The 57,253-nt window shown below is 71.8% G+C and carries 48 protein-coding genes (2 of these 48 running past the window's edge); 16 read left to right on the top strand and 32 right to left on the bottom strand.

Going from position 1 to position 57,253, the window contains the following annotated elements; translation table 11 throughout:
- The 8 genes in view from AB0K12_RS42865 to AB0K12_RS42830 are tightly spaced (at most 51 nt apart) and all read right to left on the bottom strand, a layout consistent with a single transcriptional unit that may run on beyond the window.
- Positions 1–82, bottom strand: the 5' portion of a protein-coding gene (locus AB0K12_RS42865) for a biotin carboxylase N-terminal domain-containing protein (RefSeq protein WP_364574079.1). The gene continues 1,337 nt to the left of window position 1, outside the view; only the first 82 of its 1,419 coding nucleotides appear in the window; its start codon is at positions 80–82; the stop codon falls past the left edge of the window.
- Entirely contained in the window at positions 79–576 is a 498-nt protein-coding gene (locus tag AB0K12_RS42860; protein WP_364574077.1) for a biotin/lipoyl-containing protein, read from the bottom strand. Before AB0K12_RS42860 ends, AB0K12_RS42865 begins: the two co-directional genes overlap by 4 nt.
- Positions 573–2,228 carry an acetyl-CoA carboxylase carboxyltransferase subunit alpha/beta gene (locus AB0K12_RS42855; RefSeq protein ID WP_364574075.1) on the bottom strand — a complete coding sequence of 552 codons (1,656 nt, stop codon included), beginning with the start codon at positions 2,226–2,228 and terminating at the stop codon, positions 573–575. The genes AB0K12_RS42860 and AB0K12_RS42855 overlap by 4 nt, the downstream gene beginning before the upstream one ends.
- A gap of 51 nt (positions 2,229–2,279) precedes the next feature.
- On the bottom strand, positions 2,280–2,600 hold the full coding sequence (locus AB0K12_RS42850) for an antibiotic biosynthesis monooxygenase (protein ID WP_364574073.1): 321 nt from the start codon (positions 2,598–2,600) through the stop codon (positions 2,280–2,282).
- Positions 2,597–2,956, bottom strand: a complete 360-nt coding sequence (locus AB0K12_RS42845) for an antibiotic biosynthesis monooxygenase (RefSeq protein ID WP_364574071.1) — start codon at positions 2,954–2,956, stop codon at positions 2,597–2,599. Before AB0K12_RS42845 ends, AB0K12_RS42850 begins: the two co-directional genes overlap by 4 nt.
- Entirely contained in the window at positions 2,953–3,708 is a 756-nt protein-coding gene (locus AB0K12_RS42840) for an SDR family oxidoreductase (RefSeq protein WP_364574069.1), read from the bottom strand. The genes AB0K12_RS42845 and AB0K12_RS42840 overlap by 4 nt, the downstream gene beginning before the upstream one ends.
- Before the next feature lie 16 nt (positions 3,709–3,724).
- On the bottom strand, positions 3,725–4,945 hold the full coding sequence (locus tag AB0K12_RS42835) for a ketosynthase chain-length factor (RefSeq protein ID WP_364574067.1): 1,221 nt from the start codon (positions 4,943–4,945) through the stop codon (positions 3,725–3,727).
- Positions 4,942–6,414, bottom strand: coding sequence for an oligopeptide:H+ symporter (locus tag AB0K12_RS42830; protein WP_364574065.1), 1,473 nt, complete (start codon positions 6,412–6,414; stop codon positions 4,942–4,944). Before AB0K12_RS42830 ends, AB0K12_RS42835 begins: the two co-directional genes overlap by 4 nt.
- A gap of 250 nt (positions 6,415–6,664) precedes the next feature.
- On the opposite strand from AB0K12_RS42830, the gene AB0K12_RS42825 reads away from it, so the two are divergent.
- The 3 genes from AB0K12_RS42825 (at position 6,665) to AB0K12_RS42815 (ending at position 8,892) form a co-directional block, all read left to right on the top strand.
- On the top strand, positions 6,665–7,222 hold the full coding sequence (locus AB0K12_RS42825) for a hypothetical protein (protein WP_364574063.1): 558 nt from the start codon (positions 6,665–6,667) through the stop codon (positions 7,220–7,222).
- A 214-nt stretch (positions 7,223–7,436) separates the two neighbouring features.
- Positions 7,437–7,811 (top strand): hypothetical protein, encoded by a 375-nt coding sequence (locus AB0K12_RS42820; RefSeq protein ID WP_364574061.1) that lies wholly within the window; start codon positions 7,437–7,439, stop codon positions 7,809–7,811.
- Positions 7,812–7,836: 25 nt separating this feature from the next.
- Positions 7,837–8,892, top strand: a complete 1,056-nt coding sequence (locus AB0K12_RS42815; RefSeq protein ID WP_364574059.1) for an alpha/beta hydrolase — start codon at positions 7,837–7,839, stop codon at positions 8,890–8,892.
- Positions 8,893–8,901: 9 nt separating this feature from the next.
- Here the strand turns inward: AB0K12_RS42815 and AB0K12_RS42810 are convergent, their stop codons facing one another.
- Positions 8,902–9,108 carry a hypothetical protein gene (locus tag AB0K12_RS42810; protein WP_364574057.1) on the bottom strand — a complete coding sequence of 69 codons (207 nt, stop codon included), beginning with the start codon at positions 9,106–9,108 and terminating at the stop codon, positions 8,902–8,904.
- 169 nt (positions 9,109–9,277) lie between these two features.
- Here AB0K12_RS42810 and AB0K12_RS42805 point away from each other — a divergent pair, with 169 nt between their 5' ends.
- On the top strand, positions 9,278–10,912 hold the full coding sequence (locus tag AB0K12_RS42805; RefSeq protein ID WP_364574055.1) for an Ig-like domain-containing protein: 1,635 nt from the start codon (positions 9,278–9,280) through the stop codon (positions 10,910–10,912).
- A 40-nt stretch (positions 10,913–10,952) separates the two neighbouring features.
- On the opposite strand, the gene AB0K12_RS42800 is transcribed toward AB0K12_RS42805, so the two are convergent.
- The gene (locus tag AB0K12_RS42800; RefSeq protein ID WP_364574053.1) at positions 10,953–13,739 is read right to left on the bottom strand and encodes a BTAD domain-containing putative transcriptional regulator; all 2,787 of its coding nucleotides are present in this window, start codon (positions 13,737–13,739) and stop codon (positions 10,953–10,955) included.
- 50 nt (positions 13,740–13,789) lie between these two features.
- On the bottom strand, positions 13,790–16,567 hold the full coding sequence (locus tag AB0K12_RS42795; RefSeq protein WP_364574051.1) for a BTAD domain-containing putative transcriptional regulator: 2,778 nt from the start codon (positions 16,565–16,567) through the stop codon (positions 13,790–13,792).
- Positions 16,568–16,730: 163 nt separating this feature from the next.
- On the opposite strand from AB0K12_RS42795, the gene AB0K12_RS42790 reads away from it, so the two are divergent.
- Positions 16,731–18,134, top strand: a complete 1,404-nt coding sequence (locus AB0K12_RS42790; protein ID WP_364574049.1) for a hypothetical protein — start codon at positions 16,731–16,733, stop codon at positions 18,132–18,134.
- Between the two features lie 22 nt (positions 18,135–18,156).
- Here the strand turns inward: AB0K12_RS42790 and AB0K12_RS42785 are convergent, their stop codons facing one another.
- From AB0K12_RS42785 to AB0K12_RS42765, 5 genes are read right to left on the bottom strand one after another with little or no spacing between them, the layout of a single operon-like run.
- A complete protein-coding gene (locus AB0K12_RS42785) occupies positions 18,157–19,248 on the bottom strand; it encodes a mandelate racemase/muconate lactonizing enzyme family protein (protein WP_364574047.1) in 1,092 nt (363 codons plus the stop codon).
- On the bottom strand, positions 19,245–20,654 hold the full coding sequence (locus AB0K12_RS42780) for a cellulase family glycosylhydrolase (RefSeq protein WP_364574045.1): 1,410 nt from the start codon (positions 20,652–20,654) through the stop codon (positions 19,245–19,247). The genes AB0K12_RS42785 and AB0K12_RS42780 overlap by 4 nt, the downstream gene beginning before the upstream one ends.
- 29 nt (positions 20,655–20,683) lie before the next feature.
- Entirely contained in the window at positions 20,684–21,529 is an 846-nt protein-coding gene (locus AB0K12_RS42775) for a carbohydrate ABC transporter permease (protein WP_364574043.1), read from the bottom strand.
- A complete protein-coding gene (locus AB0K12_RS42770; RefSeq protein ID WP_364574041.1) occupies positions 21,529–22,416 on the bottom strand; it encodes a sugar ABC transporter permease in 888 nt (295 codons plus the stop codon). Before AB0K12_RS42770 ends, AB0K12_RS42775 begins: the two co-directional genes overlap by 1 nt.
- Before the next feature lie 4 nt (positions 22,417–22,420).
- Positions 22,421–23,749: an extracellular solute-binding protein gene (locus AB0K12_RS42765; RefSeq protein WP_364574039.1), complete on the bottom strand. Its 1,329-nt coding sequence runs from the start codon at positions 23,747–23,749 to the stop codon at positions 22,421–22,423.
- A gap of 154 nt (positions 23,750–23,903) precedes the next feature.
- Between AB0K12_RS42765 and AB0K12_RS42760 the strand changes: the two genes are divergently transcribed.
- The 5 genes from AB0K12_RS42760 to AB0K12_RS42740 all read left to right on the top strand — a co-directional run bounded on the left by AB0K12_RS42760 (position 23,904) and on the right by AB0K12_RS42740 (position 27,405).
- Positions 23,904–24,911, top strand: a complete 1,008-nt coding sequence (locus tag AB0K12_RS42760) for a LacI family DNA-binding transcriptional regulator (protein WP_364574037.1) — start codon at positions 23,904–23,906, stop codon at positions 24,909–24,911.
- Between the two features lie 5 nt (positions 24,912–24,916).
- Positions 24,917–25,426 (top strand): hypothetical protein, encoded by a 510-nt coding sequence (locus AB0K12_RS42755; protein ID WP_364574035.1) that lies wholly within the window; start codon positions 24,917–24,919, stop codon positions 25,424–25,426.
- A 98-nt stretch (positions 25,427–25,524) separates the two neighbouring features.
- Complete coding sequence (locus tag AB0K12_RS42750) at positions 25,525–25,716, top strand: hypothetical protein (RefSeq protein WP_364574033.1); 192 nt, start codon at positions 25,525–25,527, stop codon at positions 25,714–25,716.
- Between the two features lie 127 nt (positions 25,717–25,843).
- Entirely contained in the window at positions 25,844–26,680 is an 837-nt protein-coding gene (locus tag AB0K12_RS42745) for an alpha/beta fold hydrolase (RefSeq protein ID WP_364574031.1), read from the top strand.
- Positions 26,681–26,706: 26 nt separating this feature from the next.
- Positions 26,707–27,405 (top strand): TetR/AcrR family transcriptional regulator, encoded by a 699-nt coding sequence (locus tag AB0K12_RS42740; protein ID WP_364574029.1) that lies wholly within the window; start codon positions 26,707–26,709, stop codon positions 27,403–27,405.
- On the opposite strand, the gene AB0K12_RS42735 is transcribed toward AB0K12_RS42740, so the two are convergent.
- From AB0K12_RS42735 to AB0K12_RS42720, 4 genes are all read right to left on the bottom strand, one after another.
- Entirely contained in the window at positions 27,387–29,561 is a 2,175-nt protein-coding gene (locus AB0K12_RS42735; protein WP_364574027.1) for a xanthine dehydrogenase family protein molybdopterin-binding subunit, read from the bottom strand. The genes AB0K12_RS42740 and AB0K12_RS42735 overlap by 19 nt on opposite strands.
- The gene (locus AB0K12_RS42730) at positions 29,558–30,541 is read right to left on the bottom strand and encodes a xanthine dehydrogenase family protein subunit M (RefSeq protein ID WP_364574025.1); all 984 of its coding nucleotides are present in this window, start codon (positions 30,539–30,541) and stop codon (positions 29,558–29,560) included. Before AB0K12_RS42730 ends, AB0K12_RS42735 begins: the two co-directional genes overlap by 4 nt.
- Positions 30,538–31,002 (bottom strand): (2Fe-2S)-binding protein, encoded by a 465-nt coding sequence (locus tag AB0K12_RS42725; protein WP_364574113.1) that lies wholly within the window; start codon positions 31,000–31,002, stop codon positions 30,538–30,540. Before AB0K12_RS42725 ends, AB0K12_RS42730 begins: the two co-directional genes overlap by 4 nt.
- A gap of 295 nt (positions 31,003–31,297) precedes the next feature.
- The gene (locus tag AB0K12_RS42720) at positions 31,298–32,326 is read right to left on the bottom strand and encodes a hypothetical protein (protein WP_364574023.1); all 1,029 of its coding nucleotides are present in this window, start codon (positions 32,324–32,326) and stop codon (positions 31,298–31,300) included.
- A gap of 105 nt (positions 32,327–32,431) precedes the next feature.
- On the opposite strand from AB0K12_RS42720, the gene AB0K12_RS42715 reads away from it, so the two are divergent.
- On the top strand, positions 32,432–33,301 hold the full coding sequence (locus AB0K12_RS42715) for a LysR substrate-binding domain-containing protein (protein ID WP_364574021.1): 870 nt from the start codon (positions 32,432–32,434) through the stop codon (positions 33,299–33,301).
- Between the two features lie 50 nt (positions 33,302–33,351).
- On the opposite strand, the gene AB0K12_RS42710 is transcribed toward AB0K12_RS42715, so the two are convergent.
- A complete protein-coding gene (locus AB0K12_RS42710) occupies positions 33,352–33,915 on the bottom strand; it encodes a helix-turn-helix domain-containing protein (protein ID WP_364574019.1) in 564 nt (187 codons plus the stop codon).
- Positions 33,916–34,006: 91 nt separating this feature from the next.
- On the opposite strand from AB0K12_RS42710, the gene AB0K12_RS42705 reads away from it, so the two are divergent.
- Positions 34,007–36,211, top strand: coding sequence for a M20/M25/M40 family metallo-hydrolase (locus AB0K12_RS42705; protein ID WP_364574017.1), 2,205 nt, complete (start codon positions 34,007–34,009; stop codon positions 36,209–36,211).
- Between the two features lie 36 nt (positions 36,212–36,247).
- On the opposite strand, the gene AB0K12_RS42700 is transcribed toward AB0K12_RS42705, so the two are convergent.
- The 6 genes from AB0K12_RS42700 to AB0K12_RS42675 form a co-directional block, all read right to left on the bottom strand.
- Positions 36,248–38,512 (bottom strand): phosphodiester glycosidase family protein, encoded by a 2,265-nt coding sequence (locus tag AB0K12_RS42700; RefSeq protein WP_364574015.1) that lies wholly within the window; start codon positions 38,510–38,512, stop codon positions 36,248–36,250.
- Between the two features lie 11 nt (positions 38,513–38,523).
- Positions 38,524–39,330 (bottom strand): phosphatase, encoded by an 807-nt coding sequence (locus tag AB0K12_RS42695; protein ID WP_364574013.1) that lies wholly within the window; start codon positions 39,328–39,330, stop codon positions 38,524–38,526.
- Between the two features lie 4 nt (positions 39,331–39,334).
- On the bottom strand, positions 39,335–40,456 hold the full coding sequence (locus AB0K12_RS42690) for an ABC transporter ATP-binding protein (protein WP_364574011.1): 1,122 nt from the start codon (positions 40,454–40,456) through the stop codon (positions 39,335–39,337).
- Between the two features lie 20 nt (positions 40,457–40,476).
- Entirely contained in the window at positions 40,477–42,186 is a 1,710-nt protein-coding gene (locus tag AB0K12_RS42685; protein WP_364574009.1) for an iron ABC transporter permease, read from the bottom strand.
- Between the two features lie 5 nt (positions 42,187–42,191).
- Positions 42,192–43,226: an ABC transporter substrate-binding protein gene (locus tag AB0K12_RS42680; protein WP_364574007.1), complete on the bottom strand. Its 1,035-nt coding sequence runs from the start codon at positions 43,224–43,226 to the stop codon at positions 42,192–42,194.
- Between the two features lie 118 nt (positions 43,227–43,344).
- Entirely contained in the window at positions 43,345–44,130 is a 786-nt protein-coding gene (locus AB0K12_RS42675) for a GntR family transcriptional regulator (RefSeq protein ID WP_364574005.1), read from the bottom strand.
- A 318-nt stretch (positions 44,131–44,448) separates the two neighbouring features.
- Between AB0K12_RS42675 and AB0K12_RS42670 the strand changes: the two genes are divergently transcribed.
- Positions 44,449–45,630, top strand: coding sequence for an SGNH/GDSL hydrolase family protein (locus tag AB0K12_RS42670; RefSeq protein WP_364574003.1), 1,182 nt, complete (start codon positions 44,449–44,451; stop codon positions 45,628–45,630).
- Between the two features lie 244 nt (positions 45,631–45,874).
- Positions 45,875–47,302 carry a rifampin monooxygenase gene (gene rox / locus AB0K12_RS42665; RefSeq protein WP_364574001.1) on the top strand — a complete coding sequence of 476 codons (1,428 nt, stop codon included), beginning with the start codon at positions 45,875–45,877 and terminating at the stop codon, positions 47,300–47,302.
- A gap of 351 nt (positions 47,303–47,653) precedes the next feature.
- On the opposite strand, the gene AB0K12_RS42660 is transcribed toward rox, so the two are convergent.
- Positions 47,654–47,863 (bottom strand): hypothetical protein, encoded by a 210-nt coding sequence (locus AB0K12_RS42660; RefSeq protein WP_364573999.1) that lies wholly within the window; start codon positions 47,861–47,863, stop codon positions 47,654–47,656.
- A 51-nt stretch (positions 47,864–47,914) separates the two neighbouring features.
- On the opposite strand from AB0K12_RS42660, the gene AB0K12_RS42655 reads away from it, so the two are divergent.
- Entirely contained in the window at positions 47,915–49,114 is a 1,200-nt protein-coding gene (locus tag AB0K12_RS42655) for an MFS transporter (protein WP_364573997.1), read from the top strand.
- 12 nt (positions 49,115–49,126) lie between these two features.
- Here AB0K12_RS42655 and AB0K12_RS42650 read toward each other — a convergent pair whose 3' ends face one another.
- The 4 genes from AB0K12_RS42650 to AB0K12_RS42635 form a co-directional block, all read right to left on the bottom strand.
- Positions 49,127–49,303, bottom strand: coding sequence for a hypothetical protein (locus AB0K12_RS42650; RefSeq protein WP_364573995.1), 177 nt, complete (start codon positions 49,301–49,303; stop codon positions 49,127–49,129).
- A gap of 32 nt (positions 49,304–49,335) precedes the next feature.
- On the bottom strand, positions 49,336–50,946 hold the full coding sequence (locus AB0K12_RS42645; RefSeq protein ID WP_364573993.1) for a chitobiase/beta-hexosaminidase C-terminal domain-containing protein: 1,611 nt from the start codon (positions 50,944–50,946) through the stop codon (positions 49,336–49,338).
- A gap of 66 nt (positions 50,947–51,012) precedes the next feature.
- On the bottom strand, positions 51,013–54,951 hold the full coding sequence (locus tag AB0K12_RS42640) for a ThuA domain-containing protein (protein ID WP_364573991.1): 3,939 nt from the start codon (positions 54,949–54,951) through the stop codon (positions 51,013–51,015).
- Between the two features lie 104 nt (positions 54,952–55,055).
- Positions 55,056–56,030 carry a multicopper oxidase domain-containing protein gene (locus AB0K12_RS42635; protein WP_364573989.1) on the bottom strand — a complete coding sequence of 325 codons (975 nt, stop codon included), beginning with the start codon at positions 56,028–56,030 and terminating at the stop codon, positions 55,056–55,058.
- Between the two features lie 600 nt (positions 56,031–56,630).
- Between AB0K12_RS42635 and AB0K12_RS42630 the strand changes: the two genes are divergently transcribed.
- Positions 56,631–57,253 carry the 5' portion of a TIGR03854 family LLM class F420-dependent oxidoreductase gene (locus tag AB0K12_RS42630; protein WP_364573987.1) on the top strand. Its footprint extends 259 nt past the window's final position, so the window shows 623 of its 882 coding nt (coding positions 1–623); it begins with the start codon at positions 56,631–56,633; the stop codon falls past the right edge of the window.

Here is a 57,253-nt window from a genome sequence, read left to right as displayed (position 1 = left end):
ACGTCCTGACGATGCGCAACGCGATCTCGCCGCGGTTGGCCACCAGGACGGTGTCGAACGGGCGGCTCGTGTCCCCGGTCATACGTCGGCTTCCTGGTCGATCACGATGAGCGGCTGGTCGTACTCGACGCTCTGGGCGTCGTCCACGAGGACGTGCGACACCCGGCCGCCCACGTCCGCCGTCACGGGGTTCATCAGCTTCATCGCCTCCACGATGGCCACCTGCTGGCCCGGCTCGACGAGGTCCCCGACCTCGACGAACGGCTTCGCGCCCGGCTCGGGCCTGCGGTAGAAGGTGCCCACCAGCTCGGCCCGCACCGTGTGCCCCGCCGTCTCGGTGGCGGGGTCCGCCGTCTCCTGGACCGGCGGGGCGTACGTGCCGGGGGCGGGCTCGGCGAGCGCCGGCCACTCGACCTCGATGCTCGCGTTGCCCAGCCGGACGCACGCCCTGCTCGGCGGCCTGGGCGCCGCCTGGACGGCGTCGGCCAGCCCCCGGCACAGGATCGCCACCGCGTCTCGCGCGCCCAGGCCGGCCAGCGCGCCGTCCCAGGCGCTCGGCTGCTGCCCGTCCGTCATAGAGCCACCTTCTCCCTGTAGGTGCCGAACCAGCGCAGGCGCCGCCGCCTGGCCTCGCGCAGCGCGGCGCCGTCCTGCTCGCGCAGTTCGCGCAGCGCGCACACGACCGCGTCGCGCACCAGCTCGCTCGCCTGCTGGGGCGCCACGTGCGCGCCGCCCGCGGGCTCCGGCACGACGCCGTCCACAATGCCGTTGGCCAGCAGCGTCGGCGCGTCCACGCCGAGCGCGTCCGCCGCCGTGGCGGCGGCCTCGCCGCTGCGCCACAGGATCGCCGCGCAGCCCTCCGGGCTGATCACCGAGAACGTGGCGTTCTCGCACACCAGCAGCCGGTCGGCCACCGCGAGCGCCAGGGCGCCGCCGCTGCCGCCCTCCCCGGTGACCACGCTGACCACGGGCACGTCCAGCGAGCCCATCACCCGCAGGCAGTCGGCGATCGCGTGCGCCTGGCCGTGCCGCTCGGCCTCCAGGCCGGGGTGCGCCCCAGGCGTGTCGATGAGCGTGACCACCGGCACCCGCAGCTTCGCGGCCAGCCGCATGAGGCGCACCGCCTTGCGGTAGCCGGCCGGCGACGGCATGCCGAAGTCGCGGCGTACCAGCTCCTGGGTGGTGTGGCCCTTCTGGTGGCCGATCACCATCACCGGCAGGCCGTCCAGGTCGGTCAGGCCGCCCACCACGGCGGGGCAGTCGGCGCCCGCCCGGTCGCCGCGCAGCTCCACGAACTCGCCGCCCCAGGCGGCGACGTGGTCGAGCGTGGTCGGCCGGCCCAGGTCACGGGCCAGCTTGACCACCTGCGCGGCGGGCCGCCCGGGCAGCAGGTCCGGGTAGCGGATCACCGGGTCCTCGATGGCCGCGCCCCAGCCGGGCTCGGCCGGCGTGCCCAGGGCGAGCAGCGGCTGCAGCACCTGCGGCAGCTCGGCGCGCGGCACGACGCCGTCGAGCAGGCCGTGCTCCAGCAGGAACTCGGCGGTCTGGAAGCCCTCGGGCAGCCGTTGCCTGATGGTCTGCTCGATCACCCGGGGTCCGGCGAAGCCCATCCTGGCGCCGGGCTCGGCGATGATCACGTCGGAGAGCGTCGCGTACGACGCCGCCACCCCGCCGTAGGTGGGGTCGGTCACCAGCGTGATCGTCAGCAGGCCCGCCTCGTCGAGCGCCGCCATCGCGTTGCTCGTCCGCGCCATCTGCAGCAGGGAGAACGCGCCCTCCTGCATGCGCGCGCCGCCGGACGCGGTGACGATCAGCAGCGGCAGCCGGTGCTTCAGCGCCTCCTCGGCGGCGGCCACGACCGCCTCGCCCTCGGCGGTGCCCATGCTGCCGCCGAGGAAGCGGAAGTCCATGACCGCCACCACGACGCCGCGCCCGCGTACGGTGCCGCGCACCACCCGCACCGCGCAGTCCATCCCGGTGCGCGAGCGGGCGGTGTCCAGCCGGTCGGCGTACGGCAGCAGATCCTCGAACCGGAGCGGGTCGTGCACCGACGCCGCGGGCTCCACCGTCGTGCCGGAGCGGGGGTCGAGCAGCCGCCCGAGCCGCTGCTCCGCGGTCAGCGGCGCGTGCCTGCCGCAGTCGGGGCACACCCCGCCCATGCGGTCGAACCGCTTGCGGTAGACCAGCATCCCGCAGCCCGCGCAGGACAGCCAGTCGGTCAGATCCATCGTGGTATGCGAAGTCCCATTCGGAACGAGTTTCACGAGCCGGTCTCCTGGCTAGTAGGACGCTGTTACTCGGTAGACGGCGAACGGCCGGCGCATCCTGCCGTCACGGAAGGGGCGTAGCGGCGCCGTCTGCCGCTTGTGGTCCGGCCCCTGCTCCCATTTCTCGAAGTCCTCCATGCTGCGCCACGTGCTCACCACCACGAAGTCGCCCTCGTCGGTCACCGAGCGCAGCAGCTCGTTGCCGAGCAGGCCGGGCACCCCGGCCAGCCGGTTGCTCGCCTCGTGGTAGGCCGCCTCGATGCCGGCGGGGTCGTCCGTGGCGTGGTAGAGCAGCACCCGGACGCCGTGCCCGTCGGGCGCCTGAGCCGTCATCGCGCCGCCTCCTCCCACGCCTCGTGCGTGGCCGTCTCCTCCGAGGTGGAGCCGGGCAGGTGCGCGACGATGTGCGCCGTGCTCATGGACCCGCCCGAGCGGTACGGGTGCAGCTTCTTGCGGTGCTCCAGGTGCCGCTCGCTCAGCTCGAACTCGCGGAAGCGCGGCTCGTCCACCCAGTCGCTCATGATGTGGTAGACGCCCTTCTCCTCGCCGTCGCGGGCGAGCCACTGGCCGAGGTTGGCCGGGTGCGTGGTGACCGAGTCGCCGACCTCCATCCACACCCGCTCGAACTCGCGCTCCATCCCGGGCTTGATCTGCAGGCGCAGCATGACGCGGAACCGGGCCTGGCTCATGAGATCCCCCCGTCCACCGCCACGACGGAGCCCGTGACGTACCGGGACAGGTCTCCCGCCAGCCACATCACCGCGCCCGCGACCTCGTCGGGGGTGCCGAGCCGGCCCAGGCAGGTCTTGCCGGAGTAGCGCTCGATCATCTGGTTCCGCTGCTCCTCCGGCATCGCGTCGAACGCCTCGGTGTGGATCATGCCGAGCGCCACCACGTTGAACCGGATGCCCTGCGGGCCGAACTCCCTGGCCAGGGTGCGGAACAAGCCGTGCAGCGCGGCCTTGGTCGCGGTGTAGTGGGCGCGCAGCGGGATGCCGACCTCGATCGACTTCGAGCTGACGCCGATGACCGACGAGCCCGCGCCCAGCAGCGGCAGCGCGTTCTGGATCGTCAGGTGCACCGCGGTGAGGTTGGTGTCCACGATGCGCTGCCACTCGGCGAGGTCGAGCTTGGCGTAGGGGACGTGGCTGATCGCGGCGGCGTTGTTGACCACCAGGTCGAGCCGGCCGTCGAACCGCTCGCCGCACTGCTCGAGCAGGCCGGCGATCTGCCCGGGGTCGGTGAGGTCGGCGCGCAGCACGCCGTGGCGGCCGCCGATCTGCTTGAGCTCGTGCTCCAGCGAGACGACGTTCTCACCCTCCTGCCGGTAGTTGGTGATGACGTCCACGCCCGCCTTGGCGAGCGCGAGCACGATGCCGCGGCCCACGCCGCGGGTGCCGCCGGTGACGAGTGCCCGCTTACCGCTCAGGCCGAGATCCATGGTGTTCCCTTCCCTTTCACTTCGTGAGCACGAGCGCGGCGGTGAATCCGCCGTGCCCGCGAGCCAGGACGAGCGCGGTCCGCAGCGCGCCGTCGCGCGGCCGGCCGAGGACCAGGTCGATGTCGCAGCCCGGCGCGAGCCGGGAGGTGCCGGCGGTGGCGGGGACGACGCCGTCGCGCAGCGCGAGCAGCGCCGTCGCCACGTCGAGTGCGGCGCCGCCGCCGTAGAGCCGGCCGGTCAGGGTCTTGGGCGCGGTGACCGGGACGCCGCGCGGGCCGAACACCTCGGTGATGGCCCGCGCCTCGGCCAGGTCGTCGTCCGGCGTGCCGCAGGCGTCGGCGAACACGACGTCGATGTCGGACGGCGACGTGCCGGCGTCGGCGAGCGCGCGTTCGATCGTGCGGCGCAGGGCCGGCGGCCGGTCCGAGCCCGGGGCGGGGTCGAAGCCCGCCGCGTAGCCCGCGACCGCGCCGTAGACGGTAGCGTCGCGCCGCGCCGCGCTCTCGGCGCTCTCCACGATGAGCATCGCGCCGCCCTCGCCCGGCAGGTAGCCGGAGGCGTCCTCGTCGAACGGCAGGTACGCCCGCTCGGGGTCGTCGACGGTGGACATCCTGCCGTTGGACAGCTGCGCGACCAGCCCGTACGGGCACAGCGAGGCGTCGGTGCCGCCGGTCACCACGATGCGCGAGCCCCGCCGGATCAGCCTGCGCGCCTGCCCGACCGCGTCGAGGCCGCCGGCCTGCTCGCAGCAGATCACCCCGCAGGGGCCGCGCATGCCGTGCCTGATCGACACCTGGCCGGTGGTGGCGGCGTAGAACCAGGCGATCGACTGGTACGCGCCCACCCAGGACGGCCCGTTCTGGTAAAGCCGCTCCATCTCGTGCTGGCCGAACTCGGTGCCGCCCGACGAGCTCGCGGTCACCACCGCCATCTCGTACTCGGGCAGCTCGGCGGGCACCACGCGGGCGTCGGCCAGCGCCGACTCGGCCGCCGCCAGGCCCATGTGCGTCCAGTGGTCGGTCTGCGGGATGAGCCGGTTGGGCAGGCGTTCCGCGGCGACGAACCCGGGCACCTGCCCGGCCAGCCGCACCGGATAACCGCCGGCGTCGAAGCGGGTGATCCTGCCGATGCCCGACTTGCCGGCCAGCGTGGCCTGCCAGTGCGTCTCGGTGTCCATGCCGGTGGGGGCGATGACCCCGATGCCCGTCACCACCGGCCGGTCGTTGCGTTCGCTCATCGGCTGCCCTCCGTGACGGCGTCGCTCTCCGGGCGCTCCGCCGGTGTCTCCAGGCCCGCCGTCAGCCCGTTGGCGAGGACCCGCCGGCCGAGCGCGAACGCGAGCCCGACGACGCTCGCCACGCCTCCGAGGCCGAGGTAGTAGATCGGCTCGGGGACGACTTCCGCGAGCCTGACCACGCCGCTGCCCAGCCCGCCGCCGAGCCCGGCGAACAGCCACATCAGGCCGAGCGTGCGTCCCATGTAGCCGGCCGGCAGCACCTCAGCGGCGGCCGAGATGATCACCGCGGCGACGATGACCTCGCCGCACGCGTGGGTGAGGTAGACGACGACCAGCCACAGCGGCGACACCTTCTCGCCCGAGGCGGCGAACACCGTGGTCAGCGACATGATGAGGAAGCCGCCGCCGACGAGGACGAGCCCGATGGCCAGCTTGACCGGCACGTGGGTGCGGCCCGACAGCGCCGGCAGCGTCACCGCGATCAGCGGCGCGAGCATGAGGATGAACAGCGGCGTCGCCGCCTGCAGCCAGCTCGCCGGGATCTCCATGCCGAACACCACGCGGTCCACGTGGTCGCGGGCGAAGAGGTTCAGCAGCGACGCGGCGTGCGCGATGATCATCCAGAACAGCGTGGAGCCGAGGAACACGGCGAGGAACGCGCGCAGCCTGCGCCGGTCGTCCGCGCCGAGCCCGCGGTTGCGGTAGACCACGACGTAGCCGACGATCGGCACGATCACGCTGAACACGCCGACCAGCCCGATCGCCAGCGACACGCTCAGCATCCCGGCCAGCCCCAGGCCGAGCACCACGGCGAGGACCACCCCGCCGGCCAGCCCGGTACGCCGCGCGGCGGCCGCCCGCTCACCGGCCGTCAAAGGCCGCACCGGCCGCTGCCCGACGTCGCCGAACTGGGCGGCGCTCACCCGCAGCTGCACCCCGGTGATCAGCATGACCAGCGCCGCGACCAGGAACGCCAGGCTCCAGCTGACCCGCTCGCCCAGATAGCCGACCAGCAGCGGCGCCGCCAGCGCGGAGACCTGGGTGGCGACGTACATCAGCGAGATGCCGGCCTCGCGGCCCCGGCTCCCGGCGAACATCATGTTGATCATGGCCTGGTGGTTCGGCTTGTAGACCGCGCCGCCGATCGCCACCAGCGGCAGGCCGACCGCCGCCGCCCAGCCCGTGGGCACCGCCAGGCACACGTATCCGGCCATGCCCGTCAGGCAGCCCGCGACCAGCGCGCGCCGGTTGCCCAGCACCCGGTCGCCGAGCCAGCCGCCGGCGATGGACAGCATGAACATGAAGCCGATCCAGGCGCCGAACAACGTCGCCGCGTCGGTGACCGGCAGGCCGAGCCCGCCGCTCGCGGCGGGGGCCGAGGCGTACAGCACCAGGATGGCCTGCAGGCCGTAGAAGCCGAAGCGTTCGAGCGCGTCGCTGGTGAACAGGGTGAAGTACCAGCGAGGCATCGCGCGCAGGGTGATGGCTCTGTCGGCGGTGCTCATCGCGGCCCGCCGCCCCGGGGGAGGCCGCCCGCCCGCTCGCCGGCGCGCACCAGAACTGTCAGTCCGTACATGCAGGCCCTTCTTTCGGCTTGACCCAGCAACACCCCTCTTGGGTACGGCAGCCGACTCGAATCTCCCTTGCGGCGCGGGCAGCGAACCCCGGCCCACCGGCGTCCGCCGCAACTTATGGGCGCGGACCGGCATCCAACCCGGCATGAAAACGATCAGAATCCTCGCCGCCCTCACCGCGGCCCCCATCGCCGCCGCGACCTTGATCGCGCTCCCCGCCCACGCCGCTCCCACCTGCCCCGCCCCGTCGAAGGCGGAGCTGAAGGGACGAACCGACAAGCCCGCCAAGGGCGCCCGAGCCCTCAAGGGGGTCCGCGTCGCCCACCTCCCGAAGGGCTTCACCTACGGGGAACTGGAGGCGTCGAAGCACGACGGCGTCACCGAGTACGCCTACCGCTGGTCGGACGAACGCGACGACACCGACCGCGCCCACCGATCCCTGTGGGTGCGGGTGGTCTGCTGGCCGAAGGCGCGCGACCTGAAGGACCTGCGGAAGCTCCCCGTGGACCTCGGCACGTTCACGAGCGCCGGCAAGCCCGCGCCGCTGGGCGGCAGAAAGGTCCTCGGCAAGACCGGCGACGGGGCACTGGGCCACGGCCGGTACGTCGGCTGGGTGGCGCGCAGCGGCGTCGTCGTCACCGTGATGGCCAGTGAACCCCTGGTCCGCGACCTCCCCACCATCGTGAAGGGGATCAGGGTCTGATTTCCGTGCCGTTCTCGGCTAGCATTACGTGCTATCGAGCTGGCACGGAATAAGGAGCAGCGGCGTGGAGTCGTACGACAGCCTGGCCTGTCGCCAGTGCGGTAAGCCACTCCCCAGCAGGTCAGGACGGGGAAGGAAGCGCGAGTACTGCGACGCGACCTGTCGGAGTGCGGCGCGGAGGGCTCGTGACCAGGCGGAGCACGTAAAAGAGAACTTGACAGACGCCGCTCGTAAAGGAGATATTGACGACGCAACGGAACCGGACCCGGCGGAGGCCGCGGGGCGGTTGCTGGAGCGGCTGAGTGCCGCCGTCGCGCCGCTTGAGGCGGTGGCGGCGGCTCGGGACCTCGCGCGGGTGGCCGATCAGGCCATGCGGGCGGCGGTCGCCGGAGCGCGTACGGCCGGGCACACCTGGCAGGAGATCGGCGACGTGCTGGGCTCCAGCCGGCAGGCGGCGTTCCAGCGCTTCGGCCGGCCCCTCGACCCGCGAACAGGAGCTCCCATGACCGACACGATCCTGCCCGGCGCGACCAACCGTACGACGGCGCTGGTCGGACCTGGTCGACGGCTGCGCCCCGACGCTCTGTGACGTTCCCCGAGAAAGGGAGTGACCCATGCCCGTCCGCTCACGCCTGACCGCCTGCCTGTGCGCGTTCACCCTGCTGACCGCCGCGTACGTGGACGGTGCCGCCGCCGCTCCCCCGGCCTCCGCCTCCGTGCAGGCCCGCTGGGTCGAGGAGGAGGTGAGCTTCCGGGCGGACGGCATGACCGTGTACGGCACCTGGCGTCACCCGGCACGCCCGGGCAGACCGGTCCCGGCGGTGCTGCTGATCGCGGGCAGCGGCCCCACCGACCGCGACGGCAACGGCCCCCTGCTCAGCGGGGTGAACACGCTGAAGTCGACGGCCGAGCTGCTGTCCAAGGCGGGCGTGGCGAGCCTGCGCTACGACAAGCTGGGCACCGGCAAGACCGGGCTCGGCCCGTACGCGGACAAGGTCGCCGAGGTCGGCGTCGGCGTCTTCGAGCGGCAGGCACAGGCGGCGCTGGCGTTCCTGGCCAGGCGGCCCGGCGTCGACAAGCGCCGGCTCACCGCCATCGGGCACAGCGAGGGCGCGCTGTTCGCCCTCCTGCTCGCGACCAGGTCGAAGACCCCGGTGCGCGGCGTCGCCCTGCTCCAGCCGCTGAGCCGCCGCTACCTCGACGTCATCAGCGCCCAGGTCACCACCCAGCTCAGGGCCCAGGTGCAGGCGGGTCTCATCACCGAGGCGCAGGCGAAGGAGATCGAGGACGCCATGGCGCGGGCCATCGCGTCGCTGCGCGCCGACGGCACGGTGCCGCCGAACCTGCCCGGCGGCCTGTCGAGCCTGCTCTCTCCCGTGAACGCGAAGTTCCTGTCGGAGATCGACCGCCTCGACCCGCCCAAGGTCGCCGCCCGGCTCAAGCCCCGCACCCCGGCGCTGCTGAGCTGCAGCGACGCCGACATCCAGGTGAGCTGCGCGGACGTCGAGCACCTGGCCACCGGGCTGAGGAAGGCCGACACCACGTTCGTCCGCCTGACCGGGGTCAGCCACGTGCTCAAGGAGGACCCGAGCAGGACCGCCGAGCACTACGGCGACCCGCTGCCGTACTCGCGGCAGCTCAAGAAGGCGCTCCAGGCGTTCGCCCGGTGACCGGCGCCTTCAGCCGAGCTCCTTACGGCCCTTGTCGGTCAGCGACGCCATGTGCACCGCCACCCCGAACGTGGTGAAGCCCGACCTGGCCGCCTTGGTGAACTCGGCGATCACGCGGTCGGACGGGTAGTCGTCGATGAGGAAGTCGTAGGCCGCGTCTCCGTGGTCGCGGATGGCGGCAAGCACGATCTTGGTGGTCAGCTCGGGGTTTCCCACGTTCTCCTCCAGCGGGTCGCCATGCCTCTACATTCGCACCGTCCGCCCGAACCCGCCATCCTGCGATTCGCATGATCACGGTTCGGCGTCACGCGAGTGACCGATCTTGACGCGAGAGCCTCCGTACGGCGTTATTAGAACATAGGTTCCCATCACCATGGAGGTTCTCGTGCGCCATGCCCTCGTCCGCCGATTAGCCGCTCACCTGGGCGCCGTCAGCCTCATCACGGGCCTGCTCACCGTCGCCACCCCCGCCGCCGCCGCGGCCGACGCCGTCACCGACCTGGGGGTGAGCTTCCCCTACTCCTCCGCCGGCTTGGCCGTCGGCGGCGACCGGGTGTTCGCCGCCGCCCACGACCGGATCATCGTGGCCGACACGGAAGGGAACCTCACCGGCGACGTGGTCACCGGGCTGCTCGCCATCCGGGAGCTGGCCCTGAACGCGGACGGCACCCGCCTCTACGCGGCGCTCGGCGGCCGGAACGAGGTCGTCGAGATCGACACCGCGAGCCTCGCCGTCACCCGGCGCTTCGACCTGTCGGCCCGGTGCCCGTCCGCACTGGCGTTGCTGGGCGAGCGGCTGTGGGTGGGACACGGCTGCGGCGGAGACACCGGCGGCGTCGTCGGTCTGGACCTGAGCGCGACCGCACCGGCGCCGGTGGCGCTCGTGGACGGGCTACGGTTCACTCCCGAGCTCGCGGCCGCCGCCGACACGCTCGTGGTCGAACGGAGCGACGGGCGCTTCTCCGACGTGCTGATCTACGACGCCGGCGGCGGCACCCCCGTGCTGCGCGGCACCATCGAAGGCGAGCTGCACCGCATGAACGGCCTGCGCGCCCTCGCCCTGACCCCCGACGGCACCACCCTGGTCACCGCGACCGACTCTCCCTTCCACTACACCAGGTTCGACACCAGGACCCTCGCCGCCACCGGCACCTACGGCGACGGTTGGGACGGCTATGCGGCGGCCGTGGCCACCGCCGGTGACGGCGCCTACGTCGCCGCCGGCCGGGACTGGGGCAGCAACGACCTCACCCTGTACGACACCGCGACCGGCGCGGTCATGTTCGCGGCCGACCAGCCGGACGCCGAGGCGCTCGCGGAGGGCCTCGCGTTCTCCGGCCAGGACATCTTCATGCTGCTACGCAGCTCCACGGACCGGCTGCTGCTGTGGCGGGTGACGGGCACCGGGCTGCCGGCCTCCACCCTGGAGGTGACGGCTGCGATGTACGCGACCGTCGGCTCACCGGCCACCATCGAGGGACGGCTCACCCGCGCCGACGGCAAGCCGCTCGCGCTCAAGCCGCTCATGGTGACCCGACGCACGGTCTACGGGACGAAGGAGCCGATCACCGGCGTGAGGACCGGCGAGGACGGCACGTTCAGTTTCGAGGACACCCCGCAGGAGCGGGGCGAGCTGGGCTACCTCGTCTACTGGGAGGGCGATGACCGCTACCGCCGCAGCAACGCCGCCGTCACCTTGACCGTCAGGGACAGATCCACCCTCACCCTGGACGGCCCCGAGACGGGCACCGCCGGCACGACCGTGCAGCTGACCGGCACCTTGACGGCGGGCGGCCGGCCGCCCTCCCCGGGAAGCGTCATCACCGTGCAGCGCAAGGTGTTCGTCGACGATGTCATCGACGGGAGTGTGAGACTCCCGCCGGTGACCGTGAACGACGACGGCACGTTCACGCTCACGGACACCCTCGCCATCGCCGGCCGGTACGACTACCTCGCCCAGTACCGAGGCGACACTGCAAGCAGCTCGGCCAAGGCCACCCACCGCATCACGGTCGAGTGACCTGAGGGAAGCCCCGCCGCGCGGCCGGCGGGGCTCGCCTCTACAGCATGTGCCTGATCGGCTGGGGCATGCCGGGGACGGGCTGCGCCAGCAGGTCGTCCACCTCCGAGCGGGTCAGCAGGCGGGCCTCCAGGAGCGCGGTGAAGCAGCGGCGCCAGTCCCTGCGTGCCAGGTCCGTCCTGCCCAGGGCGTGCAGGGTCTGGGCGGACCACCAGGCGGCGACGGCGTAGCCGATGCGGTAGCCGCCCTCGTGCAGGAGCGTCAGCGCCACCTGGAAGGTTTCTGCGGCCTCCTCCAGGCGGCCGGCGTGCATGTACGCGCGGGCCAGGGTCTCGCGGGACAGGCCCTCGCCGTACAGGCTGCCGGCCCACGCCGCGGTCGCCTCCTTCGCCTCGGCGACGGCCTCGTCGTAGCGGCCCTGCCGGTAGAGCACGTGCGCGCGGTTGTTGAGTATGGCCCCGCGCTGGTACTCCTCGCCCCCCGCCACGGCGATGGACAGCGCCTCCGACAGGTAGGCGTGGGCGAGGTCGAGCCGGTCCAGCTTGGTGTGGATGATCCCCAGATTGTTGATGGGCCCGGTGCGCCGGTGCGGCAGCCCGGCCTCGTCCCAGCACTCCGCCGCCCGTTTCAGGTACGCGATGGCCTGCTCGTCGCGTCCCTGGTCGCGGTGCACCCAGCCGAGGTACGCCGACGCCTGCGCCTCACCCGCCCGGTCGCCGCACCGCGCGGCCAGCTCGACCGCGCCGGCGTGAATGTCGGCCAGGTGCGTGACCCAGCCCCGGTAGTTGAACGGCAGGTGCAGCCCCAGCGCCAGCCCGAGGGCGACGTGCGGGCTCGCGGACTCCGTCGCCTGGTGGGTCACGGCGAGGAGGTTGTCCCGCTCCGCCTCGGTCCACCTGCCGGCCTCCTGCGCGTCGGCGAGCGGGACGCCGGGCTGCTCGGCCGCGTAGCAGGGCTCCAGGGGCTGGGGGTGCACGAGCAGGGAGGCGGTGTTGAGCGTGGCCAGATAGTGGTGGTAGCCGCGGTCGAGCGCGGCCGCGCGCTCGACCCCGGGCAGCTCGGCGGCCTGCTCCCTGGCGTACAGGCGGATGAGGTCGTGGAAGCGGTACCGGTCGCGGCCCGCCGGCTCCAGGAGCCGGGCGCCGCGCAGGTGTTCGAGGGCCGCCTCCGCCCGTGGCTCCGGCCAGCCGGCCAGGGCGGCCGTGGCGGCCGGGGTGTGGGTCGGCGTGTCGAGCAGGCCCAGCAGCGGCAGCACGTGCGCGGCGTCGTGGCCGTCCTGCTCCTCGTGGAGCTGCCGGTGGCTGACCGCGATGCCGGCGCGTACCGCGAGGTCGTCGTACTGCAGGGTGTCGAGGCGGCGGGTGGCGTCGGCCAGGCGGTCGGCGAGGTCGGCCACCCGCCGGTCGGGTCGCGCCACCAGTCGGGCGCCGGCGATGCGCACGGCCAGCGGCAGGCCGCCGCAGAGCCGGGCGACGGCCGCGGCGGCTTCGGGCTCGCGCTCGACGCGCTCGGGACCGGCGATCCTGGACAGCAGCGTGACGGCGTCCCGATGGCCGAGCCCGGCCAGGTGCAGCCGGCGGACGTCCCCGACCTTCGCGTCCAGCCTGCCGAGTGCGGTGCGGCTGGTGATGACGGTACGGCAGCGCGGCCCGGCCGGGATGAGCGGCCGCACCTGGCGGGCGTCGAGCGCGTTGTCCAGGATGACGAGCAGCTCGCTGCCCGCGGTGAGCGACCGGTAGCGGGCCACCGCCTTCTCCACGTCGGACGGCACGGCGGACCCGTCGAGACCGAGCGACCGCAGCACGTGGCCCAGGCCGTCGGCCACGGGCAGGGGCGGCAGGCCGGGCGTGGAGCCGTTCATGTTGAGGTAGATGACGCCGTCGCGGAACCGCCCGGCCATCGTGTGCGCCACGTGGACGGCGAGCGCCGACTTGCCCATGCCGCCCGGCCCGTCGATGACGGCGACGTTCGCGTGCACCAGCGCCTCGCTCAGCCACGTCACCTCCTCCTGCCGGGCGGTGAAGGACCGGGTGTCGGCGGGCAGCTCGGCGGGGACGATCGTGCCCGGCCGGGCCGGCACGGGCAGGTCGAGCGCGGGATCTCTGGCGAGGATGGCGTCCCGCAGCCGGCGCAGCGGGGCGCCCGGCTCCAGGCCGAGCTCCTCGACCATGGCCGCGTGCCCCTCCTGGTAGACCGCGAGCGCCTCGCCCGGCCGTCCCGCCCGGTAGAGCGCCAGCATGAGCTGCGCGCGCGGCCCCTCGCGCAGCGGGTACGCCTTGACGTGCGGCACGAGGTCGGCCATCACCGCGAGCTGGTCGCCCGCGGCCAGCCGCAGCTCGGTATGGTCCTCGAAGAGGGCGAGGCGTTCCGCCTCCAGGCGCTTGGCCTCGTCCTGCGCCCACGGCTCGTCCAGCCAGGCCAGGGCCGGCCCCCGCCACAGGGCCAGCGCCTGGCGGAACCACCGGTCCGCCGTTTCGGGCTCGCCCCGGTCGCGGGCCGTGCGCGCCTGGCCGGCCAGCAGCGTGAAGTGGTGCGCGTCGACGTGCTCGCGAGGCAGGTCGAGCAGGTAGCCGCCGGGCACGGTCACGATCGCGTCGGGGCCGAGCGTGTCGCGCAGCTTCGACACCACGATGTTGACCTGCTTGGCGGCCGTGGTCGTGGAGGTCTGGCCCCACACGTCGGCGACGAGCCGGCGCGTGGTGACGGGCCGGCCGGCCTCCATGGCCAGGCGGGTCAGCACGGCGACGCGGCGGCGGCCGGCCACCCGCAGCGGCCGTCCGTCCATCGTGATCTGCCAGGGCCCGAGCAGCCCGATCTCGAGTGTCATCAGGGCTGGACCCTACGCAAGCGCGGTATGCCGCCGGTATGTCCGAGTTTTCAGAGCTGGTTCTTGATCGCCTCGGGCAGGTCGGGGACCGGCTGCGCGAGGTAGCGGGCCTCCTCCTCGGGCGTGAGCAGCCTGGCCTCGCGCAGGATCGCCAGCGACGCCCGCCACGACTCCCTGGCCTCCTCGTGCCGGCCCAGGTCGTGCAGGCTGTGACCGAGCCACCAGTGGGACACGGCGAGGCCCATGGTGTAGCCGGCCTCGCGCTGGCACTCGATGGCCACGCGGTACTCACCGACCGCTTCCTCGAGCGAGCCCCGCGCCCGCACGCAGTCGCCCAGCGTGTCGTGCGCGGTGCCCACCGCGCCGGCGTTGCCCTGCTCCTTCACCGTCAGCGCCAGGGCGAGCCGCGCCTCGTCCTCGGCTTCGGCGTTCCTCCCCTGCCGGTGATAGACCTGCGCCCGGTTGGAGCGGACCATCCCCTCGTGCAGGGTCCGCCCCTCCTCCTGGGTGATGACGAGGGCTCCGCGCAGCGCGGTGAGCGCGTCGTCGTAGCGCTCCATCTGGGTGTAGGTGATGCCGAGGTCGTTGTAGAGGCCGGCCTTCCTGCGCGGCGATCCCGTCCGATCGACGCACGCCAGCGCGTCCTCCAGGCAGCGCACGGATTCATGGACATCGCCGACCTGCTGGTGGATGCCGGCGAGCCCCTGCAGCAGGTTGACCTGAGCCTGCCAGTCCGCCCGCTCCCTGGCCTGCCGCAGCACCTCCGCGCCCACTTCGAGTGCCTCGGCGAACCATCCCCTGCGGTCGAACAGCCACAGCAGGTGGTGGGCGAGCCCGACCGCCGAGCCGTCGGCCAGCCGCGCCGCCTGGCGTACCGCGGCCACGAGGTCGTCCCGCTCCGCGACCAGCCAATCGTTGGCGGCCTCCAGCGTGGGCAGCTCCTCGCCTGCCTGGTCGGTGGCGTACATGCCGGCCTCCGCGTGGTCGTTCAGCAGGTCGGCGGCCCGTTGCGCGGTGGCCAGGTAGTGGTGCAGCACGCGGCGGGTCGCGCTCGCGCGTTCGTCGCCGGGGAGGTCCTGCTCGCGCGCGTACAGGCCGACCAGGTCGTGGAGCTGGTAGCGGTCGGGCCCCGCGCCTTCGAGCAGGCGGGCGTCGAGGAGGTGTTCCAGGGCGGTCTCGGCGCGGTGCTCCGGCCAGCCGGCCAGCGCGGCCGTGGCGGCGGGGGTGTACGTGGGCAGGTCCGCCGCCCCGAGCAGGCAGAGCAGGTGCGCGGCGTCCTGGCCGGCGGACTCCTCGCGCAGCTGCTGATGGCTGACCGCGAGGCCGGCGCGTACCGCGAGGTCCGCGTACTCCAGCAGGTCGAGCCGCCTGGTGGCGTCGGCGAGGCGGACCGCGAGGTGGGAGAGCGGACGGTCGGGACGTGCGGCCAGGCGCGCTCCCACGATGCGCAGCGCGAGCGGGTAACCGCCGCAGAGGCGGACGATCTCCTCCGCCGCCCGCGGCTCGGCCTCCAGGCGACCTGATCCGGCGATCCGGGCGAGCAGGGTGGTCGCTTGGGCGTCGTCGAACCCGCCGAGGTGCAGGCGCCGGGCGTTGTTCAGGGTGGCGAGCGGGTCGCGGCTGGTGATCAGCACCCGGCAGCCGGGCCCGGCCGGGATGAGGGGGCGTATCTGGCGGACGTTGCGGGCGTTGTCGAGGATGACCAGCAGGTCGCTCGCGGCGGTGAGCGAGCGGTAGCGGGCGGCGGCCTCCTCGGTGTCGGAGGGGATGGCGGCGCCGTCGAGGCCGAGTGAGCGCAGCAGGTGGCGCAGCGCCTCGATGGGGGCGAGCGGGGCGAGCCTGGCGGTGGAGCCGTGCAGGTTGACGTAAATGACGCCGTCGGTGAAGCGGCCGGCGACGCCGTGCGCGACGTGGACGGCGAGCGCCGACTTCCCGACGCCGCCCGGCCCGTCGATCACGGTCACCGTGGCGTCGCTCAGCAGGTCGGCCCGCAGCCGCTCCGCCTCGTCCGTCCGCGCCGTGAACGCCTGGACGTCGGCGGGCAGCTCCGCCGGAGGGACGCGCTCGATTCGCCGCGTCCTGGGCAGGTCGAGCGCGGGATCCTTGGCGAGGACGGCCTGGTGCAACCGGCGGAGCTCGGCGCCCGGCTCGATCCCCAGCTCGTCCACCATGGCCCGGCGCAGGCGCCGGTACGCCTCCAGCGCCTCCGGCGCCCGGCCGTCCCGATAGAGCGCGAGCATGAGCTGGCCGGCGAGACGTTCGCGCAGCGGGTGCGCCCGGACGAGCCCGGCGAGCTCGCCGGCCAGGGCCCGCTGGTCGCCGGCGGCCAGCCGCAGCTCGGCGTGGTCCTCAAGGACGCTGAGCCGCTCCGTCTCCAGCCGCTCGGCCTCGATGCCCGCCCAGGGCGCGTCCACCTCGGCCAGCGCCGGCCCCCGCCATAGCTCCAGCGCGCCGCGGAACAGCGCCTCCGCGGTGGCCGTGGCGCCGTCCGCGCGGGCGGCGCGGGCCTGCCTGGACAGGTGGGCGAAGGCATGCACGTCCACGTGGTCGCGTGGGACGGCGAGCCGGTAGCCGCCAGGAACGGTCTCGATGGCGCCGGGGCCGAGCGTGTCGCGCAGCTTCGAGATCACGATGTGCAGCTGCTTGGTGGCGGTGGCGGCGGAGCTGCTCGCCCACACGTCGCACAGCAGTGTCTCGGTGAGCACGACCTGCCCGGCGTCGAGGGCGAGCCGGGCCAGCACGCCGATCCGCCGCTCCCCGCTGATCGTGACCACCCTGCCGCCCGCCTCGACCTCCAGCGGACCCAGGAACTTGATCTCCAGGCTCACGCGAACGCTCCCGTCGTCGGCCAAGATCACAAATTGTAGTCACCGTGCCGGTTCGCCCGCTGGCGGCTTGTGACGATCCACCAATACCGTCCGCATACCGGACGCATACCGCCGGCCGTTACGCTCACCGGTCTCACCCCTGATCACCTGGCGAAGGAACCCCGTGACCCGTCTCGCGCTCGCGACCGTGCTCGTCGTGCTGCTGTCAATGCTTCCCGGCGTGTCCCACGCCGCCGCACCCGGCGTCCTGGGCACGGTGGGCAACCTCATACGCGAGGAGCAACCACGCGCCGACGGGATCAGGCACACCGACACCGAGGCGATCATCGCCGGGCTCAAGGCGATCAACGCGAACACCTACGTGTATCCGATGGCTGGTGACGACGTGCAGTGGACCGACCTGCGCGACGAGTTCCTGCCCGCGGCCGCCGCGGCGGGGATCGACGTCTGGGTGCTGGTGTACTCGCCGAGCCAGGCGGGCTGCTGCGTGTCGAGGCCGTTCAGGCACGACTACGTCGCCTGGTCGCGCGAGATCGCCACGCTCGCCGCGAGCCACCCGAACCTGACCGGCTGGACGGTGGACGACTACGCCTACGACCTCCGCACGTTCACCCCCGCCTACCTCCGGCAGATGCGGGCGGCGGCCGAGGCGATCAGCCCCGACCTCACATTCGTCCCGACCGTCTACTACCCCCAGTTCACCGACGCGTTCGTCGCCGAGCAGATCCCGCTGCTGGACGGGGTGATCTTCCCCTTCCGCGACGAGCCGTACCGCGACACCTCCTGGCCGTGGAGCCTGTCGTACCAGGTGCGGCAGCTCGCCCAGCGGCTGCCCGGCACCGAGATCTACCTGATGCCCTACGCCCACCCCCTGAGCCACGCCGCCCAGAAGCCCACGGTGTCCTACGTCGAGGCGGTCACCAGGAAGGGTGTCGAGCACGTCCGCAGCGGTGAACTGGCCGGCGTGCTGCAGTACAAGCTCCCGTACCACTCCCGCGACCTGGCGTGGACACGCCCCGCGGCCGACAACCTGGCCCGCACGGGCTCCGGGCGCCTGAGCTTCGTGGTCCAGCAGAACACCGCGACCACGGCCGGCATGTGGTGCGGCGCGACGCGGACGGCCACCGTGACCTCGGGGACGGTCAAGCGGATCACCTTCCACCACAGCGACACCCGCGGGCCGCAGGATCCGGCGGGCCACCACGTCAAGCAGCTCCTGCTCAACGGCACGGTGGTCTGGGAGCGTGACGTCACGGCCGACACGGCGGGCACGTGGGTGCGGGCGACGGTCGACGTCACGTCCCGGCTGGCCGGCGCGACGAGCGCGACGCTGCAATGGCGTCTGTACGAGCGCAAGGCCGTGACCAACTACGTCGTGGACGCCGGCGTGGACGACATCACCCTCACCGGCATGACGATGAGCGATCCGGGCGTGGAGAACGCCGCCGTCTGGACGCCGAACCTCGCCCGCCAGGGCGGCCCGGTCTACTGCTCGGCGCAGGTCTACCACGAGAACTACGGCGCCGACCTCGGAGCGCTCATCGCCGGCCTGTACGCCACCGGGTGAGGCTTCTCACGCTGATGGGTGATCAGAGGCGGGTCAGGGCCCGGTCGGCGGTGCGGGCGAAGGACGGCAGCAGCTCGACGCCCCAGCCGGGCTCGGTCGGCACCGGGACTTCGCCGTCGCGCACCTCGGGCAGCGGCCCGTAGACGTCCCGCGTCCACGGGGTGGTCTCGATGCTCCACTCCTGCGGATGTACGCAGGCCGGCATCGCCGCGGCGAGGTGGAGGGTGAAGACGCGCAGCAGGGAGTCGTTCGCGCAGTGCGGGGTGCACGGGATCCCGGCCGCCTCGGCGAGCACGGCGACCTTGCGGGCGCGTGAGATGCCGCCGATGTAGCCGATGTCGGGCTGCACGATGTCCACCGCGCGCATCGCGATCATGCGGCCGAACTGCGGCAGCGAGAAGTCCTGCTCGCCGCCGGAGACGGCGATGTCGAGGGCCGCCGTGACCTGGGCGGTCGCTTCGAGGTCGGTGAACGGGCAGGGCTCCTCGAAGTGGAAGTAGCCGTGCTCCTCCAGCATCCGGCCGACCCTGATCGCCCTGGGCACCGAGTACCCGCCGTTGGCGTCCGCCGACAGGTCGACGTCGGGGCCGAGCGCGTCGCGCAGGTGCGTGATGATCCGCTCGGTACGCCCAGGCGCCGCGTCGCCGTCGCGCCCCATCGCCTCCCCCACCCGGATCTTGACCGCCCTGAACCCCTGCTCGCCGATGAGCCGGCCGAGCCGCTCCGCCTCGTCCTCGGGCGTGATGGCGCGGGACATGCTGGAGGCGTACATGGGGACGGACGTGCGCGCGTGCCCGCCGAGCAGCTGGCACACCGGCCGGCCCGCCGCCTTGCCCATGATGTCCCAGAGCGCCGTCTCCACCCCGGCGAGCGCGCGGTGCAGGAAGCTGCTCGGGAACTTGTAGTGCGTCCGCAGGCAGGCGTCGACCAGCGCCTCGGCGTCCCACGGGTCACGGCCGACGAACATCGGCGCGACCATCGAGTGCAGCACGCTGACCGTGGTGGCCGCCTCGTACGGCGCGGTCTGCCCGATGCCCTCCAGGCCGTCGTCGGTGCGGACCAGGACGACGGCGAGCTTGCCCCGGGTCAGGGTCTCGATCTCGGTGATCTTCACAGGTGCTTCCTCAGCGTCTCGGCGAGGGGCGCCCGTACGGCGCAGCGGTCGAACCGGAACGAGTCCGCCAGCTCCCTGGCCTGTTCTGCGTCGATGCCGGCGAAGAGCGCGGCGAACTCGTCCACCATGGGTTCGGCGAGCAGGATGTGCCGCACCAGCACGTGGATCCACTGCCGCTGGCCGAACGGCGGCGGGTCGAAGCTCGGGAACTCCTCGGCCACGGTCCGCTCGATCGGCTCCAGCAGGTGCCGGACGCCCGTGTCCACGCCGCCCCACACGTCCACGCCCAGCCGGGCCTTCTTCTCCAGGACGGGCGCGATCCTGCGCAGGTACGGCGAGTCCGCGGCGGCGTGCACGACTCCCTGCAGCCCGATGTCCTTGTACGTCCACAGGCTCCAGCCGGCCCCGTACGCGTCGTAGATGTCGAGCTGGTCGGCCAGCACGCGGTACCGGGCGCCGTCGAGCGCCGGGTCGCCCCCGTACGGCGTGCTGTAGACCGGCCCGAACTCCCCCACCCAGATCGGCGTGCCGGTACGCCGCATGTACTCCGCCCGCTCCAGGAACCTGGCCTCCAGGTAGTCGCGATCGACGTGCCGCCCCCGCGAGAGGCCCGGGTAGTCGCCGCTGTCGGCGAAGCCGGCCAGCGCGTAGTCGTGCACGGTGTAGACCGTGCCGGGCAGCGGGTCGGCGAACAGCTCGAAGTCGGTGGCGTGCCGGTTGCCGTCCAGGAAGAGGACGTGCGACGGATCGACGGCCCTGATCGCGGCGTGCAGCCGCTCGTAGAACGGCCCGATGCGCTCGCCCGACGGGTCGGCCGGCTCGTTGAGCGGGTTGTAGCCCGCCACCCACGGGTTGTCCTTGTACCGGTCGGCCAGCGCCTCCCACAGGTGCACGACCCGGTCCTGGAAGTGTCGGTGCGTCCAGAACAGCGACCGGTGCGTGGGGTTGTCGCTGTGCCAGCGCTGGTTGTGGTACCCGGGCGCGGCGTGCAGGTCGAGCACGGTGTAGAGGCCATGCCGCGCGCACGTCTCGATCACCCGGTCGAGCAGCAGGAAACCGTCCTCCTTGAGCCGCATCGGCCGGTCGTCGTCCTCGAAGTGCCGGTAGTTGAACGGCACCCGGACGCTGTTCATGCCGAGATCGGCGAGGAAGCGCGCGTCGTCGTCGGTGAAGAACACCTCAAGGAAGCGCTCGAAGAAGGCGTCGTAGACGTCCTGCCCGAGCACCCGGCGCAGCGCGGCGCGCTGCAGCTCCTCGGTCGAGGGGTAGCCGGTGATGAAGTTCTCCATGTTCATCCAGCCGCCGAGCCCGACGCCGCGCAGGCGAACCGTCTCGCCGGACGCGGTCACCAGTCGGTCGCCGTCGATGTGCAGCCTTGCGGACTCGTCGTGCCCGGTGAAGTGCATGGTGAAGCGAACTCTCCTTGGGTTGAGGGTCATTTGCCGAAGCCGGCCGTGAGGCCGCGTACGAGGTGGCGGCGGCCCAGCACGTACGCGACGAGCATGGGCAGGGTGGACAGCACCACGGCGGCCAGCACCGCGGGGACGTCCACGGTGAACTCGCCCTGGAACGCCCACAGCGCCATCGGCAGCACGCGCAGGTCGGGGCTCTGGGTGAGGATGAGGGGGAACAGGAAGCCGTTCCAGACGTGCAGCGCGTCGTAGATGCCGACCGTGACCAGGGCGGGACGGGCCAGCGGCAGCACCAGCCGCCACAGCATGACCCAGTCGCCCGCCCCGTCCATCCGCATCGACTCGAACAGCTCCCTGGGGATGTCGCGGACGAAGTTCGCCAGGATCAGCACCGTGATCGGGATCGCGAAGCCGATGGACGGCAGGATCAGCGCGAGCAGGCTGTCGTACAGGTGCAGGCGGGTGATCATGTAGTAGAGCGGGATGATCGTGGCGTGCACGGGGATCGCCAGGCCCAGCAGGAAGACCGAGAAGCCCGTACGCGCGAGCCTGCCCTCCCCGCGCACCACCCCGTACGCCGCCATCAGCGAGAACGCGACCGTCACCACGACCGAGACCACCGTGATGATCACGCTGTTGAGGAAGTAGCGGCCGAACCCGCTCTCCAGCACCAGCGCGTAGTTGTCGAGCGAGACGCTGTCCGGCAGGGCCAGCGGGTTGCCGGCGAAGAAGCCGGTCTGGCTGCGCAGGCTGGAGATCACCACGTAGTAGATGGGCACGATGATGACGGCCAGCCAGACGAGGCCGCCGATGCCGGCGCCGACGTTGGGCAGCCGCCGTACCTTGGTCCTGGTCAGGGTGGTGGCCATCAGAGCCCTTCCTGTTCGCTGCGCATGCGGGCGAAGCCGGTGTACTTGGTCAACGAGAAGGCCAGCGCCAGCCCGGTCACGACCAGGATCACGGCGAGCACGCTGGCCTTGCCCATGTCGTTGGCCGAGAAGCCGGTGAGGTACATGTCGAGCGGGAGCAGCCGCGTCGCGTTGCCCGGACCTCCGCCGGTGAGCACGAACACCACGTCGAAGTACGTCAGCGAGCCGGTCACCATGAGCGTGGACGACGTGACGACGGTGTTGCGGAGCTGCGGCAGGGTGACGTAGCGGAACTGCTTGACCCGGCCGGCGCCGTCGATGTCGGCGGCCTCGTACAGGGAGGCCGGGATCTGCCGGACGGCGGCCTGGTAGAGCAGGGTGTGGAAGGGCACGAACTGCCACGCGATCACGAAGATCACGACGTACAGCACGAGGTCGGGGTCGCCGAGCCAGTCGAGGCTGAGGAAGCCGAGGCCCGGCACCCCGCCGAGGCCGAAGTTCGGGTCGAGCACGGCCTTGAACGCGATGGCCACGGCGGCCGACGAGAGCAGCAGCGGCAGGAAGTACAGCACGGCGAGCACCGCCCGATAGCGCTGAGTCCCCGCGGTGAACACGCCGAGCAGCAGGCTGATCGGCGTCTGCACCACCCACGAGAACACCATGATCTTCAGGGTGAGCAGGAGCGCGTTGCCGGTCACCGGGTCGTGCAGCACCTCGGCCCAGTTGCCGAGGCCCTCCCACGAGATCTCGCCGAGGCCGTCCCACCGGGTGAGGCTGAGGACCACCGCGCCCGCGAGGGGGACCACGGCGAACACCACGAACATCGCCAGCGCCGGCAGGGTGAGCAGCCCGCTGCGGGTGCGGGCTCGGGTTGCGGACACGTGCATCGCCTCAGCCGGTGATCGTGGCGTTCATGGTGGTGGCGAACTGCTCTGGGGTGATCTCTTCGAGGAAGACCTGCTGCAGCGTGGTCAGCAGCTTGTCGCCCGCCTCGGGGGCGAGCGCCTGGTCCAGGCTGAGCTGGAAGTTCGGCGCATTCTTCGCCGTCTCGTAGATCATCGAGTAGTACGCGGGGTCGTCCGACTTGGCGATGGCGTCCTCCGCTCCTTCCACCGGCGGGACGTTGCCGACGGCCAGCAGGTCGGCGGCGTACTTCTCGTTCAGCAGGTCGCTCTTGACGTACTTACGGGCCGCCTGCTTCTGCTCCGGCGTCGCCGCCGCCGAGATCGACCAGAAGTTGGTCGGGTTGCCCACCACGTTCGCGGGGTCGCCCTTGCCGCCCTCCACCGCGGGGAACGGCACGTAGCCGAGCTTGCCGTCCTTGACGAACTGCGGGTTCGCCGTCTTGATCGTCTGGTACGTCGCGGGCAGGCCGAGCGTCATCGCGGCCTTGCCGGTGTAGAGCAGGGCCACGTCGGCGCCGCTGTCGGTGGAGATCGAGGAAAAGCCCTTGACGAAGCCGCCCGCCTTGACCAGCTCCTGGATCTTCTTGTTGGCCTCCGTCACCGCCGGGTCCGACCAGGCGTTCGGCTTGCCCGCGGTGATGTCGTCCATGACGCGGGGGCCGCCGATGCGGTCGATCAGGTACGCCAGCCACGGCAGCAGCGGCCACTTGGCCTGGCCGCTCACGGTGAACGGCGCGATGCCCGCCCCCGTGAACTTCGGCACCAGCGCCATCAGCTCGTTCCACGTCTTGGGCGGCTGGGCGCCGATCTTGGCGAACAGGTCCTTGTTGTAGTAGACGACCACCGGTTTCACGCCGTTGTTCGGCACCGCGTACGTCTTGCCGTCCACCTTGCCGACCGCGGCGATCGAGGGCAGGAACCGGTCCTTGACCGCGGGGTCCGCCGCGAGGTCGCTCAGGTCCTCGACGGCGCCGGCGGCCACGTACGACTTGAGCACGCCGCCGCCCCAGCCGTAGATCAGCGTGGGGGCCTGCTTCGCGCCTACGGCGGTGCGGATCTTCTGCTTGTAGGGGTCGTTGGCGAACTCCTGGATGGCGAACTTCTGCCCTTCGTGGGCCGCGTTCCAGGAGTCGAAGGAGTTCTGGAAGGCCTTGGCGGTGACGCCGCTGATGATCCACGCGGAAGGGCCTCCCGCGTCCGCCGAGGTGCTCCCGGCCTGCCGGGGACCGGAGGTCCCGCAGGCGGCGACGCCCGCCATCAGCACGGCGAGCCCGATCGCGAGCAGTGGTCTGGGGGATCCGACCGCTGTCTTCATGTCCTTCACCTTCCTGCGCACCCGCCGGAGACAGGGCTCCGGCATGACACCGCACACAGCCGGTCTTGCTGCGGTTAGTCCGACATGGTGCAAGTCCGCTCACGCCGATGTCAATCGTTATCGATAACGTTTTACATGCGCTAGGATCGGCGCCGTGAACAGTGGCCGCGTGACGATCCGCGACGTCGCCGAGCATGCCGGGGTGTCGGTGGCGACGGTGTCGAAGGTGCTCAACGACCGCTACGGCGTGGCGGCGGCCACCGTCGACCGGGTGCGCGAGGTGATCGCCGAGCTGGGCTACGAGTCCAGCCTCGTGGCCCGCAGCCTGCGCAACCAGCGCACCAACGTCATCGGCGTCCTCGTCTGGGACATCGAGCCGTTCAGCGCCGAGCTGCTCAAGGGCGCCGCCCGCGCGATCAGGGGCACCGACTACGAGCTGGTGGTCTACGCGGGCGGCGGCAAGGGCTCTGGCCGGCTCGGCTGGGAGCGGCGCTACCTGTCGCGCCTGTCCGGCACTCTCATCGACGGCGCGGTGCTCGTCACGCCCACGGTGCTCGACGTCGACGGCGGCACCCCCGTCGTGGCCGTCGATCCGCACAGCGGGCGCGAGACCGTCCCGACGGTCGACGCCGACAACCTCCAGGGCGGCCGCCTGGCCACCGAACACCTCATCGCCCTCGGCCACCGGCGCATCGGCTTTCTCGGCCGGCCGCCCCGCGACCTGGAGTCGGGCCCGCTACGCGAGGAGGGCTACCGCTCCGCCCTGGCCGACGCCGGCCTCCCGCTTGACCCCGCCCTCATCCGGGTGGCCGGCTACGACGAGACCGACGCCCGCAACACCGTCCGGGAGCTGCTCACCCTCCCCGACCCGCCCACCGCGATCTTCGCCGCGAACGACGTCTCAGCCATCTCCACGATCGAGGTGGCCACGTCGATGGGCCTGCGCGTCCCGGAGGACCTCTCGGTCATAGGCTTCGACAACGTCCCCGAGAGCATGATGAGCGACCCGCCCCTGACGACGGTCGAGCAGCCGATCCAGCAGATGGGCCTGATAGCCGTGGAGATGCTCCTCGACCTGCTGGCCGGCCGCGACCCCGCCCAACGCCACGTCCGCCTCCCCACCCGCCTCGTCCCCCGTTCCTCCTGCGCCCCGCCGAAGTAGGGACCATGCCGCCTCAGGACGATCTCCGAAGCCTCGCGCACGCCAAGCTGGTGCGGCACCGCGTCCTCGCCGCACAGGCCACCCTCCGCCGCCTGCTGGCCGAGGAAGAGACCCTCGACCGCGACACCACCGAACACCTGCTCCTCGACCCCTCGGAAGAGGTCCGCGAGTCGCTGGCGGCCCACACTCCGTTCCCCGACGTCCTCGCCCGCCTGCTGACCTCGCAGAGCGCCCTCGTCCGCGCCGGTGTCGCCCAGAACCCCCGCACCACTCCCGAGCAGCGCCACACCCTCACCCGCGACCGCTCGGCCCGCGTCCGCGCGACCCTGCTGAAGTTCGTGGATCTGGACGATGAGGACCTCCGGCTGCTCGCCGAGGACCGGTCGCTGAACGTGCGCTGGTGGCTCGCCACCTGGCCCACCACCCCACGGGAGATCCTGGAACTCCTGCTGCAGGACCCGAACGAGGAAGTCTCCAGGCAGGCGAACGTGACGCTCCGCCACCACCGCTCGTAAGCGCCCGGCGTCTCCCGGGTCGAACAACGTACGGGCATGATTTCGCAAGGCGGGTTGTCGCCACGGACGGTCTGATCTTGCCGATCTACGCTTCCCGCATGGCTTTCGTGATCCCAGAGATCAAGGTCGGGCTGGCCGAGCTCGGTGGCGGGCCCGATGCCCGGTGCTCGCGGTGCGGCAAGCGGGCGACCCTGTACTTCGTGGAGCCGGCGACGGGCCGGCCCACATACGTGTGCACGGCCGACGCCGGCGTCGAGGTGGAGGCCATGCTGCTGCGCTCGGCAGACTAGGAGGAACGCACCCAGGCTCGGGGCGGCCGGATCCCGGGTGGGGCGGGCAGAATGGAGCACGAACGCCGGCAAGGGCGCCGGTTCGAGGCCCATCAGTCCCGAAGCGGGCGTACCCCAGGGAGCGTTCATGTCCACGCTGGTATTGGTGCACGGTTTCTGGCACGGCTCCTGGTGCTGGAGCGAGGTCATCCCCCACCTGGTCGCCGCGGGGCGGACGGCCGTCGCCGTGGACATGGCGGGGCACGGGCTCTACGCGCGCCGTCCCCGGTGGCTCACCGAGCGGCCCTGCGATCGCGCGGCGATCGCCGCCGAGGTGTCGCCCGTCGCGGACGTGAGCCTGGACGGCGCGGCCGCGTTGCTGACGGAGCAGGTCAAGCGGATCGGCCGGGGTGAGCCGGTCACGGTGGTCGCCCACAGCGCGGCGGGGCCGGTGCTGACGCGGGTGGCCGAGCAGGCGCCCGAACTGGTGGCGCATGCCCTGTATCTCACGGCGTACATGCCGGCGTCGGGCACGCCGGCGGCTGCCTACACGCGGATTCCGGAGGCCGCGGGCGATCAGGTCGCGCCCCTGCTGCTGGGGGATCCGGCCGAGATCGGCGCGCTGCGGCTGGACGTCGCCGCCGATGACCCGGCCTACCGGCGGGGGCTGCGGGAGGCGTTCTACGGTGACGTGGATCCGGCGCTCGCCGACGCCGCCACCGGGCTGCTGACCCCGGACGGGCCGCTCGGCATCATGCTGGGCACCACCACGCTGACCCCGGCGGGCTGGGGGTCGGTGCCGCGCACGTACGTCCTCTGCGCCAACGACCAGGCGATCCAGCCGGCCGTGCAGAGGAGGTTCGTCGCCGAGGCGGACGCGGCGTTCCCCGGCAACCCCACGTCCGTCGTCTCGCTCGACGCCTCCCACTCGCCGTTCCTGTCCATGCCCGGCCGGCTGGCCGAGGTGATCGTGCAAAACGGTTGATAGCGGAATTCTGTTATCGTTGATACATGGCTGATCGGGAAGAGGTTCGCCAGCGCATCATCGACGCCACCACCCAGTTGCTGCGCGACAAGGGCCGCGAAGGGGTGACCACGCGTACGGTCAGCGCGGCGGCCGGTGTGCAGGCGCCCACGCTCTACCGCCTGTTCACCGACATGAACGGGCTGCTCGAAGCGGTCGCCGCCGACGGGTTCGCCCGCTACCTCGCGAGCAAGGACAGGCAGAAGCCCTCCGGCGACCCCGTGGACGACCTGCGCCGCGGCTGGGACAACCACGTCGGCTTCGGCCTGGAGAACCCCGAGCAGTACATGCTCATGTTCGGCCGCCAGACCCCCGACGCCCACCGGCGCAGCACCGAGCAGTCGATGGAGAAGCTGCGCCTGCTGGTCGAGCGCATCGCCGCCGCCGGCCGGCTCACCGTCGGCGTGCGCACGGCGATGGACATGATGCACGCGGCCAGCGTCGGCTGCACGCTCAACCTCATCCGCACCCCGCAGGAGCAGCGCGACCCGGCCTTGCCCGGCCGCCTGCGCGAGGCGGTGCTGGCGGCGATCACCACGGAGACGCCGACCGGCCCGCCGAGCGTGGCTCAGCGGGCCGTGGGGTTGATGGCCGTCCTCGACGACGTGCCGGGTCTTTACACGCCGGGCGAGCGCGCCCTGCTGGACGAGCTGCTCGACAGGGCCGCTCAGAGCAGCTTGTCCTGAGTGAAGGGCACGTCCCTGAGCCGCCGGCCGATGGCGTGGTAGATGGCGTTGCCGATGGCCGCGGGCACCCCCGTCCCCGGCGTCTCGCCGAAGCCCCGGATCCCGGTCAGCTCGGCGTTCGGCTCCTCGGGCTCCACGAAGAGCGCCTCAACCGACGGCACGTCCGCGCAGACGGGCACGAGGTACGTGGACAGGTTGGGGTTGACGACCCGGGCGGTGTCCGGGTCCACCATCGTGTGCTCCATCAGCGCGAACCCGATCCCCCACGTCACCCCGCCGATGACCTGCCCGCGCGCGGTCCTGCGGTTGAGCACCCGGCCCAGGTCGTACGCCGCCGCCACCCGCGACACCCGCAGCCGCCCCAGCCGAGGGTGGATGCGCACCTCGATGAACACCGCGCCGAACGCGTGCCCGCCGGTGTTCCCCCTGCTCCCGGCGGCCTCGACGGGCCGGCCGTGGCGGCGCATGACGTCGCGGTAGGTGTCCGTGCGCCCGCGCGCGGACAGGCGGCCGTTCTCGGCCACGACCTCGCCAGCGGGCACGCCGTGCAGCGGTGAGCGCGGGTCGGCGACGGCCAGCGCGATCACGGCCCGCCGCGCCTGCGCCGCCGCCTCGGCCGCCGGGCCCGCCACGCTGGGCATCGTGGCCGACCCGGCGGACAGGGAGGCGGCGGGGTACGCGGTGTCGCCGAGCAGCGTCGTGACGTGCCCGAGTGGCAGGCCGAGCCCCTCAGCGGCGATCTGGGTGAGCACGGTGTAGGTGCCGGTGCCGATCTCCTGGGTAGCGGTCCGCAGGGTCGCCCGCCCGTCGGGGCCCACGGTGAGCCTGGCCTGGGACGGGATGGCGGCGTGGGTGTGGGTCTCGGTGGCCATGCCCCAGCCGACGTACTCGTCGCCGTCCCTGGTGGTGCCCGGCTTGGGCCGGCGCCGGGACCAGCCGAACGCCTCGGCCGCGACCCGGTAGCACTCCAGCAGCCGCTTGCCCGGATAGGGCGTGGGCGGGTCGGCCTGCTGGTCGACGTCGGTGTGGTTGCGTATGCGCAGCTCGACGGGGTCGATGCCGAGCTCGTAGCTCAGCTCGTCCATGGCGGTCTCAAGGCCGAAGTGCGCGGTCGTCTCGGGCGAGCGCATGTAGCTCGACGTGGGCAGGTCGAGGCGGACGCCGAGCTGGCGTACGTGCACGTTCGGGCAGGCGTACAGGCGCACCGCCGACTCGCTGCCGTTGTAGATGGCCTCGTCCACGCGGGTCACCTGGGCCGTCGAGGTGCTCTCGATGGCGGTCAGCCGGCCCTGCCGGTCGGCGCCGAGCCGCAGGTGGTGGCGGTGCTCGGCGCGGTGGCCGTTGGAGGTGTACATCTGCGCGCGCGACAGCACCAGCCGCACGGGCCGGCCGCAGAGCTCCGCCACCGCCGCGGTGAGCAGGGTGTGCGGGTACGTGGGGCCCTTGGCGCCGAACCCGCCGCCCAGGTAGGGCGAGACGACCCTGACCTTCTCGGCCGGCTGGTCGAACCCGAACGCGGTCGCCACGGCGTCCCGCGCGAACACCACGCCCTGGGTGCTCTCGTAGAGGGTCAGGGTGCCGTTCTCCCAGACGGCGGTGGTGGTGTGCGGCTCGATCGGGTTGTGGTGCTGCATCGGGCTGCTGTATGTCCGGTCGACGCGTACCGCGGCCTGCTCGAACGCGGCGGCGGCGTCACCCCGGGCGATCTCGTTGGGCCGGCCGCGGAACCGCTCGGGCAGGAACGCCTCGCCGAGCACGTCCGCCATCCGCACGACCGGCTCCTCGGCCCGGTAGCGCACCTTCACCAGCGCGGCCCCCTCCTGGGCCTGCTCCAGGGTCTCGGCCACGACGTACGCGACCGGCTGCCCCTGCTGGTGCACCCGCGTGTCCTGCATGGGGATGAACCGCCGGTTGTACGGAAAATTCGGCAGATTGAGCCGCCGCAGGTCCGCGTGCGTGTAGACCGCGACGACGCCCGGATGCGCCAGCGCCGCCCGGCCGTCGATCTCCAGCACCTCGCCACGCGCGATCGTGCTCATCACCAGCGCGCCGTGCAGCACACCGGGCACCTCCTGGTCCGCGGCGTAACGGGCGGCGCCGGTGACCTTCGCCCGGCCGTCCACCCGCGCCACGCCCTTGCCCACCAGCCCGCTCATCGCAGCCCTCCCAGCTCACCGAGGATGCTCACCAGCGCCCGCTGGACGAGCTCGACCTTGAACGCGTTCCCCTCGTACGGCTTCGCGTCCGCGACCAGGAGCCGGCCCGCCTCCTGGATCGCCTGCGGGGTGAGCGGGCGGCCCCGCAACGCCGCCTCGACCCGGGTGTCCCGCCACGGGCGGGTGCCCACGCCGCCGAACGCCAGCCGTACGTCCCGCACCACGCCGCCCCTCGTCCGCAGCGCGGCGGCCACCGACACCACCGCGAACTCGAACGTGGCCCGGTCGCGCAGCTTCAGGTAGCGCGACCGCCCGGCCAGGTCCGTGCGGGGCACGTCGACCCGGGTGATCAGCTCGCCGGGACGCATCGCCGTCTCCTGGTCAGGGGTGGACCCGGGCAGGAGGTAGAAGTCGGCGATGGGGACCGCGCGCTCGCCGCCGGGGCCGAGCAGGTGCACGGTCGCCTCCAGCGCGGTCAGCGCCACCGCCAGGTCGGAGGGGTGGGTGGCGATGCAGTGGTCGCTGCCCCCGAGGACGGCGTGCGACCTGTTCTGGCCGGTGATGGCGGGGCAGCCGCTGCCGGGCACCCGCTTGTTGCAGGCCGAGCCGGCGTCGCGGAAGTATCCGCACCTGGTGCGCTGCAACAGGTTCCCGCCGATCGAGGCCATGTTGCGCACCTGCGGGGACGCCGAGGCCAGCAGCGCCTCCGACAGCACGGGGAACTCTTCGCGCACCCCGGCGTGCTCGGCGACCTGCCGCATCCTGGCCGCCGCTCCGATGCGCAGCGCGCCGGAGCGGGCGGTGACGGAGGCGAGGTTCAGCCGGTTGACGTCGATGAGGTGGTCGTGGGCCTCGGCGCCGTCGCGCATGAGGTTGAGCAGGTCCGTGCCGCCCGCCACGTACGTCGCGTTGGGGGTGCTCGTCGCGGCCCGCACCGCGCCGGCCGGGTCGCGGGCGACGGTGTAGCCGAAGGCCCTCATCGCCGCACCTCCTTCGCGGCGTCGGCGACGGCGGCCACGATGTTTTGGTAGGCCGCGCACCGGCACAGGTTCCCGCTCATCCACTCGCGGATCTCCGCCTCGGAACCCGCGTGCCCCTCATTGATGCAGGCCACCGCCGACATGATCTGGCCGGGCGTGCAGGCGCCGCACTGGAAGGCGTCGTGCTTGATGAACGCCTCCTGCACCGGGTGCAGCTCGTCGCCTCGCGCCAGCCCCTCCACCGTGGTGATCTCGGCCCCCTGCCGCATCACCGCGAGCGTCAGGCACGACTTGACCCGCTCGCCGTCCACCAGCACCGTGCAGGCCCCGCACTCGCCGCGGTCGCAGCCCTTCTTGGTGCCGGTCAGGCCGAGCCGCTCGCGTAACGCGTCCAGCAGCGTCACCCGCGGCTCCAGGACGACCGTGCGCGCCCGGCCGTTGACGGTCATCTCGACCTCCATCGTCGTGCCGGGCGCGGCGGCGGCGTGCGCCGGGGCGGGGAACGCGATGCCGCTCCCCGCCACCGCCGCGGCGGCCGCGGTCACGGCGGCGCCCTTGATCACCGTGCGGCGGGTGTGCAGGGACGGGTCGAGCAGGGCTTGCGTACGTTTCTCCGGTGGCTCGTGCGGGTCGAAGGTGGATCTGCTGCCGTGGTCGTTCATCGCGCTCCCTCCCCAGACATGTAAGCACTGAAAACGCTATTTCGTTATCGATGCTTACGTCAAGAGGTGCTAACGGCAGCGTGTTAGCAGCGATTCAATCCATGTGGGAGGCGAACCACTCCAGCATCGGCTGCGGCCGCCGCTGGAACTCCAAGTAGCCGTCGAAGCGGCGGTTCGTGCCGCGTACCCACTGGAGCCTCTTGTCGGCGACCGGGATGTTGTCGAACATCGCCTGCACGTCACTCGGCTCCGTCAGCGTGTCACCGTGCACCTGGTACAGGAACGTCGGAACCCGCACCCCCTTCGCCCACTCCCGGGGCTGCCGCGCCGCGAACGGGATGCCGGTGCGCAACACCACCAGCCGCTCCAGCTCATCGATGCGGTCGGCCGGCACCCCCGCCATGACCAGCCGCCGCGCCATGATGACCTCCATGGTGACCGGCTGCGGCCCCACCAGGCAGCGCACCCCCTCGAACGCGCGCGGGTCCCTGCTCATCGCGTGGAACGTCGAACTGCAGCCCAGGCAGCGGCTGAACAGCCCGACCCGCATGCCCCTGGTGTCGCGGCGCTCGCGCGCGTACCGGAGCGAGCCGAGGACGTCCCGTGACTCGAAGATCCCGCTGGAGGCGATACCGCCGTTGGCGGCGCCGCTGAGGCCCGAGTTGCGCAGGTCGTAGGCGAGCACGTTGTAGCCGGCGTCGTGCAGGATCTTGTAGTCGGGCACGAGATCCACCTCGAAGTCGTTGCCACTGGAGCTCCAGATCGACTTCCACGGCTCCAGATGGCCGGGCAGTCCCGACCGGTTGAACCCCATCGGATGGTTGGCGATGATCAGCCGGTCGGAGCCACGGGCGGGGATGAACCAGCCCTCGATGGGCACGCCGTCGAACGCCTGGAAAGTGACGTCCTCGTAGTCGAGGCCCTGCTCCGCCGGCGTGTGCGTGATCGGCGAGCGGAGCTGCTGGCCGAACGCGTCGGCCATCTGCCGCAGGATCTCGTCCTCGCCCGGCGCGGCGGCCGCCGCCGTCGTTCCCGCGAGGAGGGGGACGGCCGACAGCCCGGCCGCCGTCCTGAGCACGGCGCGGCGCGTCGTCGCGGACACGTGGTTCTCGCTTCTTCTCATGGCTCCCATGGTCGGGAGAGCCCGCCCGCGCGGTCCAAAGCCTGTGCGGCATCCTCATACGTCCGAGGCATCACCCGACGTCAGGCCCGGAGTTATGCTGCAGGCATGGCCGAGTCAGAGCCGGACCTCGACTTACGATCAGTGCGCTACTTCACCGTCGTCGCCGAGCACCGGCACTTCGGCCGGGCCGCGCAGGCCCTGCACATCACCCAGCCCTCGCTGAGCCGCCAGATCCGCGCGCTCGAACGCCGGCTCGGCACTCCCCTGCTCGACCGCACCCCGCACGGCACCCGGCTCACCGAGGCCGGCGAGGTGTTCCTGCCGCGCGCCAAGGCGCTGTTGCGGTCATCGGCGCAGGCGGTGTCCGCCACCCGCGCGGCGGCCCGTCCTCGCAGGATCGCGATCGGGCACACCCTGCACGTGCCCGTCCTGCCCGCCGTACGCGAGCTGCGCCACCGCCATCCCGACGCCGACGTCCGCGTGGTGCAGCTGGCCTGGAACGAACCGCGCGCCGCGCTGCTGGAACGCCGGGTGGACGCGGCGGTGTGCCGCCTCCCGCTCCGCGACGCCGGCCTCCAGGTGACGCTCCTGTACGACGAGCCGCGCGTCGTCCTCGTCGCCCGCGACCACCGCCTGGCCGGCAAGGACCACGTGACCCTCGACGACCTCGACGGCGAACCGATCCCCCGCCTGCCCGACCCGCTGTGGAACGCGTACTGGCGCCTCGTCCCCCGCTCGGACGGCCCGCTCGTGGAGTCGCCCGAGGAGAAGTTCGAGATCGTCGCCGCCGGCCAGGCCGTGGCCATCGTCTCCGCCGGCCTGCGCGCCGACCACCTGGGCGTCACCAGCGTCCCCCTGGACGGCGTCCCGCCGAGCCAGGTGGCACTCGCGACGCGAGCCGGCGACGACAATCCCCTGCTCACCCCGTTCCGCGAGTCCGCCCTGCTCCGCCTCACCGGCCAGCACGGTCGGTGACGAGGAGTACGACCTGCTGCTCGCCGGCCTCGACGCCCAGCCGTGACCGGTCACGGCCCCTCGCCGGCCGGCATCGTGAAGAGCCTGAGGAACACCGGCCGCGCGCCGGGCGGCGCGTCCTCCGCCGTGCGGCGGAACCGGGTCAGCAGCTCCATGTACGCCTCGAAGAACTCGTCGAGCTCTTCCTTGGTCAGGTGAGTGAGGCCGCGCGACGACTTGGCCCACTCGCCGTAGCGCCGATGGTCGGTGAAGAAGCGGCGGGCGAGCTCCAGCTCCTGCTCGACCTTTGCCTGGGTGATCTCGTCAAGGAGCTGCTGCGACTCCTCCGGCACCTCGTGCGCCGATGGCCACCGCAGGTCCGCGCCGACCTGCCGCCACCAGCGCTCGCGCCCGGCCGACCGCTCGGGGATCTCCTCGATGAACCCGTGCTGCTCCAGCTGGCGCAGGTGGTAGCTGAGCGTCCCCGTGTTCTCGCCGAGCGCCTTGGCGAGCGTGGTGGACGTGGCAGGGCCGTGGATGCCGAGATGCCGCAGGATCCGCTGGCGCAGCGGATGACCGAGCGCCTTGTGCGCACCGGGGTCGGTGAGGTGCCGGATGGCCGGTCTGTTCGCCACGTTTCGGATCCTACCGCCCGCATTCTTCTGCAGAGCTTTCTCTGCAGAATTTCTTCTGCAATACTCCGGTCGTGTGACCACCACCCCACACATGACCGCACGGACCATAGGACTCGTCGCCCTGGGCGTGCTCCTGCTGATCGGCATCGCCGCGATCAGGGACGTCACCCCCGCGGCCGTGAGCCCGGCCGACGCGCCTGAGCAGGCGTTCAGCGCGCAGCGCGCCTTCCGCCACGTCGAGGAGATCGCCGTCGCGCCGCACCCGGTCGGCACGGCCGAGCACGCCAGGGTCCGCGAGCACCTGGTCGGCGAGCTACGCCGGCTGGGCCTGCGTCCCGAGGTGCACGAGTCGGTGGGCGTCGCACCGCGCGGCGAACCGGGCCGACCCGTCACGGTCGGACGCGTCTTCAACATCGTCGCCGTGATCCCGGGCACCGCCCCCACCGGCCGGGTCTTCGTCACCGCCCACTACGACTCCGTCCCCGAGGGACCGGGCGCCAACGACGACGGCGCCGGTACGGCGAGCGCCATCGAGACCGCCAGAGCGCTGGTCGCGGACGGCGCCCGGCTGCGCAACGACGTCGTCATCCTCATCACCGACGCCGAGGAGACCGGGCTGCTCGGCTCGGAGGCGTTCGTCAGGGACCACCCCCTCGCCCGAGGCAGGAACGTGGTGCTCAACAACGAGGCGCGCGGCTCCGAGGGGCCGGTGCTGATGTTCCGCAGCACGGAGCCGAACGCCGGCCTGATCTCCACGTTCGGCTCGGCGGCGCCCATGCCGGTGGCCGACTCCGTCTACGCGGAACTGATGAAGCTGCTCAACAACGACACCGACTTCACCGCCTTCCAGCCCGGCGGGATGGCCGTACTCGACTCCGCCTACGCCGACGCGGGCACTCTCTACCACAGCGTCCTCGACGACCCCGCGCACGTCGATCTCGCGGCGTTGCAGCAGATGGGCGACAACACGCTGGCGCTCGTCCGCGCGTTCGGCGCCGCCGACCTCGCCCGGATCAACGCCGGTGGCGACCTGGTCTACTTCAACCTGCCGCCCGGCCTGCTGGTCCGCTACCCGGTCTGGGCCGCCACGGCGCTGTCCGTCCTCGCGCTGCTCGCCGCCCTGGCCCTGATCGTCCTGGCCCGCCGCCGTGGCGTGGTCACGTTGCGCCGTACGCTCCTCGGGACGGCGCTCGCCCTCATCCCGGTCGCCGTCGCAGTGGGCGTCGGCGTCTTCTTCTGGGACCTCCTCAAGGTCATCCGCCCCGAGCTCAACGGCACCGCGACCACGACGCCGTACCGCCCCGAGCTGTTGTGGCTCGCCGTCCTCACCATCGCGGTGACGATCCTGATCACCTGGTACGCCCTGCTCCGCCGCCGCCTCGGCGCCACCGCACCGGCACTCGGCATCCTGACGTGGGCGGCCCTGATCGCCTTCGCCCTCGGCGTCGTCTCCCCCGGAGCCGCCCACCTCGTGGCCTGGCCCGCCCTGGGGGCGGCACTGGGCGGCCTCATGGCGCTCCGTTGCCCACCGGGACGGCGCCTCCTCGCCCTGACCGCCGGCCTCGTCCCGAGTGCACTGATCCTGCTTCCCAGCGCATGGAACACCCTGCCGACGGGCCTCCAGTACGTCGGCTACGCCCCCATGCCGCTGATGGTCCTGTTCTGCGGCCTCGCACTCCCCCTGATCGAGACGGCATGGCCGCGCAGGCGTTCCCTCCTGATCCCCCTGACCGCCCTGGCCGTCTCGATCGCCCTGGTGGCAGCGGGCCTGCTGGTGGAGCCGTTCGACAAGGACCACCCCCGCCGCACCAGCCTCGCGTACGAGCTGGACGCGGACACCGGCCAGGCCGTCTGGCTGACCTCGAAGAACCCCGACCGGTGGGCCCGCCGCTACACCTGCGCCGCGAGCGTCGCCACCCTGCCCCCGCCCTCACTGCGGGTGCTGGCGGACACCACCACGGGAGGCGAGCGCACCGTGCGGGTCCGCCTCCGGTCGGAACGAGGAGTGAACATGCTCGCCCTGCGCGTCGACGACGACGCGGCCGTACGCTCGCTCACCGTCGAGGGCCGCGCCATCACCCCCGGCCCGGCCGGCTTCGTCTTCCACGCCCCCGGCGAGGCAGGCGTGGAGGCGACGCTGACCGTGGCGGCGAGCAGCGGCAAGCTCGTCCTACGCGTCACCGACACCAGCCCGAACCCCAGCGAGATGTCCGCACTCCCCGGCTTCGTCCCGCCGCCGGCCTGGCTGTTCCTCGGCAACGCCAAGATCTCCGTCACCAAGGCGTACCCGCTGTGAGCGCGGCGACCGCTCGGTCGCCGCGCTCAGGTGGGGTCAGCCGGCGGCCACGGCGGTCAGCTCGTCCAGGACCAGCGTGCCGGTGTAGCGGGCGTCGGGGTTGATCTCGTTGAAGAAGACGCGGCGCAGGCTCACCGGGTACGCCATGCCGTCCGGCACGTCGTAGGTGATCTGCTGCCACCCGGGTTCGGTGATGAAGGCGGGTTCGATCGTGTGCAGCGTGCCGTTGCGGTCGACGACCTCCAGGCGGGTCCGCTGGTCGTGGCCCTCCGACTTCACCCACAGCTTGAACGCCGTCGGCTGGCCGGCCACCGGGAGGAGGTTGGCGGACGGCCAGATGCCGACGCCGCGCGTCTCGGTGCTCTGGGTGAAGTCGTAGTCCAGCTTCAGCCCGTTCCCGGCGTGACCGTCAGGGGTGGAGGAGGCGGTGCCGGTGGCGCGCAGGCTCCAGAAGTCCCAGTTGGAGGTGTCGTCGAAGGTGTCCACGACGTCCTGGGAGGTTCCGATGCCGACGACCAGCTCGGCCCGCACGCCGCCGGCGGTCACCGTGACGACGTGCTCGCCCTCGGCGGCCCTGGCGGTGACGGTGAACGCGCCGTCGCCGGTCGGGGCCACGTCCAGCGCCGCCTTGTCGTAGGTGAGGCGGACGTCGGCGGGGTCGATGGGGGCGGCGTACCCGGCGGCGTCCGCGCCGTCGACCTCGAAGGTCCCCTGGGCGCCCTTGGCCAGGAGGTTGATCCGGCGGGTGCCGGTCTCCAGGCGGGCCAGCGGGCCCAGCACGGTGAGGTCGATGTCGCCGGCGGCCTTGCCGTGCTTGGCCGTCACGCTCGTCTCACCGGACGCCAGCGCGCGGAAGACGCCGTCGCGATCCACCCGGCCCACCCGGCCGTTCTCGGCCCGCCACTGCGGCTTGATGCTGCGGGGCTTGTCGGCGGGCCCGTACGTCTCGTCGTACGCGGCCGCCGTCAGCCGGCGGGTGAGCCCGGGGAAGACCCGCTCGGTACGCCACGACGCGGCGGTCTCGGGCCCGGGGAACCGGTCGCGCTCGGTCGCCGTGCTCACCCAGAAGCCCTTGGCCTTGCCGCTGCCCTTGGGCAGGAACATGGCCAGCCCGGTCGGCACGGGACGGGTGCCCGCCGCGTCCGACGGCCGGTTGACGAGGTCCACCTGCTTCTGGCCCGGTTCGCGGACGACGAGCGTGGTCGAGCCGCCGCCGTCGAGGTTGAGCGCGGTGTGCGCCCCCAGCTTCACCATCATCTCGGCCAGCTCGTCCAGCCCGATGCCGCGGGAGAACTCGGGCTGCCGGCCGTCCACCGCGACCAGCCACATCTTGGTCCCGTCGGCGGAGAACCCGACGGCGGTGCGGGGCTCCGGCGTGTTGTTCTCGGGCGGGAGCTGGAGCGGCTTGCCGTCGGCGACGATGAGCTGGCGTCCACTCACGGCCGCCTTGACCTTCATGTCGCCGGGAGCGCGGACGGCGTAGTCCACGGAGACCGGGTCGCCGACCCGCAGCGAGGACAGCGCGTCGGCGCCGGCCTCCCGTCCCACCAGCACGAACGCGCCTTCGGCGATCGCGCCCTCGCGGGGGACGTCCACCACCTCGGTCACGACGCCGTCGCGCACGACCACCTCGATGGTCCGCGCGACACCTCTGACCGGATGGCAGCGGCAGTAGGTGCCCCAGACCGGAGTGAACATCCCGATCTGGTCCTTGAGCAGCTCGGCCTTGTTGAGCGCGTCCAGGGGGACGGTCCCGCCGGGCAGCTTGACGGTGCCCTCGAAGACGATCTCGCCGATGGCGCCGATCTGGTCCTCGGAGAACATCACCGCGGTCTGGTTCGTCTGCGTCGCCTTGGTGTTGGGCAGCGGCGACTGCAGCAGCTCGCCGTCCTGGATGGCCACGCCCCACGGCGCGCCCGAGGCGGCGATGTCGAAGTAGTCGGCGTTGGTCGCCGCGATGGCGCCCGCTTCACGCGCCATGTCGAGCAGCGGCCGCCGCGCGGCGACCTGGCCGGGGAACAACCGCCCGATCTGCACGCCGGCCTTGAGGTCGACGGACATCTGGTACGTCTGCAGCCAGCCGGGCTCCCCGGTCGCGCCGTCGGGCCCGTACAGCTCGACCGTGCTCAGCTCGACGCCGGGAGCGACCGGCTGGGTCTCACGGTAGGTCTCGGTGCGGCCCTCGACGACGACCGCCGCGGCGGCGGGCGGAGGCGTCGCCACCGCGTACGCCGGGCCGGTCAGGACGAGAGCGAGAGCCGCAGGTAACAGGCTCCAGCGCCGCGAACCACGACGGGACATGACCATCCTCCTCAAACAGCGATACCGGCCGCGCGCCGGAGCATGTACGCGGTCACCGGCGCGAACTCGGCGGGCGTGAAGTTGTCCTCGATCGGCAGGACGGGCTCGTGCCGTCCCCTGGCGTGTGCCAGGAACAGGGCGATGTCGTTGGCGTCGGCGATCGACAGCGTGTGCAGGCCGGCCGCGATCGCCGCGCCCGCCATGCCGTGGTCGGCGATGACGAGATCGATCCGCGCGCCGCCGCCGGCCACCGCGGCGATCATGGCCTCCATGTAGTCGGGCCGGTGGGTGTGCAGGATCGCCTCGTCGTGGAAGGCGCACGCGGCCCCGCCGAAGAACCGGATCCCGGTCTCGCCGGCGGCGTGGGCCCCGACGGCGCGGTCGAGCCGGTGGTCGTCGAGGACGCGGACGATCCTATTGCCCGCGTTCCGCAGGGCGCGCGCCAGGTCGGCGTAGTGGTCGAGCAGCCCGGTCGGGTGCCCGGTCGCCAGCAGCACCGTGCCGCCGCCGTCCCGCAGGAAGGGGGCGAGGGCGTCGGCGTGCGCCCTGATGCCGGCCAGCGTGTGCTCGGGAGCGATGTACCCGAGCTCGGGGTCGCCGTCGGTGATGCGGTCGCCGATGCCGGCCTCGACGGCGGCCACGACCTCGTCGATGGCCGCGGTACGCCAGTCCTCCAGGCCGAAGGTGTTGTCCAGGTCTCCCTTGAGCATCTTGTGCGCGTACGCCAGTGACTGCCGGCGGACGGTCCTGATGCCGCCGGACAGTCGCCGCTCGACGAGCAGGCCGCGCAGGTCCGCCTCTTCGTGTGCGATGCCCATGCCGTCAGCTCGCCGCCGCCGCGACGACGGGCCGGGCGGCGGCTTCCGGTGGGCGCCACGCGCCCTCGACCCTGGGGAACGCCCGCGCCGCTCCCTCGCCGATGCGCAGCCGCACGTTCGCCCCCGGCGACCAGGCGCTCTGGGCCGAGTGCACAATCATGACCGAGCCGCCGACCTCGACGTAGGTGCGGACGACAGGGCCGAGGAACTGCACGTCGCGGACGACACCGCGCAGCGCCCCCGCGCCGGGGGCGTCCTCCTCGCTCAGCGACACGTCCTCGGGACGTACCGACACGTCCACGGGCGAGCCAGGAGAGAGGGAGGACGACGTGCTCGCGGGCGTCGCGGGGAGCACCGCTCCCGCGACCTTCACCTGCCACGACTCGTCCGAGCCGCCGGCGTACTCCCCCGCCAGCCAGTTCGTGATGCCGACGAAGTCGGCGACGAACCCGTTGGACGGGGCCAGGTAGATCTCGTGCCCGCTGCCGAGCTGTTCGAGCGAGCCGTCCTTCATGACGGCGATCCGGTCGCCCAGGGCCAGCGCCTCCTCCTGATCGTGGGTGACGTAGACGATCGTCGTCCCGGTGTCGCGCTGGATCTCGCGCAGCTGGGTGCGCAGCTGGATGCGGGTCTTCGCGTCGAGGTTGGACAGCGGCTCGTCCATGAGCAGCACCGACGGCCGGATCGCCAGCGACCGGGCGACGGCGACGCGCTGCTGCTGGCCGCCCGACAGCTCGTTCGGCCGCCGGCCGCCGAGACCCGTGAGGCCGACCAGCTCCAGCGCCTCCTCGGTGCGCCGGGCCCGCTCGTCCTTGGCCAGTTTCTGCGCCTTCAGCCCGAACTCGATGTTCTCCGCGACGGTGAGGTGCGGGAAGATCGCGTAGTCCTGGAACACCATGGACGTCGGCCGCGCGTCGGGGCCGTACCCTGACACGTCCACGCCGTCGATGAGCACGCTCCCGCTGTCCGGCTGGATGAACCCGGCGATCATCCGCAACGTGGTGCTCTTGCCACACCCGCTGGAGCCGAGGAGGCAGAGGAACTCGCCGCGGCCGACGACGAGGTCGAGGTCGCGAACGGCCGGCACCCCGTCGAACGACTTGCACAACGACTTCAGTTCGATCATGGAATCTCCATCAGCAGGTGTCACAGGTCGTAGAGCCGCAGCCGGGAGCCGAGGGCGAGCTTCGCGACGGCGAGCCCGGCGAAGCTGACCACCATCAGGCCGGCCGCGACACCGGTCGCGGCGCCCCACTGGCCGAACTCGGCGAGGTTGACGATGGTGGGCGCGCCCAGGCCGACGCCCGGCGAGGTCAGGAAGATCACGGCACTCAGCGTGTTGATGGCGTGAAGGAACCCGAACACGAGCGACGTGGTGAACGCGCCGCCCAGCAGGGGGAACATGATCTGGACGATGACCCGCGCGCGCGAGGCGCCGAGGTCGGTGGCGGCCTCGTCGATCGACGGGCTGATCTGGTTGATGGTGGTCACCGCGGTGCGGTAGCCGACCGGGATGGCCCGCACGACCATGACCAGCACCAGGATCAGCGCGGTGCCGGTCAGCGCGATCGGCGGCTCGTTGAACGTGAGCAGCCACGAGATGCCGATCATCGTCCCGGGGATCGCCGACGGCAGCACCGCGAGCCCGTCCATCACGCCCCGGCCGAAGACCCGCGTGCGGTGCACGACGTACGCGGCGACCAGCGTGCTGATCGTCGTGATGATCGCGGCCGTGGCGGAGAACAGCGCGGAGTTGCGGATGTCGTCGCCGCGCAGGAGGGCCGTCTGCCAGTGGTCCAGCGTCAGGCTCCAGTCCGCGCCCCACGCCCGGGTGAACGAGCCGACCAGGATGCTCCCGTAGATGAGGATCATCAGGACGCTCACCAGGCCGAGGACGGTGAGCAGGCCGCGCCGCACGGCCGCGGGCAGCGGCGCGGGCGGCAGGCTGCCCGTCTTCCCCGACACGGTGACGGCGGAGCGCCGCGCGAGCACACGCCGCTGGATCAGGAAGAGGATCAGCGTCGGTACGAACAGCAGCACGCACAGCACCGCCGCCATCCCGAAGTCCTGCCGGCCCACGGCCTGCACGTACGCCTCGACCGACAGCACCTGGTACCCGGCGCCGATGAGGACGGGGTTGCCGAAGTCGGTGATGACGAACATGCCGACGAGCAGCAGCGCGTTCAGAATCGTGGGGAACGCCAGCGGCAGCGTGACCCGGCGGAACGTCTGGAACCACGTCCAGCCGAGGTCCCGGCTGGCCCACTCCAGGGTGGAGCCGATGTTCTTCAGCGTCGGCAGCAGGGTCAGCGTGGCCATGGGGAAGAAGGCGAGCGTCTGCACGAGCCAGAGCCCGCCGAGCCCCAGGAGGCTGATGTCCAGGCCGAACAGCTCGTGCGTGATCAGGCCGCGCCGCCCGAACAGCAGCAGCACCGCCAGGCCGACGACGAACGGCGGCGAGATCAGCGGGAGCAGGGCCATCACCCGGAGCACGGCCCGGCCCCTGATGTCGGGCCTGCTGAGGGCGTAGGCGAACAGGAAGCCGACCACGGTGGCGCTCAGCGTCGAGGCCACGCCGATGACCACGGTGTTCTTCGCGGCCGTCGCCACGCGCGGCTCGGCCAGCCTGCTCCACGCCTCGCCATCGGGCTCGAACAGCATGGCGACCGTCGGCACGAGGACGAGGAGGAGGAGCAGGCCGGCGACGTAGGCGACGAGCGTGCCCACCGTGATCCGGTCGGCCAGCAGGCGCCGGCGACTGCGCCGCTGCCAGTCGGGCCGGGATCCGGGGGCCCGCCCGGTCCGCTCTTCCGGCCGCTCTTCCGGTACGACGGTCCGCTGGGTCGTCGAGGGCACGGGCATCAGACCCCGTACCGCTTGGCGAACTCCTTGGACACCGCGTCGCGCATCTCACCCGCGCGTACGGGGTCGTAGTCCACCAGGTCGAGCTCGGCGAGACCCTGCGCGCCGTCGGGCAGGTCCACGTCGCTGCGCACGGGGTAGGAGTGGACGAGGTCGACGATCATCTGGGACGCCTTCTTGCCCTGCAGCCACTGAACGAACTTCTCGCCGCCCTGGGGGTTCGGCGAGCCCTGGACGAGCGCGTTGCCGGAGATGACGACGCCGGTGGGCTTGGGGTAGACGAGTTCGATGGGGAACCCGGCTCCGCGCACGTTGAGCAGGTCGTGGGCGAAGGAGACGCCGGCGGCGTACTCGCCGGTGGCGACGAGTTGCGACGGCGCTCCGCCGCTGTCGGTGTACTGGCCGATCAGCTTGTGGAACTCGTCGAGGAACTTCCACGCGCCCGCCTCGTCGCCGTGGCGGAAGATCTGCGTCGCCACGAACGTGTACCCGGTGCCGGACAGCGTCGGGTTCGGCATGACGAGCTGGCCCTTCAGGTCGGGGCGCAGCAGTTCGTCCCACGTCGTCGGGAGCGGGGCGCCGCCGGTCTCCTCCTTCCACCGGTCGGCGTTGACGCCGACGGTCATCAGGATGAGCTCGTTGGCGTGCCAGTAGCCCTCGGGGTCGACGAACCGCTTGTCGATGCCCTCGGCGGCGGGCTTGAACGGCCGGATCAGCTTCTCCTTGGCGAGCGGTCCGGCGTCCCCGCTGGCCAGGCCGATCACGTCGGCCGCCGGACGGCCCGCCTCGGCCTTCAGCCGCGCCAGGAGCTCGCCGGCGCTCTGCCGCAGCACCTCGACCTCGGTGCCGGTCTCGGCCGTGAACGCCTCGGCCAGCCGCCGGGCGGGCTCTTCCGGCATCGGCGTGTACCAGGTCACGGTGCCGCCGCCGGACGCGGACGCGGCGTCGTCGCCGCCGGATCCGCAGGCCGACCCGAACATGAGGAGTGCGAGAGAGAGCGCGCCTGCGGCGACTCGTAACAGGGACTTGTGCATGAGTGACCGCCTTCGGATCGATGCGCCCGCAGGAAGGGGACGCAAGGTCACGATGCACGAAATGGTGTTATCTGTGACGCGAGGTGTCAATACCTCTTGTAGACCAATTGGCCGGTCGTCATCCCAGAGACGTCGCCTTGTGGGTCACTCCGCGGGGGTGTCCGAGGTCCTCCTCAGGGGTCGCCGTCAGGTCCAGCTCCGATGTGATCATGTAGCGGTCGCCGCGGAACAGCGTCTGGGTGAACTCGATGGGCACGCCGTCCGACGTGCGGGTCGCCGTCCTGAAGAGGAACGCGGGAGAGTACGGCGGCGCGTCCAGCACGCCCGACTCCTCCTGGCTGAGCACCGTCGGCTCGATGGTCTGCGTGCCGGCCGTCACCTTCAGGCCGTACTTCTCCGACAGCAACTGGTAGAGGGACTTCTCCTCCAGCTCATCGGCGGGCAGGCCGGGCACCAGCGCGTCGGGCAGCGTCGTGGTGGCCAGCGCGATCGGGTCGCCGTCGGCCAGCCGCAGCCGGCGGATCGTCACGATCGCGTCGGACGGCGCGATCTGCAGCCGCCAGCTCATGCGCACGCCCGCGTCGGAGCGCTCCACGCCGACGACGCGGGTCGAGGGCGTGATGCCCCGCCTGCGCAGCCCCATCGAGAACGACGACGCCGTCGGCGACTGCGTGATCGTGGGCCGCGCGACGTAGGTGCCGCTGCCCTGCTTGCGGATGAGGTGGCCGTCCCTGACCAGGTCGTCGACGGCGCGCCGCACCGTGAGCCGGGAGACGCCGCAATCCTCTTCGAGCACCCGCTCGGGCGGAATCGGATCTCCCACGTTGAGGTCTTCGAGCAGGCTCATGATCCGCTCGCGGACCATGTTGTGCTTGCGCCCGCGACGAGCGTCCGCGTCGCTCACGTCCACCCCCTCATGCCCTCTATGGCCCCTTTATGGCGACACCCACACTTCCCCCGCATTTTACGTCACGGCCACCGATTGGTATTGACGACTTGTATACCAACTCTTACAGTCACCGAAGAATCATGACCTTCCGGTGAACCGAGGCGGGGCGTGATGACGCCACCGCCACTCCTCCGTCCCATGGCTGGCCGCGACCGTCAGGCCGGGTCCGATCATCGTCGCATCAGGGCCGACGCATGACCACCCTGCCCCGACCCGCGCCTTCCCCCGACCGGCCTCAGCCCTGAGCAGCATCGTTCCGACAAGGGAGCACCGATGGGCAACCACATGGTCAATCGACGTCACCTCTTCGGGCTCGCGGGCGCCGGCGGCGCCGCCCTCGCGATCCCCGGCCTGTTACCGACGCCGGCGAACGCCGCCGTCCCGCACCCGCCCGCCGCGTGGCCTGCCCAGTTCGTCGAGGTGACGCCCAGCGTCGAGGGCGACATCGCCTGGTACGACGTCTCGCACTGGGGCGTCGAGGGCAAGGGCTGGTCCGACACGGTGGCCTACTACGACCGGCTGCCGGCCAAGGCGGAAGGCGTCGTGACCCCCGAGGTCTGGGTGCGCAGCCGCAACTCCTCGGGGCTCCTGACCCGGTTCGTCACCGACTCGACCATCTTCCGGGCCCGCTACCGGCTCAGCCTGGCCACCGTCGCGATGTACCACATGCCCGCCATCGGCCACAGCGGCGTGGACCTCTACGCCCGCACCCCTGAAGGCCATGACGCCTGGCTCGCCAACACGCACCCGGCGGCGCAGAACGTCGACCAGCAGATGGGCATCGCGGTCGACCCGGGTGAGCGCCTCTACACCGCGTACCTGCCGCTGTACAACAGCCCGCAGCGGCTGGAGATCGGCGTCCAGGCCGGCGCCAAGTTCCTCGGGGCCGCGCCGCGCACCACCCCGCCCGCCGTCTTCTACGGCAGCTCGATCATGCAGGGCGGCGTCGCGTCCAGGCCCGGCATGTCCATCACCGCGCTCCTGGGCCGCCGCTTCGACGTCCCCACCATCAACCTCGGCTTCTCCGGCAACGCGCGCATGGAGCCCGAGATCGCCCAGCTCCTCACCGAGCTCGACGCGTCCGTCTACGTGGTCGACAGCTCCCCCAACATGAACCCGCAGCAGATCTCCGAGCGCGCCGAACCCTTCATCCGCATCCTGCGCGCGGCCCGCCCCGACACGCCCATCGTGATGGTCGAGGACCGCCGGTACGGCGACGGCCAGTTCGTCGAGTTCCGCCGCACCCGCAACGCCCAGAACGCGGCCGCCCTGCGCACGGCCTACGAGAACCTGCGCGCCTCCGGCGTCAGAGGTCTGTCCTACCTCCCGGCCGACAAGCTCCCCGGGCCTGAGGAGCTGGTGGACGGCTCGCACCCGAGCGACCTCGGCATGGCGACGTACGCGAAGGCGTACGAGAAGGTCCTGCGCCCGATCCTGAAGAGACACGACCACTGACCTGCCGGATCTTCGAGCACGGCCGACGCCGTCACCGGCGTCGGCCGTCGATGCGGTGGACGTCGCCTGATGGCTCAGCTCGCCGGGATGAAGCTGGAGGCGCGGCACGCGGACTGGGCGGGAGCCGAGCTCACCGCCGGGTCACGCTCGCACGTGTCGGTCTGTCGCGCCCCCTGCCGCTTCCAAGCTATAGCGCGACCCGGGGCTTGCGGCAAGACCCCGGGCACGGCCCAGACTGGAGCGCATGTTCGACGTGATCATCGCAGGTGGCGGGCCGAGCGGCCTGATGCTGGCGGCCGAGCTGCGGCTGCACGGCGTACGGGTGCTGGTGCTGGAGAAGGAGACCGAGCCGGCCCCGTACGCCAAGGCGCAGGGCCTGCACGTACGCAGCATCGAGATCATGGACCAGCGCGGCCTGCTGGAACGCTTCCTCGAACACGGCCGCCGGCACCCGCTGCGCGTCTCACTCGGCGGGGCGGACCGGCCCGCGCCCGCCGATCTGGACACCGCGCACGGCTACCTCCTCGCCATCCCGCAGATCATCACCGAACGCCTGCTGGCCGAGCACGCCGCAGGGCTGGGCGCCGAGATCCGGCGCGGCGCCGCGCTGACCGGCCTCGACCAGGACGACGGCGGCGTGACCGCCGAGCTGAGCGACGGCACGCGCCTGCGCGCCCGCTACCTCGCGGGTTGCGACGGCGGCCGCAGCACCGTGCGCAAGCTGCTCGGCATCGGCTTCCCCGGCGAGCCGAGCAGGATGGACACGCTGCTCGGCGAGATGGAGGCGGACGAGGACCCGTCGGCGATCGCCGCCGCCGTCGCGCGGATCCGTGAGACGCAGCCGCGCTTCGGCCTGGCGCCGCTGGGCGGCGGGGTGTACCGGGTGGTCGTGCCCGCGCTGGACGTGGCAGAGGACCGTGCCGTCCCGCCGGCGCTTGAGGACGTCCGGCAGGCGCTCAAGGCGGTCGCGGGCACGGACTTCGGCGTACGGGCGCCACGCTGGCTGTCCCGCTTCGGCGACGCCACCCGCCTGGCCGACCGCTACCGCGCGGGCCGGGTGCTGCTGGCCGGGGACGCGGCCCACGTCCATCCGCCGGCCGGTGGGCAGGGGCTGAACCTCGGCATCCAGGACGCGTTCAACCTCGGCTGGAAGCTGGCCGCCGACGTCGCGGGCTGGGCGCCGGACGGGCTGCTGGACACCTACGAGGCCGAACGCCGCCCGGTGGCCGCCGACGTCCTGGACGACACGCGCGTCCGCATGCACCTGATGTCCGCCGAACCAGGCCCCCGGGCGGTGGGACGGCTGCTGGGGCGGCTCCTGCGGTTCGACGAGGTGAGCACGTACCTCGCCGGGCAACTCACCGCCATAGGCGTCCGCTACGACTTCGGCACCGGCTCCGGCCTGGTGGGACGCCGCCTGCGCGACATCGACCTGGGCGACGGCCGCCTCTACCCGCTCATGCGCTCCGGCCGCGCCCTGCTCCTCGACGGCACCGGCCGCCTCACGGCCGAGGGCTGGACGGACCGCGTGGACCACATCGCGGCCCGCACCGCCGACCTCCCCGCCCCCGCCCTCCTCCTCCGCCCGGACGGCCACGTGGCCTGGACCGGCGACACCCAGTCAGAGCTGACCACCGAACTGTCCCGCTGGTTCGGTACCTTCACTCCCTGACCTGACCGGAGGAGAAGACATGGGCCTGACGACGCCGCCGCCACGTACGACGTGACGGAGGTGGGTGCCCCTTGAGGAGCGACACCTCCTCAGCTCAGGCTTCGACCCTGAGCAGATGGGCCCCAGCGGCCTCATGATCGGCGACGCCGGCGACGCATATCTCTTCGCCTGCCTGGAGCGCCCCGATCGGCCCATAGGCAGCGCCGCCCAGTGGTCCTGATGGACCGTGATCGTCATGAGCAGCGTGACTGATCACGCGCTTCTGGCGGAGCTGCACGCGTCGCTCGATCAGCGGCGGCGCCCGGCTCGGCATTCCGGGTGGACGCCGGTTCGAGCCCGGCCGGCGAAGCCTCACCATCCTACGTACGCGTAAACGCTCACCAGTGCCGCGGCGCCGGTGCCCCGCCTTTCGATGGCCTTCTTCACTTCCGGCTCATCGTTTTCCTCGGAGACGCTCCACACGTGAATCGCGACAGTGGCACCCGGCCACCGCGCCGATTTCAGCCAGACGTCCCAGGCTTTTCGCTGAGAGTGGATCACGGTGGACCTCTCGATCGGCATCGTGATCTTCTCTTCTCGGCGTTTCTCACGAAACCACGGAGAGGAAATCCTATGGTCTCGGCGTCATTAGGGCCGGCGTACAACCGGCTGTGGCTGGCGACGTTGCTGTCCAATCTCGGCGACGGCATCCGGATGGCCGCTCTGCCTTTGCTGGCGGCCGCCTTGACGTCCGATCCCGTCGCGGTGGCCGGGGTCGCCATCGCCGGACAAAGCCCGTGGCTGTTGTTCGGGCTGCTCGCCGGGGCGATCGTCGACCGGTTCGACCAGCGCCGCCTGGCCGCGGCCGTCGATGTGGTCCGGGTGGCGATGCTGGCCGTGCTGGTCGGTTCCGTGCTGCTGGACGTCGCCGGGATCGTACTGCTCTACGTGGTGGCGTTCGTCTGCGGTGTCGGTGAGACGCTGCGCGACACCGCGACGGCCACGCTGCTGCCGCCGCTGGTGAAGGACGCCGACCTCGACCGGGCCAACGGCGGGCTGGTGAACGCCGAGGTCGCGGGCAACGAACTGGTGGGGCCGCCCATCGGCGGATATCTGTTCGGCGTGGCGCTGGTGCTCCCGTTCGCCGTGAACGGCGGCGCCCTGGCCCTGGCGGCCGCGCTGATCTTCAGCCTGCCCAACGTCTTCGCGCCGAAAGCCGGCTCGTACAGCACCAAAGGCCAGATCTGGAGCGACACCCGCGCCGGTCTGAAGTGGCTGGTCAAGAATCCTCGCCTGCGCGTGATCGTGGGCCTGGGCGCCGTGTTCGCCGCGATGGACAGCGCCTGGTTCGCCGTCCTCGTCCTGTACGTGCCCGAGGTCCTCGGCCTCCCGGCCTGGGGTTACGGCCTGCTGCTCGGGGTCGGCGCGATCGGCGGCCTCGCGGGAGGCGCCCTGGCGGCCCGCGTCACACGCCTGATCAGCCCGGCGGGGGCGCTGGCCGCGTGTCTCGGCTCCGCCGCGATCGGGCAGCTGATGATCGGCCTCACCTCGTCCCCCGTCGTGGTGGCCGGGGGCCTGATCATCACGAGCGGCGCGTTCGGCGTCTGGGCCGTCGTGGCGCGCACCACGCGCCAGCGACTCACCCCGGCCGACATGCTCGGCCGGGTGAGCAGCGCCGCGATGACCGCGGTGATGAGCGCCTCCCCGCTGGGAGCCCTCCTCGGCGGCCTGGTCGCGGCGGAGTGGGGCTTGAGAGCTCCGATCCTCGTGGGCGTCCCGGTCCTGACGGTGGCCGCCGCCGTCTGCTTCCTCACGATGCGCGATCGCGGCTGAGCCGCACTTCCGTCAGTCGGCGTACGTGAGCTCGGCCTTGACGATGGACGGGCCGTCCACGGTGAAGGTGCAGTAGACCTCGAACACACCCGTGCCGCCGGGGGCGAAGCGGACCAGGAGGCGCCGTCCGACGTCGATGACCTCGCTGTCCCCGGCGAACGACGCCACCAGCGCGTCGAGGCTCCCCACTCCGGCCCCGGGGCCCGGGGCCGGAGCTCGACCTACTCGGCGGCGGGTTCGACGATCATGAAGGGGGCGGTGCCGACCGCCATGTTCCCCGCCTTGTCGGTGGCCCTGTAGGACAGGACGTGCGCGCCTGGCTGGTCGACCTTCAGCGGCTTCGTGTAGACCGCGAACGGCTGGCCGTCCAGCGAGTACTCCACCTTGTCCAGCCCTGAGCCGACGTCGCTCGCCGTCAGCGTCACCGTCGCCGAGCCCACGTAGTTCCAGGCCCAGTCCTGGGTGCCGGTGAGCGCGGCCGCCACCTGCGGCAGCGTGGTGTCGTCCTCGGGAGAGACCACGGTGAACCGCAGCGTCGCCACCGGCGAGGTGTTGCCGGCCCTGTCGGTGGCCCGGTACGCGAAGGTGTGCGCGCCGGACTCGGTGACCGACACCGGGGACGGATATTCGATGTAGGGCTCGCCGTCGAGCGAGTACTCCAGCGTGGCGACCCCCGACTCGGTGTCGCTCACCGACAGCATCACGGTCGCCGAGCCGACGTAGTTGCCCGCCGAGTCCTGCTGGCCCGACAGCTGCGCGGAGACCTGCGGCGGGGTGGTGTCCCCGCCCTGCGAGGCCGCCACGGTGAACGTCACCGAGCCCACCTCCGAGGTGTTGCCCGCCTTGTCGGTGGCACGGTACGACACCGTGTGCTCGCCCGGCTGGTCCACCGGCAGCGGCTCGGTGTACGCCGCGAACGGCTGGCCGTCCAGCGAGTACTCCACGGTGTCCACGCCGGACCCGGCGTCGCTCGCCGTGAGCGTCACCGTCGCCGCGCCCACGTACTGGCCTTCCTCGTTCTTGTCACCGGTCACCTCCCCGGTGACCTCGGGCGGCGTGGTGTCCTCGCCCTGCAGAGCCGCCACGGTGAACGTCACCGAGCCCACCTCCGAGGTGTTGCCCGCCTTGTCGGTGGCACGGAAGGTCACCGTGTGCTCGCCGGGCTGGTCCACCGAGACCGGGGCCGTGTAGGCGGCGAACTCGCCGCCGTCGAGCGCGTACTCGACGGTGTCCACGCCGGACTCGGTGTCGCTTGCCGAGATCGTGACCGTCGCCGCGCCGACGTAGGCGCCTTCCTCGTTCTGGTCGCCCGCCACCTGCGCGGCGACCTGCGGCGGGGTCGTGTCCTCGCCCCCGCCGTCGGTGACGACGAACTCGCCGAACATCTGGCCGTGCCCGGGGATCACGCAGGAGTAGCGGTACTTGCCGGGGGTGAGGTTCACCTGGGCGACGTGCCGGCCGCCGTCGGCGTCGAAGGGGCTGGCGATGATGTTGAGGTTGACGTCGTGGTTGTAGCCGGGGGTGGAGACGTCGAAGGTCAGCGTGTGCGTCATGCCGGTCGTGTTGCCGGTGGCCGTGCTGTTCTCGAAGACGATGGTGGCGGGGCCCGCCGTCGCCGACTCCGGCGCCGTCTTGTACGCGGTCATGCTGTCGTCGGCGGTCCAGGTCAGCACCTGCTCCGCGGCCTTCACGGAGACGGCCTGCGTACGAGGCTGGACCTCGGCCTGGACGGAGGTGAGGAAGAGCGCGGGAAGCGCCACGGCGAGCAGCACCACCGCGAGCCGCGGCGCCGTCACCGCTGCGCGCACTCGACGTAAGAGGGAGACATGCATGGGTCGATGCACCTTTCCGAGCTGGTGGGGGTGCCGGGCGCAGGGGGACGGCGCCCGGCACCCGGCCTAGAGTTCGCGCACGCGGATGTTGCGGAAGTCGATCACGTCGCTGTTGCCGTGGTTCTGCAGCCCGATGAACCCGCTGATGAACTGGCGCAGGTCCGTGGGCGGGTCACCGGCGCGCGACGACGCCTTCCCCGGCGTGTTGTCGAACTCGCTGATCACCGTGCCGTTGCGGACGATCGTGTAGTGCTGGCCGACCACCCTGACCTCGTAGTCGTTCCACTGGCCCTTCGGGGTCGCCCCGGCCCTGCTCAGGCTGGTGGGCGAGAAGTTGTAGATCGAGCCGGTCTTCTGCGGCTCGCCCGTGTCGCCGTCGTAGATCTGGATCTCGTGGCCGCAGAAGATCGCGACCCACGCGGGTGACGTGCGCGCCGAGCCGACCGTGCCGCAGCTTCCCGCGGGACGCTGCTCCAGCGGGGTCCTGGGGTCGGGGAACCGGACGAGGACGCCGCTGTTGGCACGCGTCGTGCCGGGCGAGCTGTCGCGGAACTGCAGCCGGACCGAGAAGTCCGCGTACGCCTTGTCCGCGTACCACAGCATGCCCAGGCCGCCCGAGCTGCGGATCGTGCCGTCCGGCTGGAGGGTGAACCGCCCGGACGGCGCCTGGCTCCAGCCCAGCAGCGACGACGCCGTGCCGTCGAAGATGGGCTCGTACCCGCTCACCTTGCCGACCTCCGACTGGCGGCCGGCCTTGCGCAGGGCGTCCGCCTCCTGGGCGGTGACGACGCCGTCCGCCAGGAGCTGGTCCACGACGGCCTGCACGTGCTTGACGAACTGGTTGTGGTTCTTCCACTGGCGCTCGTCGTCGATCAGGTCGTTGATCGTGCAGCCGCCCGCGACGACCTTGTTGCGCACGCCGGTGAGCGTGTCCAGGAACTGCACCGTCGGCCTGGCGTCGGGCGCGCCGCAGCCGACCGTGACGACGATCTTCCCGGTGGCCTGCTCGCCGTCGGCGTAGGTGACCTTCAGCGTCGCCTGGTAGACGCCGAAGCCCGGGTAGGTGTGCGTCGGGGCGGCCTGCGTGGACGGCTCGCTGCCGTCGCCGAAGTTCCACTCCCACGCCACGCCGCCGGCCTGGGCGCTGGAGAACGTCATCGTCCTGGGGTCGGCGTTCTGCCGGGCCGGGCGCACCACGGCCGCGCTCGGGTCCGGCGTCGCGGGGCCGCCCTTGTAGGTGATGCGGATCAGCTTCTGGTTCGGGTGCAGGCTGAAGAAGCCGTTGCCGTAGTCGAGCATGTAGAGCGCGCCGTCGGGGCCGAACTTCGCGTCCATCCACGACTGGAGCTGGTTCGCGCCGGTGCCGCCCGGGATGATGTGCCGCAGGTCCTCGGCGAACGCCGGCCGGCCCGCGTCCTTCGCGGTCTTCGGGTCCACGGTCACGGCGATGCGGTTGTTGCTGTTGCCCTCGTCGCCGATGAACCACTTGCCGTCCCAGTACTCCGGCCACGCCACCCCGCTGGCGGTGTCGACCAGGGAGCGGTGATAGGTCGGACCGGACATGACCGCCTGGTTGCCGCCCTTGAGGTACGGCATGGTGAAGGTCTCCTCGCCCTGCTGGTACGACGGGAGCCCGCTGCCGTCCTGCCGCTCCGGGTAGACGGGGCCGCCGCCCTGCGGCGAGTACCAGATCATGTTCTTGCGCGCCGGCGGGATGTCCACGAGGCCGGTGTTGCGCGGCGAGGTGTTCTTGAGGTCGTCGCAGTCGTACCAGTCGGCCGGCTGCGTGGCGTCGCTGTTGCTGCGGTCGCGGTAGGGCTGCTTGTCGCCCATGCAGTACGGCCAGCCCTGGTTGCCGGCGGAGGTGAGCACGGTCGCGGTCTCGTACTTCGCCGGGCCCCACGTCTCGCTCGGGCCGAAGGCGTCGGGGCCGACCCAGCCGGCGGTGATCCAGTCGTTCACCTTGTCCCACTGGAGCCGCGCGATGTTGCGCACGCCCATCACCCAGATCTCGGGCCGGGTCTTGCCGCCGCCCTCCTCCTTGCCGGTGAACAGGTTGCCCTCGGGGATCGTGTAGGTGCCGTCGGGCTCGGGGTGGATGCGCAGGATCTTGCCGTTGAGGTCGTTGGTGTTCCCCGCGGTACGCCGGGCGTCCTGGAACGAGGTGCCCTTGTAGTCCTGGGTCCAGTTGTTGCCGGAGTAGCCGCTGGACCCGCCGGAGGAGTTGCTGTCACCCGTGCCGATGTAGAGGTTGCCGTCGTCGTCGAAGGCCATGCCGCCGCCCGCGTGGCAGCAGCTGTGAATCTGGGTGTCCCACGCCAGCAGGTCCTTGCGGCTGTCCAGGTCGATCGTCTGGGTCCGCGACTCGTAGGCGAACCGGGAGACCGTGCGCTTGCCGATGCGCCGGTCGCGGTCGATCGAGGCGTGCGGCATCCAGTAGACGTAGATGTAGCCGTTCTCCGCGAAGTCCGGGTCGAGCGTGATGCCGACCAGGCCCTCCTCGTTCTTGACCAGCTCGTCGCCGCTGCCGCGGTTGCCCATCACGGGCAGCGTGGCCAGCAGCTTGACCTGCTTGGCGCGCGGGTCCCACTGGTGGATGGTGCCGCAGCCGAGTCCCACCTTCGGGTCGTTCCAGTCGGGGATGGGGCCGGTGGCGCAGGCCGCCTTGCCGATGAAGAAGACCTTGCCGTTCGGCGCGACGGTCAGGCCGTGCGGCTCGCCGATCTGGTCCATCTGGCCCTGCGCGTTCTGCCCGGTCAGCCGTTCCACGGCGTAGTTGGAGGCGATGGTCGCCTGGCAGTCGCCCCTGACGATGCCGGTCGCCCACCGGATGGCGCCGGTGAGGTGGGTGCGGAAGTGCTTGTCGGCGTAGCTGTCCGCGGTGCCGCCCATGCCGGTGTAGAAGGACCGGCCGCCGTCGTAGTCACGGCACCAGGAGACCGGGTGGAACGCGCCGTTGCCGTCCATCTTCGGGTTGTACGTCCACTCCTCGACCTGCGCGATCGTGTGGACCTTGCCCACCGGGTTCGGGCTCCAGCTCAGCCACTTGTCGGTCCGCGAAAGGGTGAGCGGCAACCCTTCGTTCGCCGGATGCCGCCGGTCGACGATGTCCACGGTGGCCTTCTGCGCCTTCGGCTCGGGCGGAGGCGCGGCGTCGGGCCCGTACAGCCGCAGCTCGGCGAGCTGGGTCAGCGGTTCGCCGCTGTTCGCGGTGATGTCGAGCCGGTAGTACTGGTACGCCGTGTCGTTCTCGAACTCGTAGTCCTTGGTCTGGAACCGCTGGGGGAAGGTCTCCCCGCTGCGCTTGTCGAGATCCGTCCAGGTCGTCCCGTCCTGCGAGCCCTTGAGCGTCCAGTCCTTCGGGTCCCGGCCCGCGAAGTCGTTGGCCGAGGTCAGCGCGTAGTGCGCGATCGCGACCGGCTTCTCCAGCTTGCCCTGCACCCACGCGGCCGGCGTCCTGGCCAGCCACTTGGTGTCGTTGTCGCCGTCGAAAACCTTGTCCTTGGTCTCGTTCGGCGGGTTCTCCCCGCTCGCCGCGCTCTCCGTCACCTTCTCGGCGATGGGCAGGGCGCCGACGGGGCGGGTGCCGATCAGCTCGGTGAACCAGGCCGAGTCCACCTGCGCCTTGGCGGCGTCGCGGATGCCGACGAACCCGCCGCCGTTCCTGATGAACGTCTGGAAGGCGGCGAGCTGCGCTTCGTCCAGGGTCACGCCGTTGGCGGACAGGAACACCACGCCGCGGTAGCGGGCCAGGTTGTCGGCGGTGAAGACCGCGGGATCCTGGGCCTCCTCGACGGTGAACCCGTTCTTCTTGCTCAGTTCCCTGATCGCGGTCGCGGCCGTCCGCACCGGGTCGTCCTGCTGCGCGGCCAGGCCGCTGAAGACCAGCACGCGGACGGCGGCCTTCTTGGCGTCCGGGGCGGCGGGGGCCTGGGCCAGGGCCGGCGTGACGGCCGGTGGCGCCAGGCCGAGCACCAGGACGGCGATCGACAGCGTTGTCAACACGCGCCGCCAGAAAGATGATCGGGACGGTAAACGGTCTGTTCGACCCATCGTCGCTCCTCGGGATCGAGAGTGGCTCGGGACCTGTCGCGGATGTCGAGGGTTTTCTAGTGGCCTGTGTGACCGTCGCCGGGCTGACCTGGCACGTTCCCGTTCTCGTCGGTCACCTTGAAGATGCCGGCCATCCCCATGTCGGAGTGGCTCTGGACGTGGCAGTGGTACATCCACGCCCCAGGCCCGACCCGCTCGCCCGCGATCAGCTGGAAGCCGAACGACTCGGCGGGCCCGCAGATCTTGGTGTCGATGATCCGGCTCGGGTCGTCGGGGCTCTCCAGCATGCCGGTGCGGTTGTCGGCCCAGCGGTGCCCGTGGATGTGGAAGGTGTGGTAGAACTCACCGTGCGTGATCACGATCCACTCCACCCGCTCGCCGGCCTTGGCCACGAACTCGGGCGCGTCGTGCGCGGGGCGGTTGTTGATCATCATGTCGTTGAAGACGACGGTGAACGTCTTGTCCGGCCTGACGTCCTTCTTCCGCCGGACCACCAGCGGGCCGTAGAGCCCCTGCCGGATGCCGACCGTGCCGTGCGGGGTGCCCACCACGTGGTCGTGGTAGTGCCAGTAGCCGGCGCTGCCCGGCTCGATGCCGGCGCCGCCCCCGCGCTTGCCCTGCGCGTGGGTGCGCCAGATGTAGGTACGCCGGCCGCCCGGCTCGACGACGCCGTCGTTCAGCCGGGTGCCGTCGCTGGCCACGTCGTAGTCCACGCCGTGGACGTGCAGGCTGGCCGCGACGTCGAGGGTGTTGACCATCTCGATCTCCAGCGTGTCGCCTTCGACCATCTCGATGAGCGGCCCGGGGATCGTCGCCTTGCCGGGCTCCAGGCCGTAGCCGAGCTGGCCGTCCGCCAGGCGCTCGGCGTACAGGGTGATGCGGCGGACCGCGCCCGCGGCCGGGCCGGCCTGGGACGACGCCGCGGTGGGTTGCGTGGTGACCAGGGGTGCGAGGGCGGCGGCCGCCGCCGAGGTGGTGAAGGCACGCCGGGAGAGCAGGTTTTCGGCCATGCCGCTACGTACTTCGGTCACGGTTCCCCAATCGGTGACGCTTGCGAGGGTTTTGTGCGGGTGCTCGGGGCGGGGTAGTTAGACCGATCTTCGATCGAAGTACGCGCCATTTCCGGCGAAATGTCAAGAAGTAACACCGAAAGCGTCAGAGCTTCGGCTCATATCCGGCCAAGGACGGGCAGGTCATCGGCGTTAGGCCGACGCTCACTCCCCGTGTCCGTCGTACGAGCGAGCGACTCGTCCGACAAGTGGCCGGGTGCGGCCATTTTGGTGGGGTGTGACGCAGCGTATCGGCTGATGACGGCCTCTTCGATCGCCCTACGTGACGGAGGGCGACGAAACTGGTGACTGGACAACGAGTGAGTACGGGTGTTATCAATGGGCCCAACGCGATCACTTTATGCATCCTTTATAACCGGCCCCTCCCCCCTCGCTCCTCTTCCCCTCCCCCGGCGCAATGTCCTGAGCTTTGAGTGGTGATGGTGATCAATATGCGTTCGCGCGCCTTTGCGCGCTCACCGGTTCAGCCGTCGTCATCCCCGGGCCGGTCCTCAGGCAGCCGTACGGGAGTCACGCGAAGTCACCGCCGACGACATCGCCGAGGGCCGCGATAATGGGCTGGTGAAGGTACGCATCGGGATCGCGCCGCCGCCGGGAGACACCCCTCACCACCTCACCGGGCTGGCGGAGCGGGCCGAGGCTCTCGGGATCGACTCCCTGTGGCTGTCGGAGCTGGTCCAAGGGCCGGCCGTCGAGCCGCTGGTCGGCATGGCGTACACGCTGGCCGTCACCCGCAAACTCAAGGTCGGCACGGGTGTGATGATCCTGCCGGGCCGCCACCCGCTGCGGGTGGCCAAGCAACTGGCGTCCCTGGCCGCACTCGCCCCCAAGCGCGTCCTGCCGGCCTTCGGCCTGACCCCGGCCAGACCCGCCGACCGGGAGGCGTTCCCCGTCCCCGGGCCGCGCGGCGCGGTGTTCGACGAGTCGCTCGAACTGCTGAGACTCCTCCTGAGCCAGGAGAAGGTGACCTTCCACGGCGAGTACTTCACCGTGCAGGACGTCGGCATCGGCCCCCTCCCGCCGAAACCCCTCGACATCTGGGTCGGCGGCAGCGGCGAGCGCGCCCTGCGCCGCGCCGGCCGGCTCGCCGACGGCTGGCTCGCCAGCTTCCTCACCCCCGGCCAGGCCGCCGCGGGCCGTACGGCGATCGCCACGCATGCGGCCGAGGCCGGCCGCGAGATCGA

This window comes from Nonomuraea sp. NPDC049419, assembly GCF_040676995.1.
Classification (GTDB): domain Bacteria; phylum Actinomycetota; class Actinomycetes; order Streptosporangiales; family Streptosporangiaceae; genus Nonomuraea; species Nonomuraea salmonea.
This window is presented reverse-complemented; position numbering and strand designations above follow the sequence as displayed.

Bases quoted from the DNA above. Each gene is read 5' to 3' on its own strand.
- AB0K12_RS42860 (WP_364574077.1), bottom strand. From the start codon at position 576: ATGACGGACGGGCAGCAGCCGAGCGCCTGGGACGGCGCGCTGGCCGGC.
- AB0K12_RS42855 (WP_364574075.1), bottom strand. From the start codon at position 2,228: ATGGATCTGACCGACTGGCTGTCCTGCGCGGGCTGCGGGATGCTGGTC.
- AB0K12_RS42850 (WP_364574073.1), bottom strand. From the start codon at position 2,600: ATGACGGCTCAGGCGCCCGACGGGCACGGCGTCCGGGTGCTGCTCTAC.
- AB0K12_RS42845 (WP_364574071.1), bottom strand. From the start codon at position 2,956: ATGAGCCAGGCCCGGTTCCGCGTCATGCTGCGCCTGCAGATCAAGCCC.
- AB0K12_RS42840 (WP_364574069.1), bottom strand. From the start codon at position 3,708: ATGGATCTCGGCCTGAGCGGTAAGCGGGCACTCGTCACCGGCGGCACC.
- AB0K12_RS42835 (WP_364574067.1), bottom strand. From the start codon at position 4,945: ATGAGCGAACGCAACGACCGGCCGGTGGTGACGGGCATCGGGGTCATC.
- AB0K12_RS42830 (WP_364574065.1), bottom strand. From the start codon at position 6,414: ATGCCTCGCTGGTACTTCACCCTGTTCACCAGCGACGCGCTCGAACGC.
- AB0K12_RS42825 (WP_364574063.1), top strand. From the start codon at position 6,665: ATGAAAACGATCAGAATCCTCGCCGCCCTCACCGCGGCCCCCATCGCC.
- AB0K12_RS42815 (WP_364574059.1), top strand. From the start codon at position 7,837: ATGCCCGTCCGCTCACGCCTGACCGCCTGCCTGTGCGCGTTCACCCTG.
- AB0K12_RS42800 (WP_364574053.1), bottom strand. From the start codon at position 13,739: ATGACACTCGAGATCGGGCTGCTCGGGCCCTGGCAGATCACGATGGAC.
- AB0K12_RS42780 (WP_364574045.1), bottom strand. From the start codon at position 20,654: ATGCACTTCACCGGGCACGACGAGTCCGCAAGGCTGCACATCGACGGC.
- AB0K12_RS42775 (WP_364574043.1), bottom strand. From the start codon at position 21,529: ATGGCCACCACCCTGACCAGGACCAAGGTACGGCGGCTGCCCAACGTC.
- AB0K12_RS42770 (WP_364574041.1), bottom strand. From the start codon at position 22,416: ATGCACGTGTCCGCAACCCGAGCCCGCACCCGCAGCGGGCTGCTCACC.
- AB0K12_RS42765 (WP_364574039.1), bottom strand. From the start codon at position 23,749: ATGAAGACAGCGGTCGGATCCCCCAGACCACTGCTCGCGATCGGGCTC.
- AB0K12_RS42755 (WP_364574035.1), top strand. From the start codon at position 24,917: ATGCCGCCTCAGGACGATCTCCGAAGCCTCGCGCACGCCAAGCTGGTG.
- AB0K12_RS42750 (WP_364574033.1), top strand. From the start codon at position 25,525: ATGGCTTTCGTGATCCCAGAGATCAAGGTCGGGCTGGCCGAGCTCGGT.
- AB0K12_RS42745 (WP_364574031.1), top strand. From the start codon at position 25,844: ATGTCCACGCTGGTATTGGTGCACGGTTTCTGGCACGGCTCCTGGTGC.
- AB0K12_RS42740 (WP_364574029.1), top strand. From the start codon at position 26,707: ATGGCTGATCGGGAAGAGGTTCGCCAGCGCATCATCGACGCCACCACC.
- AB0K12_RS42735 (WP_364574027.1), bottom strand. From the start codon at position 29,561: ATGAGCGGGCTGGTGGGCAAGGGCGTGGCGCGGGTGGACGGCCGGGCG.
- AB0K12_RS42730 (WP_364574025.1), bottom strand. From the start codon at position 30,541: ATGAGGGCCTTCGGCTACACCGTCGCCCGCGACCCGGCCGGCGCGGTG.
- AB0K12_RS42725 (WP_364574113.1), bottom strand. From the start codon at position 31,002: ATGGAGGTCGAGATGACCGTCAACGGCCGGGCGCGCACGGTCGTCCTG.
- AB0K12_RS42720 (WP_364574023.1), bottom strand. From the start codon at position 32,326: ATGAGAAGAAGCGAGAACCACGTGTCCGCGACGACGCGCCGCGCCGTG.
- AB0K12_RS42715 (WP_364574021.1), top strand. From the start codon at position 32,432: ATGGCCGAGTCAGAGCCGGACCTCGACTTACGATCAGTGCGCTACTTC.
- AB0K12_RS42705 (WP_364574017.1), top strand. From the start codon at position 34,007: ATGACCGCACGGACCATAGGACTCGTCGCCCTGGGCGTGCTCCTGCTG.
- AB0K12_RS42700 (WP_364574015.1), bottom strand. From the start codon at position 38,512: ATGTCCCGTCGTGGTTCGCGGCGCTGGAGCCTGTTACCTGCGGCTCTC.
- AB0K12_RS42695 (WP_364574013.1), bottom strand. From the start codon at position 39,330: ATGGGCATCGCACACGAAGAGGCGGACCTGCGCGGCCTGCTCGTCGAG.
- AB0K12_RS42690 (WP_364574011.1), bottom strand. From the start codon at position 40,456: ATGATCGAACTGAAGTCGTTGTGCAAGTCGTTCGACGGGGTGCCGGCC.
- AB0K12_RS42680 (WP_364574007.1), bottom strand. From the start codon at position 43,226: ATGCACAAGTCCCTGTTACGAGTCGCCGCAGGCGCGCTCTCTCTCGCA.
- AB0K12_RS42670 (WP_364574003.1), top strand. From the start codon at position 44,449: ATGGGCAACCACATGGTCAATCGACGTCACCTCTTCGGGCTCGCGGGC.
- rox (WP_364574001.1), top strand. From the start codon at position 45,875: ATGTTCGACGTGATCATCGCAGGTGGCGGGCCGAGCGGCCTGATGCTG.
- AB0K12_RS42660 (WP_364573999.1), bottom strand. From the start codon at position 47,863: ATGCCGATCGAGAGGTCCACCGTGATCCACTCTCAGCGAAAAGCCTGG.
- AB0K12_RS42655 (WP_364573997.1), top strand. From the start codon at position 47,915: ATGGTCTCGGCGTCATTAGGGCCGGCGTACAACCGGCTGTGGCTGGCG.
- AB0K12_RS42645 (WP_364573993.1), bottom strand. From the start codon at position 50,946: ATGCATGTCTCCCTCTTACGTCGAGTGCGCGCAGCGGTGACGGCGCCG.